We start from the raw sequence: 55885 nt of genomic DNA on the forward strand, positions 1-55885 counted from the left end.
CACTTGTGCGGCGGCGTGGCGGGCACGGTCGACCCGGGCGAACTCGCGCTGGACCTGGAGCTTGCCGAGAAGGCGGCGCTGCGCACCCTCGGCTGCCTCCTCTACGGCATGGGCCGGACCGCCGACGGCGTGTTCTGGTGGCGGATCGCCGCCGAGTTCGGCGACCAGCTGGCCGTGCACTGCCTGGCCGTCCACTACGCGGCCGAGGGCCAGGACGGGGACGCGGCCCGCTGGGCCGTCCAGGCGCAGGACCTCAGCGGCCCGGGCCGGCTGCCCGCCCTCGCCCCCGACGTCCGGCCGGGCGGGGCGGCGGAGCTGGTACGGGTGCTCGCGGAGCGCTTCGACGGCGAGATCGTGCTGACGCTGCGGGAGATACCGGCCGTGCGCGCCGCCCCGGACGTCGGGCGGCTGGGCGTCCGGGCCGTGCGGGGGAGGGGGCCGGGGCGGATCCGGTGACGGGGTTCTGCTGGGCAGCTGCCGATTCTCATGGGAACGGCCCCCGCCCGCACCCTCAGGCGCAGGCGGGGGCCGTTCCCGCGCTCCTAGCCCTTCTTGGAGAAGAAGTCGTACAGGCCCGCCGCGACGTCGTCCAGGTACGGACCGGCCTGGTACTTCTGCGCGCCGTCGTTGCCGACCGACACGTTGCTGACCAGGGCCGGCTTGCCGTCCTTGGTCGCCAGCCAGCCGCCACCGCTCGACCCGCCCGTCATCGAGCAGCCGATGGCCAGCATCGGCGGGCGCGTGGGGTCGAAGGACATGCGGGAGGGCTTGCCGCCCTGGCAGTAGTTCAGCTCCCGGCCGTCGAACGGGGGAGCGGCCGGGTAGCCGTAGTTGGTGATGCTCAGCTGGTCGCGCGGGGCGTTGAACCACACCGGCAGCGCGCCGCCGACCGTCTCCTCCAGCGACTTGCCGCTGTCGTTCTCCGGCTTCACCCGCAGGATCGCGAAGTCGTACTGCGCGGCCGGGCCCACCTCGCCGCCCTCGGCCTTCCAGACCGGGGAGGTGACGTAGTTGGCCGCGTCCCAGGCACCGAACGGCGCGTACTGCGAGACCTCGGTCGGCCGCTTGCCGTTGCTCACGTCGCCGCCGGCGTTGAAGTCGGGGATGAAGACGATGTTGCTGTTGAACGTGGAGTCCTTGCCCTGGTGGGCGCAGTGCCCGGCGGTCCACACCAGGTTGCTCTTGCCGGGGTGCGCCGGGTCGGCCACGACGGTGCCGGAGCACACGTAGTGCTGGCCGAGCTTGCCGGGGTCGGTGGTCTCGGCCCCGGGCTTGTCGAAGAAGATCTTGCCGAACACGGCCAGGTTCTTGGCGTACGGGTGCGGCGCCGCCTGGGCGTTGACGGTCTGCGGCGGCGCGTCGTTGCCGCCGTCGGCGGGCGGCTGGGTGGTCGGCTGCGCGGGCTGCGGCGCCTGGCTGGTCGGCTGGGGAGCCTGGCCGGTGGGCTGACCGGCCGGTGCGGGCGTCGGCGGCTTCAGCGCATCGACGGGCTTGGCGCTGAGGAGCTTCTCAAGGGTCCAGTAGCCCTTGGCGGCGGCCGGAGCGGCGTAGTCCTTCGCCCACTTCTCCCAGTCCGCGGCCTTCCACTTCTTGAGGTCCGCGAGGTTGGCCGGCAGCCCGAGCCCGGCGGCCCCGGCGGTGGCCGCGGCCGTGGTCGCGGCCGTGGTGGAGGCGGCTCCGGTGGCCCCCGTGGCCGCCGCGTCGCCGGGGCTGTTGTCCGGCCCGCAGGCGGACGTGCCGAGGAGAGTCAGCGCCAGCGCGGACGCCCCGAGGGCGGCGCGAAAGGTGCGCTGGGTACGACGTATCGATGACATGGACGTTCTTGTCCCCCGTGTATGACGGCCCGGCACGGTAGCGGCAGTGCCGGGTATTGCGCAGAGGAGTATGTCATCAACCGTCAGACCCGCGCTCACCTGGTCGAAGGGACGAGACGCGTGGGCCTCGCAGCGCGGCTCAGGCGAGACCGGTGAGGGCGTCGCCGACGTAGTCGGCGCCGAGGACGGCCAGGACCGTGGTCGTGATCGCGACGTTGTGTGCGGCCAGCCAGGCCTTCCACTCGCCGAGCACGCGGCCGGAACGGTCGCCGCCCAGCAGGTGCACCCCGAGCGGGAGCAGCGTGCAGAGCGAGCCGATGAGGACCATCAGCGCGGCGGCCACGGCCTTGCCGCCCCCGCTCGCGCTGCTCGCCGCGATGGACGCGGCGCCGCCGACGGCCGGCCCGAGGTTCTTCGGGGTCGCGGCGACGAGCACGACCGCGAGCCCGGCCGACCTGGCCGCCGTCAAGCGGTCGGCCGCCCGCATCCAGCCCGGCGGCGGAGTGACGTGGCCGGTGCGCGGCCGGCCCCGCCACTGCCTGAGCGCCAGCAGTACGAACAGGACGCCGAGCGCGAGCTGCAGCCAGGACGACCAGGTCGCCATCCTGCCGTCCGAGCTCAGCCCGCCGGTCGAGCCCAGTCCGCAGCCGGCCGTCACCACGACGGCCACGACCGCCGTCAGCGTGCCCACCCACCCGGCGGTGAAGGCGAGGCCGTTGGCCCGGCCGCGCGGGGTGGCCAGCATCAGGATCACCGCGATCAGCGTCAACGGGCTGATCGCGACACCCACCGCCGACGCCAGCATCGAGCCGACTGCCTCGCCCATCCCCGCTCCCGCTCTCTCGCCGGGTCCAAGGTCCGTCCCGCCCGCCGCCGGGCACACCGTGTCCCATTCAGCTACGGCCGGGCCCGCCGTGCACGACCGGGCGGCCATCCGGGTGGGGCCCGCCGGGCCCGGGCTCGGCCCGGGCGGGCTCACCTCTTCGACGGCCTCGTCGGCCGGTGCGAGTACGGCTGCGGGCCGCGGCACTGTGCGTGCAGCGGCCCGCAGGCGCTCGGACGATCCGTCAGGCGATCCGTCCGGGGATCCGTCAGTCGGTGCCCGACTCGATCGCCGCGAGGTCGAGGGCGGTGGAGTCCGCCGCCACGGCGTCCGCGTCCTCGCTGCCCGCCGCGATCGGCGCCGCCCCGCCCGGTGCCAGCTCGCCGATCAGGCCGCTCCAGGGCGCGAGCTGCCCGTGCCCGGCGTACTGCTCCAGCTTGGCGCGCGAGTCGGCGATGTCGAGGTTGCGCATGGTCAGCTGGCCGATCCGGTCGTCCGGGACGAACGCGGCGTCGACGCTGCGCTCCATGGACAGCTTCTCGGGGTGGTAGCTGAAGTTCGGGCCCTGGGTGTCGAGCACCGAGTAGTCCTGGCCGCGGCGCAGCCGCAGCGTGACACTGCCGGTGACGGCCTGGCCGACCCACTTCTGCAGGCTGTCGCGCAGCATGAGCGCCTGCGGGTCGAACCAGCGGCCCTCGTACAGCAGCCGACCGAGCCGACGGCCCTGGGTGTGGTAGGTGGCGAGGGTGTCCTCGTTGTGGATCGCGTTGAGCAGCCGCTCGTAGGCGATGTGCAGCAGCGCCATGCCGGGCGCCTCGTAGATGCCGCGGCTCTTGGCCTCGATGATGCGGTTCTCGATCTGGTCCGACATGCCGAGCCCGTGCTGCCCGCCGATGCGGTTGGCCTCGTGCACCAGCTCGACGGCGCTGCCGAACTCCCGGCCGTTGATCCGGACCGGGCGGCCGAACTCGAAGTCGACGGTGACGTCCTCGGTCCGGATGTCGACCGACGGGTCCCAGAAGGCGACGCCCATGATCGGGGCGACGATCTCCATCGAGGCGTCCAGGTACTCCAGCCGCTTGGCCTCGTGGGTGGCGCCCCAGATGTTGGCGTCGGTGGAGTAGGCCTTCTCGGCGGAGTCGCGGTAGGGCAGGTCGCGCTCGGCGAGCCACTCGGACATCTCCTTGCGGCCGCCGAGCTCGGTGACGAACGCCTGGTCCAGCCACGGCTTGTAGATCCGCAGGCTGGGGTTGGCGAGCAGGCCGTAGCGGTAGAACCGCTCGATGTCGTTGCCCTTGTAGGTGGAGCCGTCGCCCCAGATCGAGACCTCGTCCTCGTGCATGGCACGGACCAGGAGGGTGCCCGTCACGGCACGGCCGAGCGGGGTGGTGTTGAAGTACGTCTGCCCGGCGGAGCGGATGTGGAAGGCGCCGCACGCGAGCGCGGCCAGGCCCTCCTCGACCAGCGCCGCCCGGCAGTCGACGAGCCGCGCCTGCTCGGCCCCGTAGGAGCGGCCGCGCTCGGGCACGTCGGCGAGGTTCGGCTCGTCGTACTGGCCGATGTCCGCCGTGTACGCGTACGGGATGGCCCCGTGCTCGCGCATCCACGCGACCGCGACCGAGGTGTCCAATCCACCGGAGAATGCGATGCCGATCCGTTCACCGACCGGCAGCTTGCTCAAGACCTTCGACATGCGTGCACCCTAGACCCGCAGCGTGCGGGCCCCTGACTTAGCGACGTGTGGGCGGTTTCGGCACTGGTTCCGACACCGGCACCCTGGCATAGGTTTGCAGAGTACCGCAAGAGAATACGATCGCGGCGGCCGGGGCCGGCCGCCACGACCGGGTGCCGGCCGTCAGGGCTTGCGGCCGACGCCGGCGTACATCCAGCGGGTGGTGTGCTCGGTGGGACCGTCCGGGCGCCAGAGCGGGACGAAGTCGACGCCGGGCGTCAGCAGTTCCCAGCGCTCGAAGAACGCCTCGACCTCGGCCCGGCCGCGCCCGTTGATGTTCGACGCGGTGTTCTCCCAGGTCTTCGCCACCTCGGCGGCCCGCTGCGGGTTGCCCTCGCCGGTGCTGTGCGAGAGCAGGAGGTGGCTGCCCGGTGCGACCCGGCTGTGGACCGCCCGGACCGCGGCGGCGGCCTGCGCGTCGTCGACGAAGTGCAGAACGGCGAGCAGGAGGACGGCGACCGGCTGGGACAGGTCGATCAGCGAGCGCAGCTCGGCGCGGTCCAGCAGCTCCTCCACGTCGCGGAGATCGCCGGTCAGGACGGTGGTGCTGCGGTTGTCCGCGAGCAGGGCCCGGCCGTGGGCGAGGACGATCGGGTCGTTGTCGATGTAGACGACGCGCGCGTCCGGGGCCAGTTCCTGCGCCACCTCGTGCACATTGCCGCGGGCGGGCAGGCCGGAGCCGATGTCGATGAACTGGCGGACGCCGGCCTCGACGCAGTACCGCACCGCGCGGCGCAGGAAGGCGCGGTTCTCACGGGCCGCCTCCGGGATGTCGGGCGCGGCGGCGATTGCGTGCTCGGCCGCGACGCGGTCGGGCGGAAAGTTGTCTTTTCCGCCGAGCCAGTAGTCGTAGATCCGCGCCGGGTGCGGGCGATCGGTCTGGAGATCTCTCTGCGGATCCGTCCGGAGATCCGTTTGGGGATCCGTCTGGAAATCTGCCCGGAGATCTGTCTTCCTGGCGTTGTCGGCGTCGAACATCCGGTCCCCTCCGCGGAACTGAGCGGCTGTCATCCGGCGGACGCGCAGCCAATCGAACGTCCGCGCATGATAGCGGCCCGGCCGGAGCTCAGGCGGGCACCGGGGCCCGGCGGCGCAGCCAGCGGGAGCGGGAGGCCAGCACTCCGAGGCCGAGGGCGATGAGATGGCCGGCGTCGGCCAGTTCCTGGTCCAGTGCCCACGCGGCGGCCAGGGCCAGGGCGAGCACCGGCAGGCCGTACCTGCGCAGCGGTACCGGGCCCAGGGCGAGCAGGCAGGCCCCGGTGGCGACCAGGCCGTAGCTGATGCCGACGTCACGGGCGCGGGACAGCGCCCCCGGGATCCGGGCGGTGAGCATCACCCACATCGCCCCCTCGGTGAGGAGCGTGGCGCCCAGGTGCCCGAAGACGAACACCGCCCCGGCCCGGACGGCCCCCCAGCGCCACTCGGCCAGCCCGAGCACGACGGCGACCGCCGCGATCCCGGCCCACGCCGGCACTCCGTCGACGACCAGCCCGCTGGTGAACAGCGTCCACCACTTGCCCACCTCCATGTGGTGGACGTTGCTGCTGTTGTGCCGCACGAACCGGGCCCGCTCGCCCCGGCTCTGGCTCGCGAGCCAGCTCGCCGTGGCGGTGAGCAGCAGCACGTACACGGCGGTGAGTCGAAGCCGGGCCACCACCCGCAGCACCGGCCCGCGCCTGCCTTCGGCGTCCTGCCGTTCGTCCAGCGCCGTCGCGCTGCGATCCCTCATACTGCCTGCCTGCCGTTCCCGCCGTCCGGTGAAGCCCACCCGGGCCCCTGCCGGTCTCCCGGCAGTACGTTGGCAGCCTATCGGCGCCGGGCGGGTGCTCTGATCAGGCCGCGAGGCCCGGCAGCACCTCGGCCCCCGGGAGCTGGGCCAGCGCCGGGCCCGGCAGGATCAGCTTGCCCCGGCGGAGCCCGCTGCCGACGAGCACGTGCGGGGCGGCGGCCACCGCCTCGTCGATCAGCAGCGGCCAGGCGGCGGGCAGTCCGACGGGGGTGATGCCGCCGTACTCCATGCCCGTCCCGGCGACGGCGGTGTCCATGGGCGCGAACGAGGCCTTGCGCGCCCCGAGATGCCTGCGCACCACCTGGTTCACGTCCAGCCGGGTCGTCGCGAGGACGAGGCAGGCGGCCAACGTGACCTCGCCGCCGCGCTTCGCCGCGACGACGACACAGTTCGCCGAGCACTCCGGCGGCGCGTCGTAGGCCTCGCAGAACACTGCCGTGTCCGCCTTCTCCGGGTCGGTGTCCACGTACAGCACCGAGCCCGCCGCTTCCCAGTTCTTCAGCGCATCCGCCACGGGAGCGGCGAGCTCGTCACACGCCTCCAGAGCGGCGCGGACGACAGGGAAGGTGCCGAAGGGGGCGCGGAGTTGATCGCTCATGGCCCGACTGTAGCGAACGCAGAACGTGACCGATGCCGTTGGTGCGCCCCGGCCGGCGGCAGCCGGGGCGTGGGGTACGGGGTGTGGGGTTATGGGGCGATGCGTTGCGCCAGGCAGAGTTGCCGCGTCCGGGCACGCCGCTGACCTGCGAGTCTTGACCCTTACCCCACGTCAGGCCGCACGGTGGGGCGTAGCGGAACGGCACGGACGCACGGGGGAACGATGAGCTGGTCGGTGGGGCAGGTCTCCGGATTCGCCGGAGTCACGGTGCGGACCCTGCACCACTACGACCGGTCCGGGCTGCTGTCGCCCAGCGACCGCAGCCCGGCCGGCTACCGGCTCTACAGCGCCGCAGACCTCGCCCGGCTCCAGCAGGTCCTCTTCTACCGGGAACTCGGCTTCCCGCTCGACGAGATCGCCACCATCCTGGCGGACCCGCAGGCCAACGCGCTCGACCACCTGCTGGCCCGGCGCCGGGCGCTCACCGAGCAGATCGCCCGGCTGCAGAAGCTCGTCGAGGTCGCCGAGCGGGCGATCGAGGTCCGCAACCTCGGGATCGACCTGACACCCGAGGAGCGCTTCGAGGTCTTCGGCGACGTCGTCTTCGACCTCAGCTACGCCACCGACGCCCACCTCAAGTGGGGCGACCGCGAGGGCCACCAGGAGTCCCTGGCCCGCGCGGCGGCCCACTCCAAGGAGGACTGGCGGCAGTTGATGGCCGAGGCCGGGGTCTGGCGGGCGAAGCTGCTCGTTGCCTTCGACCGGGGCCTGTCGTGGGAGAACGAGAAGGTGCTGGACCTTGCCGAGGAGCACCGGCAGCACATCACCCGCTGGTTCACGCCGTGTCCGCCCGAAATGCACTGCCGGATCGCCGACGACTACGAGGCGGACGCCCGGGCGTTCGCCCTCGTCGTGCCGGCGGCCGAGCAACGCCCCGGCCTCGCCGCCTACCTCCGCGCGGCCATCGACGCCAACGCCGCGCGCCGGGCGGGGGAGACGGCCGATCCGTCGCAGGCACAGCACGTGAACGACGCGAAGGAAGATCAGTGAAGATCCTCATCATGGCGGCCGGCTCACACGGCGACGTCGCCCCCTACACCGGCCTCGGCGCCCACCTGCGGGCGGCGGGCCACGAGGTCGCGCTCGCCGCGCCCGAACCGTTCGGCGGTCTGGTGGCGGACAGCGGCCTCGAGTTCCGGCCGCTCCCCGCCGACCCGCGCGGCTCGACGGGTGAGCGCTCGAACCTGCTCGCCAAGGCGGCCGCGTTCATCGGGCGCCTTGGTGACGGGCTCGCCGACGCCGCCGCGCCCGGCGCCGACCTGCTCCTTCTCGCCACCACCACCGCCCCGCTCGGCTGGCACCTCGCCGAGGCGATGAACGTGCCGAGCGTCGGCGTCTACCTGCAACCCACCCTGCCCACCGGCGAGTTCCCGCCGGTCGTCGGCGGCACCCGCTCGCTCGGCCGCTGGGGCAACCGGGCCGCCGGCGCCGTCGGCCAACGGGTCGTCGACCGCCTCCACACCGACGCCGCCCGCCGCCTGCGCACCCGCCTCGGCCTGCTCCCGCTCGCCCAGGGCGCCCAGCGGCGCGCCCGCGAACGCGAGAACTGGCCCGTCCTGCACGGCTTCAGCCCGACCCCTGTCCCACGCCCGGCCGACTGGCGGGACGGCCTGCGGGTCGTGGGCACCTGGTGGCCGTACGTGGCACCGGACTACCGGCTGCCCCGCGAGGTCGAGGACTTCCTGCAGGCCGGGCCGCCGCCGGTGTTCATCGGCTTCGGCAGCATGGCGGCGGGGGACGGCGAGCGGCTGAGCGCGCTCGCGGTCGACGCCCTGCGGAGGGTGGGTATGCGGGGCGTCGTGCAGGCCGGCTGGGCGGGGCTGGCCGGTGATGGGGACGGGGTCTTGACGGTCGGCGAGATCCCGCACGCCCACCTTTTCCCGCGCATGGCCGCTGTCGTCCACCACGCCGGCGCGGGGACCTCGGCGGCCGCCCTGCGCGCGGGCGTCCCCAGCGTGCCGGTCCCGGTGATGGCCGACCAGCCCTTCTGGGCATCCCGCCTGGCCGGCCTCGGCGCGGCGCCGGCCCCCGTCCCGTACGCCACGCTCACGGCGGAGGGCCTGGCCGACGCCATCCGGCAGGCCGTCGAGGAGCGGGAGTTTCGGATACGCGCGGAGGCGGCGGCGCGGGAGATGGCGAAGGAGGACGGCGCGACCCGTGTCGCGGAGGTGGTGGCGGGGCTTGCCGGGTGAGAGGTGTGTGGCTCGCGGTCCTTCATCTGCGAACACTGCGGGCTGATCATCGACCGCGATGAGAACGCCGCGCTCAACCTCGCTTCCCTCGTGAAGCGCCACGTCGCCGGGAGTGGCCCGGAGACGCAAAACGAACGTGGAGCCGACGGTAAGACGGGACCTCGTCCCGCTGGTGGCCGCGAAGCGTCTACCTTGCGCCGGCCTCCCAGCCGGGCCAGACAAGGACCTTTGCCCAGAAACGGGCAAATCCCTGAGGTCTACTGATGTCTCAAGGAACGGCTATCCTCGGCCGGTCGAGCCGGTACGGGACACCGGTATTCCGAACGGAGTGGGGGACGCGGGGTGGAGCGGCTGCCGGACGAGGACCAACTGGGCGGCATGCGTCCGCTGCTGGAGGCGGGTGAGGCGATCCTCGGCCACGAGCCGCGGGGCGGGTTCGCCGACCGCTGCTGGGTGCTCCACACCTTGCACCTCGACGGGAAGCCGGTGCGCTGGGCCGACGTTCTGGCGGCGCACGGCCGACGGCTGGCGGACTGGCCGTACACGCCGTCGTACCTGGTGTTCGACGGTATCCGGCCCGCGGGCCTCGAACTCCCCGAGCTCGGCGTGCCGGACCGGGACTGCCTGGCCCGGCTGGTCGAGGTCCTGGCGCGGCACAGCGCCGACGGGCCGGCGACGGAGTGCTATTGGGCGCAGGCGGCGATCGAGGACGCGGGGGAACCCGTCCCGGCCCACCGGGGGCGACTCGACCAGGCAGTTGAGCACCACGAGGCGCGTCCGGGCGGGATGCAGTTCCCGGCGCACTGGTGGCCGCTGGATCGTTCCTGGTTCGTCCTCACCGACTGGGACCTGAGCGCGACCGAGGTGTTCGGCCCCTCCGCCCTGATCGCCGATCTCCTCGCGGACGAGGTCTTGGACGCCGTCCGGCACCCGAGCATCGCCGAGGTGGAGGGCAACCGCGCGGCGTGGCCGGAGTGATCGAGCTGCCGGACGGCTCGTGGTGGGACTGGGACGTGCTGTCCTGGCGCCCGGGTGAGCTGCGCCTGGCCGCCGGCCACGACCTGGCGTACCACCACGGGCTGGAGCTGGTGTTCACCGACCCGCTCTACGCCGTGTGCCCGGCGGCGTTCCAGGACCCGGTGTTCCGCGCGCCGACGCCGGACGAGGCGGCGCTGGTGGCGCGGCGGTGCGGCGAGACGCCCGGCGTGCTGGTCGCGTTCGAGGCGGACGGCGGGGGCCCGGAGCCGGTGTCCGGGCTGATCGCGGCGGGCGGGCTGGAGGTCGTCCGCGGGCTCGTGCTGCGGCACGGGCACCGGCAGCGCCGCTGAAACCGGCCGACCGCAACCGGCCGGCCGACTGAAACCGGCTGGCCGCCCGGACACGCCGCCGCGAGGATACGGACATGCGCACCTTCGAAGAGCTGATCGCCGAGGCCGAAGCGGTGTCCGTGGCCGGCTGGGACTTCTCCTGGATGGACGGCCGCGCCACCGAGGAACGGCCGTCCTGGGGCTACCAGCGCCTGCTGGGCGAGCGGCTGGCCCGGGTCTCCGCCGCGTTGGACGTCCAGACCGGGGGTGGTGAGGTGCTGGCCGGGGCCGGGAGCTTCCCGCCGGTCATGGCGGCCACCGAGTCCTGGGCGCCGAACGTCGCCCGGGCGACGAAGCTGCTGCACCCGCTGGGCGCGGTGGTCGTCGCGGATCCGGACGAGCCGCCGCTGCCGTTCGCCGACGAGGCGTTCGACCTGGTCAGCAGCCGGCACCCGGTGCGGGCGTACTGGACGGAGATCGCGCGTGTGCTGCGGCCCGGCGGTACGTACTTCGCGCAGCACGTCGGGCCGGCGTCCGGGTTCGAGCTGGTCGAGTACTTCCTCGGGCCGCAGCCCGGGGCGCGGAAGGCCCGCCGGCCCGAGGACGAGAGCGCCGCCGCGCGGGCCGCCGGGCTGGAGGTGGTGGACCTGCGGTCGGAGCGGCTGCGGATGGAGTTCTTCGACGTCGGCGCGGTGGTGTACTTCCTGCGCAAGGTGATCTGGATGGTGCCGGGCTTCACCGTCGGGGCGTACCGGGAGCGGTTGCGCGAGCTGGACGCCCTGATCCGCGCGGACGGGTCGTTCGTCGCGCACTCGGCGCGCTTCCTGATCGAGGCCCGGAAGTCGTGATCGGCGCAGGGAAGTCGTGATCGGCGCAGGGAAGTCCTGATCGAGGCCCGGAAGCCGGGCGGCCCCCGCGCGCAGCGGGGACCGCCCAGGGTCACTCAGGAGAGCCCGACCAGCTCCAGGTAGGAGTCGTTCCACAGGTCCTCGTCCCCGTCCGGCAGCAGCAGGACGCGGTCCGGCCGGAGCGCCTCGATCGCGCCCGGGTCGTGGGTGACCATCACGATCGCGCCCGGGTAGGTGCCGACCGCCGCCAGGACCTCGGCCCGCGAGGCGGGGTCGAGGTTGTTGGTGGGCTCGTCGAGGAGCAGGACGTTGGCGCCGGAGTGGACGAGTCCGGCCAGCGCCAGCCGGGTCTTCTCGCCGCCGGACAGCACGCCGGCCGGCTTGTCGGCGTCGTCACCGCGGAACAGGAACGCGCCGAGGACGTGCCGCAGTTCGCCGTCGGTGAGGGCGGGCGCGGCCTGGGCGAGGTTGTCCCGGACGGTGCGTGCCGGGTCGAGGGTGTCGTGCTCCTGCGCGAAGTAGCCGAGCCGCAGCCCGGGCCCGGGGACGACCCGGCCGCCGTCCGGGGTCTCATGGCCGGCCAGGATCCGCAGCAGGGTGGTCTTGCCTGCGCCGTTGAGGCCGAGGATCACCAGCCGGGTGCCGCGGTCGACGGCGAGGTCCAGGCCACTGAGGACGGGCCGGCCGGCGTAGGCCTTGGTGAGGCTGATCGCGCCGAGCGGCATCCGGCCGCAGGGCGCGGGCTCGGGCAGCCGGATCCGGGCGGTGCGCTCCGCCCGGCGGACCGGCTCCAGGTCGGCGAGCATCCGGTCGGCGCGCCGGGCCATGCTGCGGGCGGCGGTCGCGGTGGCGACGTTGGCCCGCATCTTGTCGGCCTGGGCGTTGAGGGCGGCGGCCTTCCGCTCGGCGTTGGCCCGCTCGCGGGCGCGGTGGCGCTCGTCGGCGTCGCGCTGGGCGAGGTAGGCCTGCCAGCCGGTGTTGTGGACGTCGAGCGCGGCGCGCTGCGGGTCGAGGTGGAAGACCCGGTTGACGGTGTCGGTGAGCAGGCCGACGTCGTGGCTGATCAGCACGAGGCCGGCCGGGTGGCCGGCGAGGAAGCCGCGCAGCCAGGCGACCGAGTCCGCGTCCAGGTGGTTGGTGGGCTCGTCGAGCAGCAGGGTGCCGTGGTCGGCGAAGAGGATCCGGGCCAGTTCGACCCGGCGTCGCTGTCCGCCGGACAGCGCGCCGACCGGGCTGTCCATGACCCGGGCGGGCAGCCCGAGCCCGGCCGCGACCCGGGCGGTCTCGGCCTCGGCCGCGTAGCCGCCGCGGGACTGGAACGCGGCCTCGGACCGCACGTAGGTGTCCATAGCCCGGCGCTCGGCGGCCGCGCCGTCCGCGCGAGCCATCGCCTCCTCGGCGGTGCGCAGCGCGCGGATGGCGGCGTCGAGGCCGCGCGCGGACAGGATTCGGTCGGTGACGGTGACGGCCGGGTCGGCGGCTCGGGAGTCCTGCGGGAGGTAGCCGACCGCTCCGGTGCGGGTGACCGTCCCGGCGGCGGGCGGCAGCTGCCCGGCGAGGGTGGCGAGCAGGGTGGTCTTGCCGGCGCCGTTGCGGCCGACCAGGCCGATCCGGTCGCCGGGGGCGATGTGCAGGCTGACGTCGGACAGGAGGAGGCGGGCGCCGACGCGCACGTCGACACCACGGGTGGTGATCATGGGATAACGCTCCGAAACAGCGAACGGACACACGGGTGGCGTGGAGGTGGGTCCGTCAGCTAGGAGATTCGGGGCGTGGACATGCGGCCGAGGCTAGCGGGGAGGGCGGAGGGTCCGCATCCGAATTACCTGCGCAATGTACGGCGCAATGAGCAGCGCGGTTTCGGCCACGGCGGCGAACGGTGGCGCACGGGGCCGTCTTGTCACGGCCGGACGCCCACCGCTTCGATGGCGCCATGGGCCCAAGCGATCTCGTTCTCCTGACCGACCACAGCTCGACCGAAGGCAGCCGGGACGCGATGGCCACCGCCGTCCGGACGCTGACCGGCCGCGCGCCCGTCCTGCTCGACGCTCGCCATTTCATGACCGCCGACGCCGACCTGACCGCCGACGCCGACCTGACCGCCGACGCCGACCTGACCGCCGGCACCGGCCGGATCGAGGCCGACGGCGCCGGCAGAGTGCGGCTGGAGGCGGAGGGCCGCGTCGTGACCACGGACACGGTCGTCGTCTACGAGATCCCGCCGCACCGGCGTCCCGCGTTCGCGCACTGCCAGCGGCTGCTGCGCGCGCACGGCGTTCGCTCGCTCGGTACCGACGTCCAGGCCTGGCGGGCGGCCACCGAGAAGGATCTGACGGTCGCCTGCTTCACCCGCGACGGCATCCCGCACATGCCCACGATCACGCTCTCCCGGCCGAGTCCGGAGGCCGCCGCCGAGGCCTTCGAGCAGCTCGGCGGCGACGTCTGGGCCCGGCCGTGCGTGGGCATGGGCGGCGACGACGTCTTCCACGTCACCACCCACGCCCAACTCGCCACTGCCGCAATGCACTACGCCGACGCGGACTGGCTGATCGCCCGGGACGCCCGGAACTTCAATGCGGACGGACGGCGCCACCAGTACCGGGTGGTCGTGCTCGGCGGGCGTGTCGTCCGCGTGACGGAGCACGTCCAGCCGGACCCCGACGCGCCGTGCAACGAGTGCCGGGGAGCCGTCTCCATCCTGCTCGACCCGGACGAACTGCCGCCAGGTCTGGGTGAGTTGGCGGTAGCCGCGACCAAGTCCGTCGGCCTGCCGCTCGCCGGCGTCGACCTCGCCGCCGAGAGCGGCGGCGTGGTCTTCGAGGTGAACGTCCACCCCGCGTTCGGCCGGACGCGCGGTGTGGAGCAGGTCGCCGTCCCGTACGTCGCCGCGCATCTGCGGCCCTGAGCGCAGGTCAGCTCCGCAGGATCGCGCCGAGGACTGCCGGGCGGAAGAGCAGGGTCGGCGGCGCGACCAGGGACATCACCTCGTGGAAGGCCGAGGTCACGGCCGGGTTGCGGGTGGCGGCCGCGAGTACCTTGTCCAGGAAGGCGTGCTGCAGCTTGAGCATCGCGCCGGACGGGCCGCCGGTGGTCGCGGCGAAGCGGACGTCCTCGGTGCAGGACATCACCCACGCGTCCTTGGTCACCGCCGCGACCTCGCGCCGGGCGTCGCGCGCGGTGGCGTGCCCGATCCCGCCGTGCCGCAGCGCCGTGCGGCGCAGCGCCCGGGCGCAGAACAGCGCGACCGTGATGCCCTGGCCGTAGACCGGGTTGAAGGTGTTCGCGGCGTCGCCGACCACCACCAGGCCCTCGGGGGAACGGCGTTCGTAGTGCCGGCGCACGCCGGGGCCGGGGACGAAGCCGCGCACCTCGCCCGCCGGCTCGGCGTCGCGCAGTGCCTCGCGGATGCTCGGATCGCGCAGCAGCGTCAGCTGCTTGTCGAACCCGGCCTCGCCCGGCTCGGGTTCGGCGCCGCGCATGCCGGCCAGGCTGACGATCCAGCGGTCGCCCTCGACCGGGAGCAGCACGCCCAGGTGGGGGGCGTCCGGGGCCTTGGTCTGCAGGTAGATCGCCTTGCAGCCGATGTCGGCGCCGGCCGGGCGGCGGAACAGCCGGGAGGTGTACGTGACGCCCGCGTCCACCCGCTCCTCGGGCACGGGCGGGCAGCCGAGTTCGGCCAGCCAACCGGGCAGCGGCGTCCCGCGGCCGGCCGCGTCCACCACCAACTCGGCCGGGATCTCCTGGACTTCGCCGCGCTCCGGGCCGCGCTCGCGGACCTTGACGCCGGTCACCGCCCGCGCCGAGCCGAGCAGGCCGACCACCTCGGTGCCCTCCAGGAGCTCGATCGACGGCTCGGCGCGGACCCGGTCCAGCACCGCCTTGTCCATGACCGGCCGGGTGCAGGAGAGGAAGGCCATCTGCGCCGGGTAGTCCGCCATCCACCCCGCCGAGCTGAGCCAGCGCAGATCACCCGAAGCGGCGACCCGGGTGGCGCCGGCGTCCGTCAACTCCTGCTTGATTCCGGGCATCATCTCCTCCAACGCCCGGTGCCCGGCCTCCAGTACCAGGTGCGCGTGGCGCCCCTGCGGCACCCCAGCGCGGAACGCGGGCTCCGCCGGATAGCGGTCCCGCTCCACCACCACGATCCGCTCGGCGTGGCCGCGCAACGCCCAGGCCGCGAACATCCCGGCCAGTCCGCCGCCGATCACCACTGCCGTGCCCCGCCCGGGGGCCGTCTCCGAAGAAGTCATGCCACGTAGCGTAGTTGGACGGTGGCGCCGCTGTAATCGGTTCGGCCCCACGAAATTGATCTTCAAGCGCCGCAACCGGCGCTGATCGCCCGGCTTTCGAGACCGCGTCAGGGATTCGTCAGGGCGCCGGCGCGGCGCTTGCCCCGGCCCGCACCGGCCGGTTGGATGAGAGACATGAACCGCCCGGTACGCCATCACGACCGCCCGCCGCATACGCGGCCGCCGGTCCGCGCTGCCGTGGCCGCCATCGCCGTGCACTGATCCGCGCCTCCCCGCCGGAGGGCACGGCACGCGCCGCACCCTGCCCCGTCGCCGCGGGGCGGGGGCGGGCGCGCATGCGCCGTACGGCGTTTCGCATCTCATCAGGCATCTCTCATCAGGCAATTCGAGCCCGCACCCCGGCCCGACGACGGCCGGCGGTGCCACGCACCCTTGGAAACGGTCATGTCCGACTCTGTCCTGTCCACCCGCATCGCCCTCGTCACCGGCGCGTCCTCCGGCATCGGGTGGGAGACCGCCCGGCTGCTCGCCGGGCTCGGCGCCACCGTGCTGGTGCACGCCCGGACCACCGCCGAGGCGGAGGCGGCCGTCGCCCGGCTGGTCGACGCCGGCGCCCGTCGGGACCAACTCGTCGAGCTCGCAGCGGACTTCACCCACCTCTCCGAGGTCGCGGTGCTGGCCGGCACGGTCGTCAAGCACTACCCGGCGCTGGATCTGCTGGTCAACAACGCCGCCGTGATGGCGCCGGAGCGCTGCACCCTCACCGACGACGGCAACGAGGTGTCGCTCCAGGTGAACTTCCTGGCCGGCCACCTGCTCGCCAAGCTGCTGCGCGCCCCGCTCTCGGCGGCGGGCGACGCCCGGATCGTCAACGTCTCCTCCTCCCTGCACCGCACCGCCTCGATGAACTGGTCGGACCCGCACCGGGTGAAGAAGTACTCGCGGGTCGCCGCGTACGCGCAGTCCCAGCTCGCGCTCACCATGGCCACCGCCGACATGGCCCCGGCCGGCTCCGGCATCACCGCCGTCAGCCTCAACCCGGGCCAGTGCGAGACGGCGCTGCTCCCGCTGTACGGGCGGGTCGGCGCGCCGGCGGCGGAGGGCGCGGCGGCCGTCGTCCGGCTCTGCCTGCCGGATGTCGAGGTCGTCAACGGCGCCTACTACGACGGTGGCTCGGTCGCGCCCACCGCGCAGGTGGTGCAGGAGGAGCGCTCGCAGAAGCGGCTGATGAAGCTCGCCGACCAACTGGTCGGCCGGGCCGCCTGAAACCCACCCACCCGTCGAGCACCGAGAAGAGCACCATGTCCAAGCGCGCCCGCAAGAAGAAGGCCCGTCGGAAGAAGAAGGCGAACCACGGCCGCAAGGCCGGGCAGAGCTGACCGCCTCCACGGCCTCCTGACCGCGGCACCGCCGGGCGTCCGAACGGTTCTTGACGAACATCGCCGACCTTCGACAGGCTTCGGCGCTAAGAAGTCGTCAAGATCGGCGCCCGGCGGTGTCAAGGAGACGTCAGGAGGCGTCTCATCGTCGACGACGCAGGAATAGCGTCGCTCGGCGGAGAGAAACGGTTCCGCCGCGGCTCCACGAGGGGCCCGCGCGGACCGTGCAACGGGGAAAAGGACGTGCGGTCATGACCACGGCGGCTACCGGCAGAACGGCCACGTCGGGGGAGGCGGGCCCAGCAGAGGCCGATCCGGCGGCGGCGAGCCCCGGCACGGCCCCGGCACGGCCCGCCGGACCCCAGCTCCCGCACCACCTCCCGACCGGCCTCGGCACCCGGCTCAAGGACGGCGCGCGCCGGGTCGGCAGCCGCTCCTACTGGACCACCCCGCGCCTCGTCCGCGGCCTCACCGCGCTGAGCCTGGCCACCCTGATCGGCCTCGGCGCGACCGCCACCGCCGTCCTCGGCGGCGCCCGGGACGGCACCGACACCATCGGCCACCGCGCCGCCCCGCAGGCGACCCGCGCCGCAGACCTCTACTTCGCGCTCAGCGACATGGACGCCCAGGCCGCCAACCTGCTGCTGGCCGGGGCCGACCCCGACCTCACCGCGATGCGCAAGACGTCCCTGGACACCTACGAGCAGCGCCGCGCGCAGGCCGACGACGACCTCCAGCAGGCCGCCCAGGCGGCCGCCGGTGACCCGGGCGAGCAGCAGGCCGTCCAGCGCGTGCTCGGCCAGCTCGGCAGCTACGAGGCCCTGGTGGCCCGTGCCCAGCTGCTGGAGGAACAGGCCAAGCCGCCCGCCGGGCGCCCCTCCGACGACGCCCTGGCGGCCTACCGGCAGGCCACCGACCTGCTGCGCCAGCAACTGCTGCCGGCCGCCGACCAGGTCACCGCCGCCAACCAGGCCACGGTCGACCACACCTACACCCAGCAGCGCGCCGCCCTGAGCAGCGGCTGGTGGCAGCTGGCCGCCGTCGGCGTGATCGCGCTCGCCGCCCTGCTGGCGCTCCAGCGGGCCCTCGCCGTGCGCTACCGCCGCGTCGTCAACCCGGCGCTGGCCGCCGTCACCCTGCTGACCGGCATCGTCCTCGCGGTCGGGCTGCACCTGGTCACCCGGGCGGACGACAACCTGGTGACCGCCAAGAGCAACGCCTACGACTCGGTGATCGCGCTCAGCCGCGCCCGCGCCGTCGCGTTCGACATGAACGCCGACGAGAGCCGCTACCTCACCGACCCGGCCCGCGCGGTCGCGTACGAGCAGAGCTACCTCGACAAGACGCAGGCGATCGTCCGCCTCGACGGCGCCACCATCGCCGGGTACGACGGCCGGCTGGCGGCGGCCGTCGCCAAGCACCACGCCGACCGCTCGGTGCCGTTCGGGGGCTACCTCGGGACGGAGCTGCAGAACATCACCTTCTCCGGCGAGCAGGACGCCGCCGAGCGGGTGCTGACCGCCTTCCAGGCCTACCAGCAGGACGACCGGAAGATCCGCGACCTGCGCAACGCCGGGAAGCTGAAGGAGGCGGTGACCCTCAACACCGGGCTGGCGCCTGGGCAGTCCAACTACGACTTCGACCAGCTGAGCAAGGCGATCGGGGACACCATCGACGTCAACGGCCGGGCGATGGACCAGGCCGTCGCCGACACCGACAGCGGCCTCGACACCACCACGGCGGGCCTGGGGGCCGGGGTGCTGGTGGTGGCCCTGGCGCTCACCGCCCTCGGGGTGCGCCCGCGGCTGCGCGAGTACCGCTGAAGGCCGTTTCAGACAGGCCGGGGCCCGGTGACGGTTCGTCCGCCACCGGGCCCCGGCAGGTTTTGGCTCCTCAGCCCTGCTGCGCCAGGCGTTCGTACTCGGCATCGGGGTCGTTCTGCTGCCGGTACTCGAAGTCGAGCCGGACAGTCCCGGCCGGGTCCGCGAAGCGGGCGAGCGGGCCCTCGCCCGCCGGGAGGAGCCGGGGCTCCGGCCACTGCTGGGCGACCACGGCGAGCGCGGTGCCGTCACCGGCCCGCGCGATCCAGGTGGCGCGGTCGCTCATGATGGTGGCCAGGTAGGCGCGGGGTACGCCGATCGCGGCGAGTGCCTGCCGGACGCTCGCGTCCTGGGGGACCTCCAGCGACGAGGTGTGCGGGGCATCGGCGTCGTCGCCCATCGCGACGCTGTCCCTGGTGAGCTCAATGCGCATGGCGGGAAGCCTAGGGCGTGTCTGACAATTCCCGCCTACCGCGCGACGCCAGGGCACGCACCTCGCTGCGTTGTCGTCGGTCGCCGATGTCCCCCAGCCTTCGGCCGGGAGGTGCCCCCACCGCATGGACTCCCTCCTCCGCCTTGCGATGCACGCACCCTGACGCCGCGCGCATGCGCCGGGAATTGTCAGACACGCCCCAGGCCCTGGACCGTCCGGTGTGCCGGTTTGACAAACACCCTTGCCGCGTCGGCGAATGGCAGGTATGGCCGACGACGCAGACTTCGAGAACGTCCTGAACACGGTGGGCCCCCGGCTGCGGGCGCTGCGGCGGGAGCGCGGCACCACGCTCGCCAAACTGGCCGCCGCCACCGGGATCTCGCTCAGCACCCTCTCCCGGCTGGAGTCCGGGCAGCGTAAGCCGACCCTGGAGCTGCTGCTGCCGCTGGCCCGGGAGTACCGGGTGCCGCTGGACGAACTGGTCGGCGCCCCGGCCACCGGCGACCCGCGGATCCACCCGCGTCCGGTGACCAGGAACGGTCAGACCGTCGTCCCGCTCACCCGCCACCTGGGCGGCCTGCATGCCTACAAGCACATCATGCCGCCGGGCCACGGCGCCGGGCCCGACCTGGAGTTGAAGGTGCACGAGGGCTACGAGTGGCTGTACGTGCTGTCCGGCCGGCTGCGGTTGATGCTCGGGCCGCACGACCTGGTGCTGACCGCCGGGGAGGCCGCCGAGTTCGACACCCGCACCCCGCACGCCTTCGGCAATGCCGGTTCGCAGCCGGTGGAGTTCCTCAGCCTGTTCGGTCCGCAGGGCGAGCGGATCCACGTCCGCGCGCGCCCGGGAACCTCCGTTCGGTAGGTTCGTTTCCTGACAGCGGGGGGTTTCCGTTCCGGGCTCCCGCAGGCCGTCGGGAGGGGCCGAGGAGATGAGTGTCCAGCAGAGCACGGAGACGGGCGACAGCGGTGGGACCGGCGAGGACAGCGAGGCTGTTGACGCCAAGGACAGCGACGGCAAGGAGAACGACGGCGACGAGAGCGACGCCAACGAGGACGACGCCAAGGGGAAGAAGAAGCGCCCGTTCTGGCAGGAGCTGCCGATTCTCCTGGTGATCGCCCTGCTGCTCTCGCTCGGCATCAAGACCTTCTTCGTCCAGGCCTTCTCGATCCCGTCCGGCTCCATGGAACAGACCCTCGACGTCGGCGACCGGGTGCTGGTCGACAAGTTCACCCCCTGGTTCGGCGCGAAGCCCGAACGCGGCGAGGTGGTGGTCTTCCGCGATCCGGGCGGCTGGCTGGAGGGCAGGCCCAAGCCCTCGGACGACTCGGTGATGGGCGCCGTCCAGAAGGCGCTGAGCACCGTCGGCCTGATGCCGTCGGCGGACGAGAAGGACCTGATCAAGCGGGTGATCGCGGTCGGCGGGGACACCGTCGAGTGCAAGAAGGGCAGCCCGGTGAAGGTGAACGGCGTCGTGCTCGACGAGCCGTACATCTACCCCGGGTCGACGCCCTGCGACAACGACTCGGTGGGTACCGTCACCGTCCCCAAGGACCACCTGTGGGTGATGGGCGACCACCGGGACAACTCGCGCGACTCCCGGCCGCACCACAACGAGACCGGCGACGGCTTCGTCCCGGTGGACAACGTCATCGGCCGGGCCTTCGTGGTCGCGTGGCCGATCTCGCGCTGGGACACCCTGCCGGTGCCGGACACCTTCGACCAGAAGGCGCTCGGCCGGCAGGGCAACGCCGCCCCCTCCCCGCTGGAGGCGCCGTCGGTCCCGGGTGCGGCGGCGCTGGTCGCGGCCGTGCCGCTGACGCTGTGGCGGCGCCGCCGGGCCGCGCGCCGGCGCAACTGAGCCGGGGCCGCTGAGCCGGGGCCGCCGGGCTTCCGCCGAACTCCGCCCGCTCTCCTCTACACCCCTGTAGAGTTCCGAAGGTGACCTGCACGCCTGGTCGCGTGGCCGCCCGACTCGGGGAGGCCGTTCGGCCAAGTCCGGGTCGGGAGGCGGAACCGTGGTGGAGAGTCGGCGCAGTCCTGCGGACGGCGGGGACCCGGTGGACCCGGACGTCCGGTGGGTGTACCAGCCGGTCGAGGTGCACCTCGCGGACGGTTCCTGGGTGCTCGGGCGGATCAGCGGGTGGTGGCAGGACGCGGGCGGGGACCGGTGGTGCCGGCTACGGGTGACCCGGAGCGGACGCCCGGCCCGCTGGGAGCGGTTCGACCCGGCCCGGGTGGTCCTGCTGCCGGTGGCGGGGCTCTGAGGGGCGTTCGGGGCCTGGGCGTCAGGGAACTGGTGGAACCGGGCCGGTTCGTGGGAACGTCCCTTCGTGCGCGGTCGCCGTGGGGGAGCGCCGACCTGCCGCTTCGGCGACCCGCCACGGCAGCGACCTGACACTTCACCGACCTGACACTTCACCGACCGGGGACGACGTGAGTTCCGAGATCTACTTCAGCAGCAACTACCGCGACCTCTGCGAGCAGCACGGGACCGGCGCCGGCTTCCAGTTCGAGTTCTACTGCTACCGCTGCTCCGACACCTGGCGCTCGTCCTTCGAGGCGTTCACCACCGGTCAGGTGGCCGGGTGGATCGGCAAAGGCGTCAGCGCCGCCTGGAACCTCATCGGCGGCAACGCCAACACCATCAGCAACGCCGCCGACGGCCTGGCCGGCCACACCTGGGGCGGCGCACGCGACGCCGCGTTCCAGCGCGCGATAACCAACGCCCAGACGCACTTCAACCGTTGTGCCCGTTGCACCAACTACGTCTGCGGCCGCTGCTTCGACCCGGGCCAGGGCCTGTGCCACAACTGCGCCCCGGACACCGCGGCCGAGGCGATGGCGGCGCAGCGGCGCGGCCTCAACGACATGGTCTCCGAGCGCGCCTACAACGTGGGCCAGCAGTCCGGGGCGGAGTTCGACGTCAACGCGCCGCGGCAGCTGGTCTGCCCGCAGTGCCAGGCGGAGACGCACGGCACGCCGTTCTGCCCGGGCTGCGGCTACCGCCTGGCGCAGCCGGTGCAATGCGCGCAGTGCCACAAGGACGTGCCCGAGGGCTCCGCGTTCTGCCCGTCGTGCGGTACCAGGCGCTGACGCTCGCGCGACCTGGGAGCGACCCCGGGTCTCGGCGGATTCCAGGGGGGGTCGCTCCCTTGCTCTTCTGCTCCGTGGGAACCGCTGCGACCGGGCACGTCGTCATCCTCCACAGTTGCCGCGAGACCCTGGGTGGAGCGGCGCCGTTCCAGACCTGTACGAGGAGCACGATGACGCACCGGATCGCACGTTCGATAGCCGGCGCCCTGGTGGCACTGCTGGCCACCGCCGGCCTCACCGCCGCGGCGTCGAGCGCGACCGCGGTGGCCGCACCCCGGCCGGCGGCGGTGGCCGCGTCCGCCCCGACTGCCGCGGCGGCGGGGGCGGTTGAGGGGCCGGCGGCGGGGGAGGCCGCCGTACAGGGCGAGCGGGGGCAGCAGGCTGCTCACCTGGCGGTGCAGCAGCAGAAGAAGAAGTCGGGCTTCTTCGCCAAGCTGGGCAAGTTCCTGCTGGTCGTGATCATCCTGATCATTCTGTTCATCGTGCTGCTGATCGTCGGCATCATCTACTTCGTGAAGCGGATCTTCCGGCGCCGCAGGTGAGGGTGCCCCGCGTCAACGGCCGGTGAGCGGTTCGGCGGTGAGCGGCTGGGTGCCCGGGCCACTTGGATGCGATTGGCCCTGGGCACGGCAGGCGAACCGGCCCGAGGATGGCCGCCATGAGCGACTTCGACAGCACGCTGCACCCCGAGAGCCGGATCGTCCACCCGCCCGTCACGGAGGTGAACGGCAGCCGCCCGATGGGCGTGCCGCTGCACCAGAGCCACCTGTTCGCCTTCGACACCAGCGACGCTCTGGTGCAGGCCTTCGGCGGCCCCGGCGAAGCGTTCTTCTACAACCGCTACGGCAACCCGACGGTGCGCTCGCTCGAAGAAGCCGTCGCCGGCCTGGAAGGCGGGACGGGCGCGCTCGCCACCGCCTCCGGGATGGGCGCCATCAACACCGTACTGCTCGCCCTGCTGCGCTCCGGTGACCACGTCGTCGCCCAACAGAGCCTGTACGGCGGCACTTTCGCGATGCTGGCCGACCTCGCCGAACGCTGGGGCGTCGAGGTCACCCACGTCCGGGGCGACGACCCCGCCGAGGTCGCGGCCGCCCTGCGGCCCAACACCCGGCTGCTGCACCTGGAGACCATCTCCAACCCGACCACCCGGGTCACCGACCTGCCCGGCCTGATCGCCGTCGCCAAGGCCGCCGGCGTCGTCAGCGTCGTGGACAACACCTTCGCCACCCCGCTGCTCTGCCGCCCCATCGAGCACGGCGCCGACATCGTGATCCACTCGGCGACCAAGTACCTCGGCGGGCACTCCGACGTGCTGGCCGGTCTCGCCGTCTTCGCCGACGACGCGCTGCACCGGAAGGTGTGGCACCACGCGATCGAACTCGGTGCGACCGCCGACCCGTTCGCCGCCTGGCTCACCCTGCGCGGCCTCCAGACCCTCGCCCTGCGGATCCGGCGTCACTGCGACACCGCCCTCGACCTGGCCGGCCGCCTCGCCGCCCACCCCGCGGTCACTGCCGTCCACTACCCCGGCCTGCCCACCCACCCCGACCACGACCTCGCCCGCCGCCTCCTCCCCGACGGCCACGGCGGCGTGCTCGCGTTCGACCTCGCGGGCGGGCGCGAAGCGGCCCGCACCTTCACCGAGTCCGTCCGCCTGGCCTCGCTGGCGCCCTCCCTCGGCGGCGTGCACACCCTCGTCCTGCACCCGGCCAGCACCTCCCACCGGCAGCTGGACGACGCCGAGTTGGCGGCGTCGGGCATCGGCCCGGGCACAGTGCGGGTGGCGGTCGGCATCGAGCACCCCGAGGACCTGTGGGCGGACCTGGAGCAGGCGCTCGCCAAGGCGTGAGGGCGGGCAGACTTCCTCCTTGCGCGGGCTGACGAAGGGTTCTGCTCGATTGCTCGGTGTCTCCCGGCCCGGCGACCGGGAGACACCGCTGACCGGCCGCAGCGCTAACGGGCGCGGGGGCGGGCTGCGAGCAGTGCGATGTCGTCCTCGGCGGCTGCCGGGGTGAGGGAGTGCAGCAGGGCGTCGAGGAGGTCGTCGAGTTCGCCCTCGGCGGGGAGGCGGAGGGCGGCGAGGCGGGCGAGGGAGGCGTCGATGTCCTCGTCGCGGCGCTCGATCAGGCCGTCGGTGTAGAGGAGCAGGGTCTGGCCGGCGGTCAGGGGGTGGGTGATCTGCTCGTAGCCGCCGAGGCCGGTGCCGAGTGGGGGGCCGGTGGGGATGGCCAGGAGTTCGGTCGGGCGGCCGGGGGTGATGAGGGCGGGCGGGAGGTGGCCCGCGCTGGAGAGGGTCCAGCGGCCGCGGCCGGGGTCGGCGAGGACCAGGAGGCAGGTGGCGGGGCGGGCGGACTCGTTGGCGGAGATGACGGTGTCGAGCTGGCGGAGGATCCGGTGCGGCGGCAGGTCCATGCCGGCGACGTCGCGCAGGGTCGAGCGGTAGTGGCTCATGTCGACCGCGGCCTCGACGCCGTGGCCCATGACGTCGCCCATCACGAGCAGCGTGCGGCCGAACGGCAGGCGTACCGTCTCGTACCAGTCGCCGCCGACCACCGAGGTGGTGCCGGAGGGCAGGTAGCGGAAGGCGAGGTCGAGGTTCTGGTGCGGGTTGCCGGGTTCGCTGAGCAGGGCGTGCTGGAGTTCGAGCGCGATGCCCTGGGAGCGGGTGAAGCGGCGGGCGTGGTCGATGCCGGTGGCGGCCCGGGCGGCGAGGTCGCCGAGCAGGGCAGCCTCTTCCTGGGTGAACGCAGGGGCGGCGTCGGTGCGGCCGAGGGTGAGCAGGCCGATGATCCGGCCCCGGGCGGCCAGCGGCAGGACGAGCAGCGAGGTGAGGCCGGCGGCGTACCCGGCGCCGGCGGCGGACCCAGCGTCGGCCGCGTACTCGGCTCCGTCGGTGAGGACGGCGACGCCGTCGGTGAGGCTGCGCGCGCCGGCGGAGCCCTCGGGGTGGCGGATCGATTCGCCGGGGCGGGCCAGCTCGGCGAGGGCGGCGTGCAGCGCGGGGACGGATTGGGCGGCGGCGCGGTGCAGGCGCGTGGCGGCACCGCGGAAGGCCTGGTCGCCGACGGCCTCGGGCGGCAGGACGTCGACGATGACGAGTTCCGCCAGCCCGGGGACGGCGAACGCGGCGAGTTCGGCGCAGGTGGTGTCGACGTCGAGGGTCGTGCCGATGCGTTCGGCGGCGGCGTCGAGGAGGGCGAGGCGGGCGCGGGCCTGTTCGAGTTCGCGCAGCTGTTCCCGGGCGGGGTCGGGGTCGTCGAGGACGACGACGACCACCCCGGTGATCCGTCCGGCGTGTTCCAGCGGCCGGTAGCGCACTCGCAGGCCGGGCGGCACGGGGGCGCCCGGGGTGTCGGGGCCGCCGGTGGCGTGTTCGCGGTCGCGGCCGTCGGCGAGGACACGGCGCATGGTACCGGTGGCACCCGCGAAGGCGGTGCCTTCGGCGGGGCGGCCGAGCAGGTCGGCGCGGTGCAGGCCGGTGACGGCGGTGAAGGCGGCGTTGGCGTACTGCCACCTCAGCCGGTCGTCGAGCAGCGCCACCGCGACGGGGGCGGTGTCGAGGACGTCGCGGAGCAGATCGGGGCCGTCGCTCCCGGTGATCGCGCCACGGCCCGCGGCGAGTTCCGCCGCCGCCGGGGACCGGGTGGCGGTCGTCTCGGTCGTCGGGCGCGGGGCGTCCTCTGCTCGGTTGCCGTGCCGGAACTGCATACGCCCATGATCACGCCCTTGGGCGCGGCACGCCCATAAGAGGGTGAAACCTTGACCACCCGGAGGCGGTCTTGTGGCAGAAGCCACTCCGTCGCGCACTCTATTTGCGTGTGCGCACACGCAAATATAGAGTGCGTGCACACGCACACACCTTCCCGTGAATGACAAGAGGCCAGCATGGACACCACCGCCGCTCCGATCGTCCTCATCACCGGCACCTCCTCCGGCATCGGCCTCGCCGCTGCCGTGGCTGCCGCCCGCGAGGGGTTCCGCGTGGTCGCCACCATGCGCGACACCGGCCGCGCCGAGGCGCTGCGCCGCGAGGCCGAGGAGGCGGGCGTCGGTGAGCGGATCGAGGTCGAACGGCTGGACGTGACCGACCCGGCCTCCGTGGCCGCCTGCCTGGACACCGTCCTCGCCAGGCACGGCCGGCTCGACGCCGTCGTCAACAACGCCGGCGCCGGGCGCGTCGGCACGATCGAGCAGGGCGGGATGGAGCCGGTCCGGTCCACCATGGAGGTGAACTTCTTCGGCGTCGTCGAGGTGACCCGGGCCGCACTGCCGCACCTGCGTGCCGTCGGCGGCCGGGTGATCACCGTGACCAGCGTGGGCGGGGTCGTCGGCCAGCCGTTCAACGAGGCCTACTGCGCGGCCAAGTTCGCGGTCGAGGGCTTCATGGAGTCGCTGGCTCCGGTCGCCGCGACCGTCGGCGTGCACGTCAGCGTGGTCGAGCCGGGCGCGGTGGCCAGCGAGTTCATCGGCAACCAGGCCCTCGACGTGCCCGCCCTGCTCACCGCGGCCGGCCCGTACGCCCCGGCGCTGCAGGCCTACGTCGACCGCACCCTCAAGGCGTTCGGGCAGGCCCAGACGCCGGCGGAGGCGGCCGCGCCGGTCGTCGAGGCGCTGACGGTAGAGCAGCCCCCGTTCCGGATCCAGACCTCCGCGGCGGCCCGGGCGTTCGCCGGCACCAAGCTGGCCGACCTGGACGGCTCGGTGGTGCAGGCGATGACCGGCGGTTGGGTGGCGGGCTGAGGGATTTGACGTACACGCCGGTGTCGTCCTCCGTCAGGCTGACGGAGGACGACAGGGGCACCGAGGGGGGGGATCAGCCGGTGGCCAGGGTCAGGCCGTAGGCCTGGAGGATCGGGTTGACGGGCTGGAAGAAGGTCGTCCCGCCGGAGGTGCAGTTGCCGGAGCCGCCGGAGGTGACGCCCTGCGCCTGGCTGCCGGAGATGAACGAGCCGCCGGAGTCGCCGGGTTCGGCGCAGACGTCGGTGCGGGTGAGGCCGTAGACGGTGCCCTCGGCGTAGTTGACGGTGGCGCCGAACTCCTGGACGGTGCCGCAGTGCCAGCCGGTGGTGGAGCCGGAGCGGCAGATCGAGGAGCCGATGGGGGCGACGGACGAGCCGGAGACCGTCACCGCTCCGCCGGAGTAGTCGCTGACCTGCGGCTGGGCGGTCCAGCTCGGGTCGGCCTGGACCCACGAGTAGTCGTTGCCGGGGAAGGTGGAGCCCTGGAAGGTGCCGATCGAACTGCCGTCGGAGGCGGTTGCGTTGGAGCCGGGCTGGCCGCAGTGGCCGGCGCTGACGAAGCCGGGCTGGCCGTTCTGGGTGACCGGGAAGCCGATCGAGCAGCGGGCGGCGCTGTCGATGTAGTAGGCGTCGCCGCCGTGCAGGTCGGCCAGCGGCCTGGGGGCGTCGGCGGCGCGGTCGACCCGGACGAGGTCGCGGTCCACGCCGGACTGCCGGAGGAACGCCTCGGTGCGGTCGGCGTCGGCGGACTGGACGACGACGGTGTTCGCCGTGACGTCCACGTACCAGAGCGGCGTGGCTTCCGGGGTGGTGGCGGCGACGGCCCGGTCGAGGGCGGCCTTCGCCCCGTCGAGGGTGGCGAGGCTGTGCCGCACGACGGTGGCGGTGCCGCCGTGGGCGGTGATCGTGCGGGCGGCGGAGGCGTCGGTGGTGGCGACGACGAGGGTGGCGTCGGGTCCGGTGACCCAGGCGCCGGCCCAGCGGCTGCCGAGCGCGTCGGCCAGGGCGGTTTGGGTAGCGGCGGCCCGGCTCTCGTGGGCGAGCCGGTCGGCGGCGGCCTGCGGGGAGAGGCCGAGGTCGCGCTGGAGGGCGTGGAGCAGTGCGGGCGGTGCGGCTGATGTGGCGACGGGCCGGGTCTGGGCGGTGGTCAGGGCGGCGGCGATGGACGGGTCGTCAGTGCCGGCGCCGGCGCCGGCGGCGGGGGCGGCGGCGAGTGCGACGGTTGCCAGGGCGCAGGCAGCCGCGAGCGCACGGAATCGGAGCATGGGGGAGTCTCCTCGGTTCGCGTGGGGGTTGGGGAGACCGTAGCCATCGCAGCCATGGGCCAGGAACATGCCAAAGACCCCCGTGCTTCGGTGCTATACCCCTGTGCCGTCCGCGATGTGCCAGTGCGTAGTGCGCGTACGGCTCCGACCACCACGCCTCCGCCCGCACCGGTGCCGACGCCCAGCAACCCGGCGCCCCAGCCGACCGCGGCCGCGCCGCAGCCGCCCGCGCCGACCAGCGCCCACCCGCAGCCGCCGGCCACCAAGGCGCCGCAGCCCAAGGTCACCACGGCGCAGCCGCCGACCGACCCGGAACCGCGGCAGACCGTAGCGTCCGGCGCAGGCGGCTGCGACATCCGCTCCAGCGCGGGCAACTGCTATGAGGCGGGCCAGTTCTGTCGCAACGCCGACCTCGGCCGGAGCACCCACGACGCGGGCGGCCGGGTGATCACCTGCCGGATGGTCAGCAGCAAGCCGCACTGGCAGGCCTGAGCGGACCGCTGGTGCAGGACGCTTCGCCGCGCCGGAGGTCGGCCGTCAGTCGGCCGCCGACGCTGCGAGGGTGTCCCAGAACAGGTGCTCGTAGGCCTGGAGCAGCAGCGCGTACTCGCGGGCGGCGGCGAGCGCCGGGCCGTCCAGCGGGTCGGGCCCGAGGGCGTCGGCGGCCTTCTGCTCCAGGGCGGTGGCGGGCTGGGCGAAGAAGTCGAAGAACGCGCAGGCCTCGTCCGGGAAGCCGTAGTGGCGGCGCAGCGCCTGGCCGACGGTGGCGCAGTAGCCGCCCCAGAGCGCGAAGTTGGCGGTGAGGGCCAGCACCACACCGGCCGGGTCGCCGTTGAGCGCCAGCCAGGCCAGGTACGACGGGTACGCCTGGCAGCCCGGCAGTGGTCTGCGAGCGAGCAGTTCGTGCGGGCTCAGGCCGGTGCGGGCGGCGAACGCGTCGAGCGACCGCAGCGCGCGGCTCTCGCCCTCGGCGAAGCCGGCGAAGTAGTCGCCAGCCGGGCCGTCCGCGCAGCGGGCCGCCGGCACCAGCAGGCTGCGCCGGTCGCTGGCGATGATGCGGTGCTGCTGGGCGGCGAGTTCGGCCAGGACGGCGAGCGGGGCGCTGCCGTCGGCAATGGCCGGCACCAGGCGGTTCTCCCGCTCGCCGAGGGCCAGTTCCTGCCGGATGTGCTCCAGCATCTGGCGTGGCCGGCTGCTCATCGGCGGTCCTGCCTTTCCCGGTGACGGCACCTCACCTGCGGCGACAGGCGCGGCCCGCCCGTCCGCCCAGCGTGGGTGCCACTCCCCAGCGTAGGTACCGCTCGTCCGCCCGGCCCGCTTCGCAACCGGCGTGGCGTCGACCTCGTCGACCTTGTCGCCTCAGGCGTGACCCTGCGGCCCCCGGGTGCCGCTCGCGTCCGCCCGCTGCTGCTCCGCGAGCCGGCGCCTGGCTTCGGGCCAGCTGATCGGGAGGTCCTGCACGGGGGCCTCCCAGAAGGTGAAGACGGATTCCTTGATGGTGGAGCGGAGCGAGGTCATGATGCTCCGGTGCGGCTCGGCCTTGGCGTACAGCGCCTCCCGGCTCTCCCAGGCGGAGAGCGTCCAGAAGGTCCGCTTCAGCGGCTGGGCGGCCAGGGAGGCGCCCACGGCGCCAGGCACCCACTCCGAACTGCTCGCCGATGCTGGCGGCCGGTACGCGCGCATGTGGACGGCTCAACTGACGGCGCGCAAGTGGCACATGCCTGCGCCCGGCCCGGCGGCCGCCCGGTAGGGCCGCTGTCCGGTAGGGCCTACGCGCAGGCGGTCGGCGGTGCGGAGGCGGTCGGTGCATTTCCAGATCTGGGGATCACACCCGGACGGGCCAAGCCGGGGTGCATTCCTTGGTCGAAGGCGTGAGTCTGAAGGCGGGATGCTCGGGGCCGCCCGGGCGTTCGTTCCGACGCCTGCAATCCCGCGGGTGTCCGGCCAGTCCGTCGACGCTGGGACCTGAATGAGTCCGAAGCCGAGTCGTGTAGCCGTAATCTGCGACTGCCCGGTCCTCGGGCGCGGCCTCACCCACCTGATCAACGCTGCGCCGGACCTGCAGATGACGACCTTCACCCGTTACATCGACGAGCAACGCTATGAGGTGAATGGTTCAGACGTCGTCCTGGTCAACCTGCCACTGCCCAACCGGGAAGCGCTCGGCCTCGTCACCCGACTGCGTCGGCAGGGGCACGCTGTCATTCTGCTGTCAGCCTCCGAGGCGCAGAGCGACGTTGTTCTGGCTATTCAAGCCGGCGCTCGCGGCTACTTGAGTATGCGGACCGAGGAAAAGCAGTTGCTCACGGCGATCCGTATCGTCGCTTCCGGTCGCAGCTATGTCTCCGCCGGCCTCACCGGACTGGGTACTCCAACATCCCCTCCTCGCATCACTGACCGGGAAATGCAGATCCTGTGGCTCGTCGCGAGTGGCGCCACGGACCGGGAAATCGCCGGAAGGTTGAAAATCAGCGAGCACACCGTTCATTCGCATCTGGACAGGCTGCGGGACAAGACAGGCTCCCGCCGCAGGGCCGACCTCACCCGCTTCGCATTGGAGCACAGTGAAAGCGATGAGCCCCCCGATGGGGGGTAACTCTGCCCACGCCCGATGGGGTAACTCTGCCCATGCCCTCGGCCATCTTGCCCCTTGACCCTCCCAACGGAGCAGAGGAGTGTCCAAAGAAAGAACGGTGAGGTAGCCGAGTAGCGATCCTGGTGTCTCCGGAGGTCGTTGTGGCGGTCGTTGGACGTGACGGGGCGGCGGCTACCGGTCGAGGCATGCGATGAGATGATTATGAAGAGAATATCGAAGGGTATCGGACTCGCTGCAGCCTGCCTAGGAGTAGGCGCCTATGTATACGGCATACCGGCGACTGAAGTCGGTGCCGCATCCGGTGATTCTCGTGCTACAGCAGCACAAACATTTTCAGGACGGCTCAGTATTCCAACCCTGGACTGCATATGGAGGCCGCCAGCGTTCGACCTTGCGGACACGTGCAATAACATCCCCGCACCGTCGAAGAACATCGACGTGACTAAGCATGCTGCGACTGCTGGACACCCTGGGTTCTACCACATCGTCATCAGCGGTGGCGGTGGCGGTGGCGGTGGCGGTGGCGGTGGCGGTGGCGGCAAGCCGGCCGTCACGACCAGCAGCAACCCGACCGTCACGACCAGCAGTAACCCGACGACCAGCACCAGCAGCAACCCGACCAGCACGACCAGCAGTAACCCGACGACCAGCACCAGCAGCAACCCGACCAGCACGACCAGCAGTAACCCGACGACCAGCACCAGCAGCAACCCGACCAGCACGACCAGCAGCAACCCGACCACCAGCACTAACCCGAAGACCAGCACCGCGGCCACAACCAGCAGTAACCCGACGACCAGCACCAGCAGCAACCCGACGACCAGCACTGGTGGCGGTTCGTCGACCAGCAGTAACCCGACGGCCAGCACCAGCAGCAACCCGTCGACCAGCACTGGTGGCGGTTCGTCGACCAGCAGTAACCCGACGGCCAGCACCAGCAGCAACCCGACGACCAGCACTGGTGGCGGTTCTTCGACCAGTAGTAACCCGACGGCCAGCACCAGCAGCAACCCGACGACCAGCACTGGTGGCGGTTCTTCGACCAGCAGTAACCCGACGGCCAGCACCAGCAGCAACCCGACGACCAGCACTGGTGGCGGTTCGTCGACCAGCAGTAACCCGACGACCAGCACCAGCAGCAACCCGACGACCAGCACTGGTGGCGGTTCGTCGACCAGCAGTAACCCGACGACCAGCACCAGCAGCAACCCGACCACCACTGGTTAGTTGTTGCGATTCGTCCGGCTGGGGGTGAAAGTGAAGGGGATAATCGTCGAACTGGGCGGTAAAGAGAAACGGGGTACGAGATGAAGCCACCTCGGACTAGGCCGGCGGAGGAGGGAACTGAGCACCAAGGCGGCACATCCAATGTCTCGCTGATCTCGCGTCTGGTAATCGCACTGACGGTGGCTGCTGTCGCCGTCGGTGCCTTTGTCCACTTAGGGATGGTGTTCTTGAGCCTCGCCCCGCCCAACACGTTCTCCGCACAGAATGCGGCGGCGATCAACGGTTATGTCTCTCATGAGTTCGAGCAGAGCTGGAGGCTCTTCGCCCCCAACCTGCCGCTGGAGAACACCGACGTCCAGGCCCGCGCCGCGGTGCTGAAGCCGGATGGCACCACGCAGATTACCGGCTGGACCGACCTGACAGCGACGGATGAGGCGCGGATCCGCCACAATCCGTTCCCCAGCCACACCAAGCAGAACGAGTTGCGAGCCGCCTGGACTTTCTACAGGTCCTCGCACGACGGCCAGGACCAGCCCATCGGGCTGCGCGGCTACCTTTCGCAGGAGTACGTGCGGCGCATAGCGGCCCACCGATTCGGTCAGCACCCCAATGGCGGCACGGTGCAGCTCGTCCAGGTGCGTAGCGCGACCATGCCGGTCGGCAGCCCGCCGTGGAGCAGCCCGAAGTCGGACATCGACACCGCGACCAGCTACAACGAGATGCCCTGGTGGGGCGTCAGCAACGAGGACTTCACGTGAGCGGCCCCCACCGACCCGTCGCGTCCGCCGGGGGAGCCGACCCCGTCCCGTCCCCGTTCGCCGGGCTGCCGCACAGCATGAACGTGGCTCTCACCCGCGGCTTGGCCCGGATCACCAGCGGTGCCGTTTTCCCGTATCAGTCGGCCGTGATCAGGATTGGGTTCTCGCTCACCTGGCTCGCTTTCCTGCTGCGCGAATGGGTGAATCGCGATGAGCTCTACGGGCCCGACAGCCCATGGAGCTGGCAGATGGCACGCCAGCTGAACGCGGCCAACCAGGCCTTCACCGTGCTGATGTGGTCCGACAGCCCACGGTGGTTCGAAGTGGTGTACGCCGCGGCGATCGCCGCCGCAGTGATGCTGTTGGTCGGGTGGCGGACCCGGACCGCATCGGTGCTGTTCATGGTCGGCGTGCTGGCGCTGCAGAACCGCAGCGTCTTCGAGGGTGACGGCGGGGACAACGTCATCCATGTCATGGCGGTCTACCTGGTGTTCACCCGGTGTGGCCAGGTCTGGTCGCTCGACGCGCGCCGGGCGCGGCGGATCCCGGCGGACGGCCGCGATGTCGTCGGCATCGTGATGTGGGCGTTCTTCGCCGCCGTGCTGACACTGGTCACCGTCCTGGACAAGCTGGGCGCGGGGTGGGCGCTGGTCTTCTGGGGCGCGCTGGCCGGTCAGGCCGCCTGGTGGCTGGTGCGGCGCTACGCGCCCGGCGAGCCGCGGTCGGTCGTGGAGATGACCGGCAATGTGGTGCATGCAGGGGCGATGTTGGTGATCGCCGTTCAGGTGTGCTTCATCTACGCGACCGCCGGCTGGTACAAGATCCAGGGTCCGCAGTGGGAGAACGGCACCGCCCTCTACTACGCACTCCATCTCAACGACTTCACTCCGTGGCCCGGGCTGTCGCACGCCCTGGCCGGCAACGGGCTGCTGGTCATGCTGATCACCTATGGCACGGTGATCTTCGAGAGTGCATTCCCGTTCGCGCTGATCAACCGGCATGTCAAGAACGTGCTGCTGCCGATGATGATGTGCGGGCATGTCGGGATCGGTTTCATTTTCGGCCTGCCGTTCTTCGCACTCGGGATGATCACCGCCGACGCACTCTTCCTCCCCACCTCATTCCTGCGCTGGGCCGGTGATCGGATCGGGCGCACGCTGCAAGCCGTGCGCGCCACACCCACGTCACCCACTGTCGAGAGTCCGACATGGCTGCCGGGCGGTGCCGTCGTGCGACAGCCGATGGAAGAAGGTCACGGCGACGCTGACGGCGAAGTCGAAGCCGAGACCTGAGACCACGTGGGTGACAGGTCGCGACGCTACGTGTTCGCGCTCTCACACGTTCGGACGGGCCTGCTCCGACGGTGGTCCCCGAGCAGGCCGGCCAGCGGGCGGAAAGTCGTGCGGGTACGGTCAGTGGTAGGTGGGAGTCCCGGCGAGGGCCGACGGTGGCGGCCCTGCCCGCTACGCGAGCCAGCACCCCGACCATCACCCAATCGATGGATCAGACCCGGCCCAGCCGTGCGACAAGGAGTGCCGCGTCGTCGGCGGAGCCGGCCGGACGGGCCGCCATCAGGGCGTCGCACACCTCGTCCAGGGGTGCGCCCGGATCGCGGACCGCTCGGCCGAGAATCGCGATGCCCTGGTCGAGATCCAGCACCGCGCTCCGGTCCTCGATCATTCCGTCGGTGTAGAACACCAGGAGGCTCCCGGGCGGGACAGGGAGTTTGATGTCGGGGTACACGTGGAGCAGGCCCATCCCCAGGGGCGGCCCGGGTTCGGGGGAGAGGACATCGGCGGACCCGTCGGGCCTGATCAGCAGGGGCGGTGGGTGCCCGGCCAGCGCGAGTCGGCAGTATCCGGTGCCGGCGTCGTACACGGCGCAGGCGCAGGTCGCGGCCAGTTCGCCGGCATCGCCGGTGAACAGCCCGTCCAGGCGGGTGAGCAGCTGGCCGGGCGGCAACCCGACCGCCAGGAGCGCGTGCACCGAGGAGCGGTAGCGGCCCATCGCGGCGGCGGCCCCCACACCGTGCCCCATGACGTCACCGATCCCCAGCCCGACCCGGCCGCCCGGGAGGAGGAGCGCGTCGTACCAGTCACCCCCGGCCAAGGTGTCGTCCTCGGCGGGACGATAGCGGTAGGCCGGCTGGAACCAGGTCGCCGACGGCAGCCGCGCGGGCAGCAGATGGCGTTGCAGTGCGAGCGCGGCCAGCCGTTCACGCCGGTACAGCAGGGCATTGTCGATCGCGGTGGCGGTACGGGCCGCGATCTCCCTCGCCAGGAGTACGTCCTCGCTGCTGAAGGAACCCGCCTGCCGCCGGAAGGTCACGGCCCCGAGTACCCGGCCGACCGCGATCAGCGGCACGGCGAGGCCGCGGCCTGTGGCCCGGCCGGCCACGTCGTCCCCGTGGGCCTCGAACAGCATGCCGTCCGTGGTGCCCAGCGCCGAGCCGACGCACTGGCCGGCATCCTTGTCATCAACGGCCTGTTGCATGCCCCACGAGCGACAGCGGCCTGGATCGCACTCGTGGTCGGACTGTCCGACGACCGCCTCGACGGCCACCACGAGTCGGTAACGCCGTCCGAAGTTCGTTCTTGGCGCGGTGCGCGTCGGCAGCGGGGTTCGGTCACGCCGCAGCATGACAAGTAGCCCGACGAACGCGGCAATCGCGAGCACCCGCAGTGGTACGCCGGCGACCGACGGCAAGGTACCGGCGTTCACCTCGACGAAGACGAGCCCGAATATGCCGCCGATGAGTCGGCCTGTCTGATCCCTTGTCATGCGCACCGACTGGCTGCGCTGCCGTGACGGCACGTGCCGCAGCGTCACCTGGCACGCCGTGGCCGTTCCACTGGCGGCCGGTACGGGCGTACTCGCCGTCGCGATGCCCCAGGCGCAACCGGCCGACGCGGGCGATGTGGATCACAGGACAAAATGTGTGCGTTGTCGGGAGGACCAGGACGCCGCGCGGGAAGTCGGCGAGGCCGACGCGAGGCCGACCTCCCGCGCGGGCGCGTTGACGGGTCAGCGCAGTTGCACGACCTTGTGCATGCCGAGGAAGGCGTGGGGGACACCGAGCTGCTCGTCGGGGATGAAGCAGAGCAGCACGTAGGTGCCGGCGGGCAGGCCGTGGGACTCGATCAGTGCCGAGTGGTCCGGCGAGATGGCGCCGAGACCCGTCGGCGGGCCGGTGAACGGCGTGGGCGGTGGCTGCTTGCCCTGCGCGATCGCATCGAAGTACGCCTGGACCTGTGAGTCGGTGGTGCCCGGGGCGACCGGCTGGATCCGCATCTCGTGGATCTCGGCGGAGTCGTTGTGCACCAGATAGGTCATGTGCGCGTCGTCCACGTCCTCCGTCAGGAAGCGGGGACGGTCGCTCTCCTCGCGCTGGATCACGATGCCGTGCGGAAAGCTCGCGAGCTGGTGCACCTGGCCTTTCGTGCCGCGCAGTTCGAGCGGCCGCACCACCGGCTTGGTGGGGTCGGCGAGGAACGCGGTGAAGTCCAGCAGGTAGACCGTGTCGGGGCTGATCTCCTCCGTGAGCTGTGCGTGCACCTGGGAGGTGACGAAGGCACCGCCGAACGCCTCGGCCTCGCCCCGGACCGTGCGGATCCCGGCTGCGGCGGTGGCGGAGGTGTGGCTGACCGCGTCGGCCAGGTCGCGGAGCACCTGGTCGAGCGACACGCCGTTGTTGGGACGCAGAATCTGGAGCTGGCGACCCTTCGGATCGTCGGTCTTCACCAGGATCGGCAAAATCAACCTCGGCCAGATCATCGGCGAGATGGGCCCGATCCTCGAACGCGCCGAGACCTGCGAGCAGTTCATCGCCGAAGCCGGCGTCGTCCCGGTCACCCGGGCCTCCGGCAAGTCCCACGCGGTGACCTTCCGCTACGTGACCAACCGACGCGCCCGCGTCGCCGTCACGACCTTCGCCGACAACAGCCGACACGCCAGCGACTGGGCCGCGAAGATCTACAACGACGCCCGAGCCCGCAAGAAGCGCCACCCCCACGCCGTCCGCATCCTCGCCCGCGCCTGGCTGCGAGTGATCTGGGCCTGCCGGCGCGACGGCACGCCCTACGACCCCGCCACCCACCAAGCCAACAACAAGATCAAAACGGTCACCGAGGCGACTCTCGCGGCATAGGGGTTGACTCAGGAAACTCATGCGACGAGCGCGTAGCTGGCGAGCCGTTCGCGTTTCCGCTGGCCAGGACCGAGGTGGAAGCCTGTACATTTACCCCAGGCCGCGAAGTTGGCGACCAGCGCGACGGCCGCGGAGGCGGGGCGGGCGTTCAGCGTGAGCCAGGCGAGGTAGGCCGGGTAGGCCTGGCAGCCGGGGAGCGGCGGACGGGCAGCGGGGCTGCGCGGGGCGGTGCTGGTCGGGTTCCGGCCGTCCGGGGCTGAGTTGTTCGGGGCCGAGTTGGTCGGGGCTGAGTTGTTCGGATCGAGGCTGTTCGGGTCGAGGCCGCAGGCGGCGGCCAGTGCGGGCAGGGTGCGCAGGGCGGCGCTCTCGCCGTCGGCGAGGGTGGCGAACCACGCTCCGGCCGGGCGGTCGGCGCAGCGGGTGGCGAGGAGCAGCAGGCTGCGCCGGTCGGAGGTGATGATCCGGTACTGCTGGGCGGCGAGTTCGGCCAGTGCGGCGAGCGGGGCGCTGCCGTCGGCGAGCGCCGTGACCAGTGCGGGGGCGGTGTCGCCGGGCGCCAGTTCGGCGCGCAGCTGCTGGATCTGGTCGAGGATCGGGTGGTTCACCAGGTGCCTCCGTGGCGCGGCCGGATCGGGGTGCGATCCCGATGTCCCTTCCTACCGTGCGGCGGCGGGCAAGGGTACGGCGACAGGCCGGGCGGGCGGCCACCCGCGGCCGCCGCGCCCATCCCGCCGTCAGGCCGTCCCGCCGTCAGGCCGACCCGCAGGCCGAGGCCACCTCGCCCGCGGCGCTCGCGATGGCCCCGACGTCCGGCTGCTTGCCGTTGTTGACGTCGTCCCGGGCCTTGTCGACGGCCTTGGAGAGTTTGTCGGTGGCCTGGTCCATCTTGGTGCTGCTGCCGCCCTCGCGGATCTTGTGGATGTCGTCGCCGATCTTCTTGAGCGCTTCCAGGGTGTGCTTGCGCTTGCTGTCGTCGGTGATCTGGCCGACATTGACCGCTGAGTCCATCACGTCCTGGACGTCGCCGGTGATGCTGATGGCCCGTTTGCCGCAGTCCAGCGCCTGGTCGGCGTTCTTGCAGGCGGTCACGAGCGGGGCGGCGGCGAGCAGGGCGATCGCCGCGGCTATCAGGCGGTATGGCTTCCTTGTCATGTCACTATCCCTCCCGCTCTCACCAACGCCGAAACGTCCTGCGGCGGTTCCGCCGCCGCCCGGAACGATCAGCGACCGGAAGGGCTTTCGGACAGCTCGCGTACGAGCTCGGCGATCACCGGCGCCTCGATCCCGTGGCGGGCGGCGGCCCGCAGGACGGCGCCGCCGATGGCGTCGAGTTCGAGCGCGCGGCCGGCCTCCGCGTCGCGCTGCATCGAGGACTTCATGCCGCCGGGGGCGTGGTCGAAGACCGAGAGGACCGCTTCGGCGCTCTCGGGCGCGCCCTCCGCGCGGGCCACGGCGGTGATCTCCTCCAGCACGGCGACCAGTTGCTTCCGGTGCTCGGTGCGGATCGTGCCGGAGTCGGCCCGGTAGCGGGTGGTGAGCAGGGCGAACGGGGCGAGGAAGCACAGCTTGCTCCAGAGCATCGCGCTCTCGTCCGCGCGCACGGTGACGTCCAGGCCCGCGTGCCGGAGGCGGTCGGCCAGTTCGTCGATGTCGGTGGCGGTGGCGTCGGCGGCTGCCGTGGCTTCCGTGGTTTCGGCGGGCGCGGCGGCGACTTCGAGCGCGGCGAACGGGCCGAAGTGCTCGATCCGGCCGGGCGCGGTGCGGGTGGCCTCGACCCGGATGGTGCCGGCCGCCACCCGCGCGGCCGGGTAGTGCTCGCGCAGCGCAGCGACGTGGTCGAGGCCGTTGAGCAGGGGCACCACGAGCCCGGGGCCCAGGGCCTGCGGCGGGATCCGGTCGAGCGCGGCGGGCAGGGCCGGCTCCTTGACCGTCACGAAGGCGACGTCGACGGGCTCGCGCAGCTCGGTGGCGGCCTCGACGCGGGCGGTGAACTCGCCGAACCGGGCGCTCCTGACGTGCAGTCCGTCGCGGGCGATGACGGCGGCGGTCTCCTCGCCGGCGAGGCAGATGACGCGGTGGCCGTCGCGGGCGAGCAGGGCGCCGATCAGGCCGCCGACGCCGCCCGGTCCGAGGACGGCCACGGTGAGGGGAGTTGTCGTCATGTCGGTCCCTGGGGGTCGCGGGGAGGTCGAGAGGGTTTTTGGGTGGAGAGCGCCACCGAGGTCAGGAACATTCCCAGGCGCAGCGGCCTTCGAGGTGGCCGGGGCTGAGGAAGCGCCCGTCGCCGTCAGGGAACGGGGTGTCGGCGCGGGAGAGGTAGGCCGCCGCTGTACGGGCCGAAGGCTCGGCCGGTGGGCTGAGGGATCACGGCGCGACCCTACGGGGAGTCGGTGTTCTCGGCCGAGAGGGAGACGAAGTCGAAGGTGAACGGCGGCTCGTGGCGGGGCTTTCGCCGTCCTTGCGCGGCGGTCCGGTGCGACGCGATCGCACCGGCCGGCCGGGCGACGGTCCTCACGCTGAGGTGGAGGGGGCCGAAGCGCAGGTTGCGCCCGCTGAGGTCGGGAACGTCCAGGCCCTCGGCGCGCAGTGCCGCCACGACCTCCTCGGCCGGCCAGCCGAAGACGTCGACGCCGTAGACGCCCACCGGGCACGGGGACTCGTCGGGCGACGGGTGGCGGGAGACCGAAACGAAGGCGAAGGTCCCATCGTCCCAGCCGGACAGGTCGACGGACAGCCCGGGGAGGGTGAAGCCCAGCGCCCAGGTGGAGCGGCAGACGAAGGCCGGAGCCAGGATGCCCCCGAGCACGTCGTCGTGGGGGGCCAGCAGCCGTCGGACCTCGGCCTCGGTGAGGCCGAAGGGGAGCTCGGGCAGCGGAGCGGGCAGGCGCAGGCCGCGGCCGGGCAGCAGGTCGATGGTCACCTGATCATGATTCCTGTCCGGGTGGGCGGGCCTTGGGCCGGGGTCGGGTCCGGCGCGGTCGGGCGCGGCTGGTGTTCGACGCGGTGGGGTTCGACGCGGTGGGGTTCGGCTATGTCCACCAGGCCGAGGGGGTGCCACCACCTGCGGGGTTCGGTTTTCCGAACCTCGGATTCGGGGGCCAGCACAATCGACCGGCACGTCCGGATTGCCCAGGATGAGGGCATGGCTGAGATGACGACAGAAACCGCCGCCGTGACGGCGGAGACATGGCCGGGCGCCGCCGCCCGGGCGGAGGGGCTGCACCGCGCGTACGGGCGGGGCGGGGCCGCCGTGCAGGCGCTGCGCGGGGTGTCCGTCACGTTCGCGCCGGGCACGTTCACGGCGGTGATGGGGCCCTCGGGCTCCGGCAAGACGACGCTGCTGCACTGCCTCGCCGGGATGGACCGGCCCACCCGGGGCACGGTCTGGTGGGGCGACACCGAGGTGTCCCGGCTGCCCGAGCGGCGGCTCGCCGAGCTGCGCCGCACCCGGGTGGGGTTCGTGTTCCAGGCGTTCAACCTGATGCCCGCGATGACGGTCGCGCAGAACGTGGAACTGCCCGGCCGGCTCGCGGGGGAGCGGCCGGACCGGGCGCGGATACTCGACGCGCTCGCCCGGGTCGGGCTCGCCGGGCGGGACCGGCACCGGCCCGGGCAGCTGTCGGGTGGCCAGCAGCAGCGGGTGGCGATCGCCCGGGCCCTGGTCGCACGGCCGGCCGTGCTGTTCGCGGACGAGCCGACCGGCGCACTCGACCGGGCGACCGGGCACGACATCCTCGACCTGCTGCGCGCGGGCGTGGACCAGGACGGGCAGACGTGCGTCATGGTCACCCACGACCCGGTCGCCGCCGGGTACGCGGACCGGGTGCTGCTGCTGGCCGACGGGCTGCTTGTTGACGAGCTGGCGCGGCCGACCGTCGCCCAGGTCGGCGAGCGGCTGAGCCGGTTGGGCGGGTGAGGGCGGTGAGTGCCACGCTGTCGCTGGCCGTCGGCCAGATCCGGCGCCGCCCGGCGGCCTTCGCGGGACTGGCGGTCGCGCTGTTCCTCGCGATCGCGGCGGTGACGCTGTTCGGCTCGCTGGTCGCCGCCCAGCTGGCGGCACCGGCCGCCGTGCGGTCGGTGGCGGTCGGCGGGCCGGGTCTGATGGTGATCGCGGGTGCGTTCGGCGAGATCGCCGTGCTGGTCGCGCTGTTCGTCGTGGTCAACGCGCTCGGGTTCACGCTGCGGCAGCAGCATCGCGATCTCGCCCTGTTGCGGACGATCGCGGCGACACCCCGGCAGGTGCGGCGGCTGGTGCGCGTCCAGGTCGCGGCGACCACCGTGCTGGTCGCGGTCCCGGGGTGGGCGGCCGGTCATCTCGCCGCGCGATGGTTCCTGGCCGCGCTCCAACAGCGCGGGATGGCCGCGCCCGGGATCCGGATACCCGGCACACCCCTGCCCATGGCCGTCTCGCTGGTCGCTGCGCTGCTGGTCGGGCTCGCGGCCACCGCCGTGGCGGCCCGGCGGATCAGCCGGATCGCCCCGGCCGCCGCACTGGCGGCGAGCAGCACCGGGTACGGCCGGGCGGGTGGCGTCGTGCGGCTGCTGGCCGGGGCGGGTGCGCTCGGGGGTGGCGCGTTGCTGCTGCGCCTGGCGGCGACCAGGTCGGCCGACGAGCTGGACAAGGCGGGTCAGGCGGCGCTGCTCGGGTCGCTCGTGCTGCTGGTCGCGGTCGCCCTTCTGGGGCCGCCGGTGGCGCGCGTGCTGGCCGCCGTGCTCGGCGCGCCGGTGCGGGCGCTGGCGCCAGGGACCGGGTGGCTGGCCGACGCGAACCTGCGCGGGTACGCGGCTCGGCTCTCGTCCGCGGTGGTGCCGGTCGCACTGCTGGTCGGGTTGTCGAGCACCATGTTGATCACGACTCGTACCGCCGAGCACGTGGCGCGCGCGGCCGGCGCCGCGACCAGCGTCACGAAGGCCAGCGACGTCTGGCTGCGCCAGGCGGAGTTGGGGCTGCTGGTCTGCTTCGCGGCTGTCTCCACGGTGAACACCCTGGTGGCGCTGACAGCGGACCGCCGCCGCGAGTTCGCGCTGCTCCGGCTGGTCGGCGGGACGCGTCGGCAGCTGCTGCGGATGCTGTCGGTCGAGGCCGTGATGACGACGGCCGTCGGGGTGCTGCTCGGCGCGGGCGTTGCCGTGGCAGCGGCGGGGGCGTTCAGCAGGGCGGTGACGGGGTCGGTGGTGCCGGTGGTGCCGGGCGCGGCGTGCGGGTGGGTCGTGGCGGGCGCGGTGGTGCTGACGGTACCGGCGGTGCTCGGGTCGGGGTTGCGGGCCGTGGGTGGCTCGGCGGCGGAGGTGGTGGGCGGTGAGCGTGGGTGAGTGAGGCCAGTGCGGCGGGTGCCGGTCGGCGGCGGTACCTGTCCGTCCGGGGCGGTGAGTTCGCCTTCGCGGTGCTCGGGCTGCCGCTCGGGGTGCTCGGCGGGGTCTATGCCGTCGCCGTGCTCTACGCGGGGGTGCTGCTGTCGCTCACCGTCCTCGGCCTGCCGTTCGTGGTCGTCGCCCTGGCCGGGGCGCGCGGGCTCGGCGCGCTGCACCGGCGGCTGGTGGGACGGCTCCTCGGCGAGCGAGTCGCGCCAGCGCCCGCGCTGCCCCGCCCGCACGGGGTGCTCGCGCGCGGGAAGGTGGGGCTGACCGACCCGGTCGCGTGGCGCTCGCTGCTCTATCTGCTGCTGCGGTTGCCGCTCGGGGCGCTCGGCTTCGCCGTCGCCGTCCTGCTGCCGCTCGGCTGCGGTTGGGTGATCGGCTTCCCGCTCTGGGTCCGGCTGCTGGAGCCCGGGCCGAGGGCGGTCGGCTGGCTGGACCTGGCGTCCGTACCGGTCGGGCTCGCGGTTCTGGCCGCGCTGCCTGCGGCGCTGCGCGCGGTGAGCCGCGCCAGCCGTGGCCTGGCCCGGCTGCTGCTGGGCCCGGCCAAGTCCCAGCAGCGCGTCCGCGAGCTGGAGAACGCGCGGGCCGCCCTGCTCGCCGAGAACACCGAGGGGCTCCGCCGACTCGAACGCGACCTGCACGACGGCACTCAGGCGCAGCTGGTGGCCCTCGCCATCACCCTCTCGCTCGCCGACGACGCGCTCGACGCCGCCCCCGGACCCGGTCCCGATCTGGAGCGGCTGCGCGCTCTGGTCGGCCGGGCCCGCGGCCAGACCGACGACACCATCGCGGGCCTGCGCCGGCTCACCCGGGGCATCCACCCGGTGGCGCTCGACGGCGGCCTCGGCGAGGCGCTGCCCAGCCTCACCGCCACCTCGCCGGTGCCGGTCACGATCCAGCTGGACCTGCGGGAACGGCCCGGCGAGGCGATCGAGCGTGCCGTCTACTTCTGTGCGGCCGAGCTGCTCACGAACGTCGCCAAGCACAGCGGCGCCCGCTCGGCGGAGCTGACGGCGACGGCGGCGCGCGGTCGGGTCCGGCTGACGGTCCGGGACGACGGGCGCGGCGGCGCCTCGCTCGGCGCGGGTACGGGACTCGCGGGGCTGGCGGCCCGGCTCGCGGCCGTGGACGGCGTGCTGCGGGTGGACAGCCCGCCCGGCGGCCCGACGGTGGTCACTGCGGAGCTGCCGAGCAGGCTGTGACGCGGAGCGGGCGTCGGCCGACCCGGCCTGCCTGGTTGCTGACGCTGCTTCCGGGGCGGAACGCCCAGCCCCGCGACCTCGCGGAAGCCATGTGGCATGTGAGGTCGAGTCGGCGAGAACGGCCGAGGGGAGGCGGCTACCCGTTCTCGGAGAGGTAGGCCAGGACGGCCTTGACCCGGCGGTTGTCGGCGTCGGTTGCGGGCAGGTCGAACTTGGTGAAGACGGCGGCCACGTGCTTCTCCACCGCGCGCTCCGAGACGGCCAGCCGGGTGGCGATCGAGCGGTTGGAGTGGCCCTGCGCCATGAGCTCCAGGACCTCGTGCTCGCGTGGCGTCAGGGCGTCGACCCGGCTGCGGTGGCCGCCGCGCATCAGGCGGGTGACGACCTCCGGGTCCAGGGCGGTGCCGCCCTCGGCGACTCGGTGCAGGGCGTCCACGAACTCCGAGGTGCGGGCGACCCGTTCCTTCAACAGGTAGCCGATGCCGGCTGCACCGTCGGCCAGGAGGCGGGCTGCCCAGGTGGTTTCCACGTGCTGGGAGAAGACCAGGATGCCGACCCCGGGCGTGCTCGCCCGGATCTCGACGGCGGCGCGGATGCCCTCGTCGGTGTGGGTGGGCGGCATCCGGATGTCGACGACGGCGACGTCGGGGCGGTGCTCGGCAACGGCGGCGATCAGGTCGGGGGCGGTCCCGGCGGTGGCGACCACCGTGCACCCGCGGGCGCCGAGGAGTTCGACCATCCCGTCCCGGAGGATCACGGAGTCCTCCGCCAGTACGACGCGGAGCGGCTTGTCGATCATGCCGCCATTATCCGGGGCGGGCGCGGTCCCCAACGGCACCGCCGAACAGCACCGCGGCCGAGCACCGCGGGGCTGCACCACCTCGCCTTGTTCATGTTCGGCGGTGCCGCCCTCCTGCTCGCGCTCGCCGTTCCCGACCGCTCGTTGCGTCGGGCGTCCGGGTCCTGACCGGACGGAGCCGGTTGGCGTGCCCCCGGTCGCGGTGATCACCCCCGCCGTCGGCCTGCTGGGAAACCCGCTGGTGGGCGCGGTCCGGGCACCCGTAGACTCCGGTGCTCGTGACCGAGACGACCGACGCCCTGACGCCCCGTCCCGCTGCCGCTACCGCCGCTACCGCCGCTACCGCCGTGCCCGGTTCGGGCCCGGCCGGCGACGCCGAGCTGATCGCCGCCGCCGTGGCCGCCGCCGGGCGGGGGCTGGTCGACCGGGAGACGGTGGCCGAGGTGGTGGCGCTGTGCGCCGTCGCGGGTGAGCACCTGCTGGTGATCGGTGAGCCCGGAACGGCCAAGTCGGAGGCCGTACGGCGGGTCGCCGGGCAGCTGGGCGGGCGGTACTTCGAGTACCTGCTCGGCCGGTTCACCGAGCCGAACGAGCTGTTCGGTCCCGTCGACCTTCGCCGGCTCCGCGAAGGGCGCGTCGAGTTCGAGACCGAAGGGATGCTTCCCGAGGCCGAGATCGCCTTCCTGGACGAGGTCTTCCTCGGCTCGACGGCCGTGCTCAACACCCTGCTCGGCCTGCTCAACGACCGGGTGTTCCGGCGTGGCCGGACGGTACTCGCCAGCCCGCTGCGGGTCTGCGTCGGAGCCGCCAACCAGCTGCCCGAGGACCCGGCCCTGGCCGCGTTCGCGGACCGCTTCGTCGCCCGGGTCTTCGTCGAACCCGTCTCCGACACCCGGCTGGAGGACCTGCTGGTGGCGGGCCGTCGTGCCGTCTCCCCTCCGGTGTCCCCGGGAGGCCCGGCCCAGTTGCTCGGCGCCCTCGACCGGCTCGCCGCCGCCGCGCGGGCCTGCGACCTGCACTCCGTCACCCCGCTGCTGGGCATCGCGCTGCGGCGCCTGCGGGCGGCCGGCGTGCCGATCAGCGACCGCCGGGCCGTCCGCTCGCAGAACCTCGTTGCGGCCGCCGCCGTGCTCGACGGGCGCGCCGCCGCCTCCGCGCGCGACCTCTGGGTGCTGCCGCTGATCGCACCCACCGCCGACACCCAGGAGCTCGCCCGCGGCACCCTCGCGGACCTGATCGACCAGGCGGCGAACCGGAGCCTGGTCCGCACCGCCGAGGAACTCTCCCGCAGCACCGCCGCCCGCGCCGAGCGTCTCGTGCGCACCGGCACGGTTCTGCTCGCCGAGCACGCTGAGCTCGCCGAGCACGCTGAGCTCGCCGGGCATGCCCGGAACGCCGGGCTGCCCGGCGGCCGGGACGCGCGGCTGCGGCTGGAAGCCGTCCTGCGCGAGATCGACGCCGGCTTCGACCCGGCCGACCTGCCCGCCCCACTGGCCGACATACGCGCCGGGCTGGTCGCGGCGGTCGCACCCGCGTGACCACCGTCCAGCTCCGTTGGGAACGACGCGAACCGCCGCTGCCCACCACGGCCGTGCTCGCCCTCGGCGACGGCGTCCCCGCGCTTGCCGCCGCCACCCGTGACCGCCTCCGTGCCGGCGCCCGCCTGGGCGTCGTGGCGGACGACACCGCTCTGCTCGTGCTCGGCGCGGCCGAGGACCTGCCGTGGGCCGACGGCGCCCGCTACCTGGGGCGCGACGGCGAGCTGCTGGTCCCCACCACGGCCCGGTTGAGGCCCGCCGCCGGCCTGTGGCGGGCCGCGCTCGGTGCGGTGGACGGGCAGGTGTGCGTGCTGGTGCCGGGCCATGCGCTGGTCGCCGACGTGCCGCGGGCGGGGGCCGATCCGGAGGCGCTGGAGCCGTACGTTCGGGGGTTGGCGTGATGACCGCAGGTGTGTCTGCCACGACTCTCCGGAGGGTGTCGCGATGACCGCCGGACTGCCTGCCCCGCTCACGCCGTGGGCGGCTGCCCTCGCCGTCCTCGCGCCCGAACTCGCCGATGCCCTCGGCCCGTTGGTGCGACGCCTGGACACCCTCGTCGGCGCGCGCGAACCCATCGCCGACGCCATGGGTACCCCGGACGGCTTCGGCGGCCTCGCCCGCACTGGGCGCCCCGACCAGCTGCTGCCTTCCGAATGGCTGCTCGCCGAGGAGTTCCCGGACGAGTTCCTGCGCCGCCATGCGGAGCGCGAACTGCTGTACGCCGCCCCCGAGTTGCGGGCCGCGACCACCCGCGGCCGGGTCGTCGCCCTGGTCGACGCGGGCCCCGCCCAGGCCGGTGCCGGCCGGCTCGTCCAACTCGCCGCGCTGCTGGTGCTGCACAGTCGCGCCACCGCCCGCGGCACCGAGCTGCTGGTCGGCGTCCTCGGCGACCCGCCTGGTCGCCTGCTCGACGGGAGCATCGCCCAGTTGCTGCCGCGCTGGCTCTCCGCGCGCCGGTCGGTCGACCCCACCCCCGAGGACGTCCGGAGCGCCGAGGAGGCGCTCGACGAGGGCGACCGGGCGTGGCTGCTCACCTCCCGGCGCCTCGGCGACCTGCTCCCCGCCCGCGGGCGGGTGGTGACCAGCGAGGAGACGGGCTGGGGCCCCGACGGCGCGGCTCGGGTCACGATCCGGCTGGACGGCGGCGCCGGCGCCGAACTGCCGCTGCCCACCGGCCGGATCGCCGTCCGGGCGCTGCGCGGCGCCGCGTTCCGGCAGCCCACCACGGTCGCCGCGCCGCTGCCCGCCAGCGGGGGAGCGCTGCCCGCGTTCACCACGGACTCCACGACGCTGCTCGCGCGCGGCCACCAGTCGTCCGTCCTACTCGCGGTGAGGCTGTCGCCCCGCATGGTGCACATGGTGGGGAGCGTCCGGCCGCGGCGGCACGAACTCCCCGGGCAGGTGGTCGCCGCCGGACGCACCGGCCGGCGGCTGCTCGCGCTCTACGCTCAGTACGACCGGCTGTCGCTCTACGTCAGCGGCCGAGAGATCCATGAACGCCGCCAGTACAACGTCGAGTTGGGCGACCTGGGGCTCGACCGCCCGGCGCTCGCCGACCTCGCGAACCACCCGGTCCTGCCGTTGCTGCGGGACGGCGACGACCTGCTCGTCCCGGTGGCCGGGCACTGGCGGCGGATCGCGCCCGGCGGTCGGGTCACCATCGACGGTCCGGTGGTGTCGACCCGGGGCGGCGAGCCGTTCCTCCGCGCGCGCGAGCCACGGCTGTTCGGCGGCGAGATCCCGCCCGGGGTGGAGGAGTGCGAGCACCTCGTGCACGGCGCCGGGATCCTCGCGTGGTCCGAGGACGGGCACGGGTGGGACATCCGCATGCCGGCGGGCGAACGCCGATTCCTCGAACTGCCGGATGGCGGTGATGTGATCGCGGTCGCCGAGGAGAACGGAGCACCCGTCCTCATCACGTGCACCCGTAGCGCCCGCCTTGTCCGCAGCGTCCGCCAGGGCCTCGTCCGCACGCTCACCAGCTTCTCCGGCGGTGTCGCCCCGCCCGCCGTCCACCCGATCTGGCCGATGATCGCTGCCGAGCCCCGGCCGGGCCGGTTGAAGACGGGGAACGCCCTGACCGGAAAGGTCCTTCTCGCGATCAGGAGCAGCGAGTGAGCCTCGTCGTCAACGCCGCAGGGTTCGTCCTGGACGTGCCCGTCATCGGCACGGCCGAGGCCGCCGACCGTGTCCTCGCGGGCTGGCGGGACGGCGCCGAGCTGCGCGAACTGCCCGACGGGCGTTGGCTGTTCACGCTGCCCGAGCCGGTGGAGACGCCGGCCGACCGGGCGTCGGGGCAGCCGCTTCGGTCGGTGGGGGGCGGCCTGACGGCCGTAGGCCTGGATCAAGCGGCCGGCCTGGGTGAACTCCTGATCACTGCTGGTGGATTGACTATCCGTCATGTCATTACCGAGCTACGCCTGTTGAACCCGTCCGACTGGCTCGACCTGTCCGGGATCACCCTGCACCGCCTCGGCGCCGTCGGCACCCCGGTGGTGTCCGAGCCCGTCCGGGAGGACGTGCCGCGGCCGCCCGCCGTGGACCTTCGCGCCGCGGCCCGCATCCCCGAAAGCACCGTCCGCGCCCGTCGACTCAACCGGGATGCGAGCTTGTCGGACGAACCGTCCGTCGGGAGCGCGGCCTGGGGTCTGATCGCCGCAGTGGTGCTCCTGGTGGTCGTGGTCTGGGCGGTCCTGATGGCCGGTCTCGTCGCCCGGCGGGGCTTCCACCTCGGGGCGTTCCTCCTGTCGGTCGGTGCCGGCTGCGCCGTGCTCCTGGGCTTCGGCCTCCGCGACCGTCGCGTCCGGCGTGTAGGCGGAACGGTCGGTGGGCGGTCCAACGCCCGGCCGAGCGCCCGGCGCACCCCCACCGGCAGCCCGCTCAGCCGCCGCCACCTCCGCTACCTGCGCGACCTCACCCGGGCGTTCGAGGAGCGCCGCTGGGAGGACGCCCTGCGCGACGCCATCCGGCTGGACGGCGGAGACACCGGCGGGCGGCCGTACTGGTTCAGCCGCCGCCTGCCCCGCCGGTTCGCCGGCCCGCTGCGGCCCACCCCGGACCTCGGCGACCGCCCGCGCGTCGTCGGCCCGATCAGCGGGCCCACCGTCCACCGGCACCTGACCGACCTCTACCGGCAGGCCGCCGAGACCCTCGACCGCGAGGGCCGGATCGACGAGGCCGCGTTCGTCCTCGCCGACCTGCTCGGCACACCCGCCGAGGCCGTCGCCCTGCTCGACCGGCACGGCCGCACCGCCCAGGCCGCCGAACTCGCCGAAGGGCGGCGGCTCGCCCCCGACCTGGTCGTCCGCCTGTGGTGGCGGGCCGGCGAGCGCGAACGGGCCGTCCGCATCGCCCACCACCACGCCGCCTTCGCCCCCGCCGTCGAACGGCTCACCGACACCGACCCCCGGGCCGCCCGCGACCTGCGCGCCGCCTGGGTCGAACACTGCCGCACCCTCGGCGACCGGCTCGGCGCGGTCGAGGCCGCCTGGCCCGACGAGACGTTGCGCCCGACCGTCGCAGCCGACCTGCGCGACGCCGTCGCCCTCGGCGGACCGGTCCGCGGGCGCGCCCTCGCCCACCTGCTCGCCCTCGGCGCGGGCGACGCGACGCGGGGGCTTGCCCGGACCGTCCTCGACGGGGGCGGGGAGGCCTCCGGCTGCCTCGCCCTCGCCACGGCGCTGGCCGACCTGCCCGCTGCGGACCCGGCCGCCGACCGTGAGCTGACCACCGCGGCCCTCCGTGCCGCTGTCCGGGCGGGCGGGTTCGACGGCTCGCATGACGTGCGCACCGAACGTGCCCTCTACGAGCGGCTGTTGAAGCGTGCCGACCCGCTCGCCGGAGCCGATCTGCTGCGCCCGCGTCGCAGCGCGCGCCCCGTCGGCGAGGGCCCCGTCGGCGAGGCGCCGGTCATCACCGCCGCCGACCGGCCCGGCACGCTCCCCGTGCGGGACGCCGCGCGGCTCGACTCGGGCGCGGTCCTGGTCGCCTGCGGCCAGGCCGGGGTGCGGTTGCTCGCCCCGGACGGCCGGACCCGCGTGCGCTGGGACGTGCCCGCCGACCAGCTGGTCCTCGCCGACCACGGGGGCACGGCGCTCCTGGTCGCCCGCTACGGCGAGGTCCACGAGATCGTGCACCTGGACCTTGCGACCCGGGCCGTCCGCCCCTGGACAGCGTTGCGGGTGCGGGAGATCGTCCCGTCCTTCGACGGGCGCCTCCTGATCACCGTCGACGAGGACGGCATCACCGTGCTGGATACCCACACCCCGCGACCCACCGCCGTCTGGCGCGAACTCGGCGGCGGGCAACGGACCTTGGGTCGCATCGCCCGCTCGTCGGCCGGCTGCACGGCCGTCGTGCAGACCCGGGCGGAGGGGCGGATGGCGGGGATGACGGAGCTGTGGCACTGGGACCAGCCCGGCTGGGAACTGCGCTCCCGCCACGCCCTGAACCCGGCGGATGCCGCCGACGCGGTGACACTCGCCGACGGCCGCCTGCTCGGCAGCGGGCCGGCAGGGCTCCGCTGGACGGGCGAGAAGTCGGCCGCCGACCTGCCCGTCGACGGTGAGGGCGCGCTGCACAGCGACGCCGCCTGGTGGGCATTCACGCACCACGAAGCCGGCGCCCAGGTGACCGCCGGTACCGGCACCACCCCGGCCTTCACCGCCCTCTTCCCGGGCGCCGACGCCGGGCCGGTCGGCATCCGCCACCACGGCGGCGCCGTCACCCTGTGGCACCACAGCGGCCGAGTCCTCGCCGCCGCCCCCGACGGCGCCACCGTCCTCGCCAACCTGCGGGTGACGGCGAGCTGAGGAGGCAAGCATGTGGCCGGTAGTGTCCTCGGCGAGGGAGATGCCGAGACCGGGGCGGTCCTGGCGGAATGCGGCGAGGGCGGTGGCGAGGCCGACCACCCCTGGCGCCCGCCGGTCGGCGGGCGGATCGCGGGCCTGGCCCACGACGTCGTCCACGGCCTCGACATCACCGTGGCCCTGCCGCCCCGCCTCCCGCTCCCGCGCGCGACCGCGCTCCTCGGCTTGATCAGCGGCTGCAGCCTGCGCTTCTTCGGCGCGCGCCTCGACGGCGTCCGCCTCCGCGTGACCGATGCCGACTGGGGCTACGGCGAGGGCCCGGACCTCGTCGAGGCCCGGGCCCAGGTCCTGCTGCTCCTCGCCTACGGCCGCCGCGTCCCGCCCGGACTCCTCGCCGGCCCGGCTGCGGCCCGCTTCACGGCGTAAGGAGCCGGAGCCGCCTAGAAGTTGAGGATCTGGAGGTACCCCATGCTGACGACCCGCCCGCCCGCGTAGAGGGTGTGGCCGTCGGGGCCGAGGACCATGCCGTCGACGGACTCCTCGTTGAGCGCGAGCGCCTCCTCCGGGACGACGGTGCCGGTCGCGGTGTCGACGGTGATCACCGAGGGGCCCTTCTCCATGGAGTTGTCGACGACGTAGAGGCGACGGCCGTCTGGGCTGACCCGGGGGTGGAGGAGGGAGGCGCTGCCGGGGGTGAGGGTGAGGCGGCGGGTGACGGTGTCGGTGGCGGGGTCGATCTCGTCCCCGGTGCCCGCGCCCGCGCCGTTGACGGCGAACAGGTGGCCGTTCGGGCTGAGCGTCAGGTGCGAGTCCTTCGTGGTCTCGGTGCCGGGGACCACGCGCGTCACACTGGGCGCACCGCCGCTGGTGTCGAGGTGGAGGACGCCCGCCTCGCTGCCGATGTACAGGTCGCGGCCGTCCGGACGGACCGCCAGGTCCTCGGGGATCGCGGCGGGCAGGGGGACGGACGCGGTGAACGCTCGCTGCGCGGGGGCGAAGGCGAGCACCCGGCCGGGGGCGATGCGGCCGGCGGTCTGCGGGCCGAACTGCGACACGTAGGCGGTGCTCCCGTCCGGGCTGAGCGCGAGGCCGCCGGGCGCCCCCACGCGCCAGTCGGCCGGGCGCGGCTGGTCGGGGAGCGCGGTGGTGCCGAGGAGCGTGAGCGTGGGGACGTCGACGATGCTCAGGCTGAGGTAGTTGAGGACGTACAGGCGTGAGCCGTCGGCGCTGAGCGCGGTGTAGACGGTCCATCGGTTGGCGCCGAGCGCGAGTTGCCCGGTGATCGCGCCGCTGCGGGTGTCGACCACCGCCAGGACGAGGTTGTCCTTGGCGTCGGCCGTGACGACGTACGCGGTGGTGCCGTCCGGGCTGACCGTCGGGGTGGCCTGGCGGTTGCCGACGGTGATGACCGCCTCGGTGCCGCTGACCGGCCCGGCGGCCTGGGCGGTGCCGGCGGTGGCCGCGAGCAGCGTCCCGGCGGCGACGAGCGCGGCGCCCCAGCGCGCAGTGCGCGCGAGGAGCCCGTGAGCGGTGTTGACGGACATGGTGTCCCCCCATTCTCCGTACCGCGGGTGCGGTGCGAGGGCAGACTAGTCGACGGGGCTTGATGGAGACATGGCGTGTTTCCCGGCGAGGAGGACGGTGCGGTGCTGATCACGGACCTGGTCCGGCGTGCCGAGGAGGCGCGGCGGCCGGACTCCCTGATGGGGGCGGGTGCGTGGGGTTAGGGTGCAGAAACCTGCACAAATCAAGAAGGAAGTGGCCATGAATCAGCAGGAGTTCGTCAGCGCCCCCGAATTGATCCTTCGAGCCCTCGCCGCCGACCCCGCCCGCCGGGCGCTGACCACCGCCGACGGGGAGGACATCACCGCGGGCGACTTCGCCGCCGCCACCTACCGCCTCGCCCGCGAACTCGCCGACCGGGGCGCGGCGCGCGGGGTCACCGTGACCCTGCTCACCGGCAACACCGCCGAGGCGCTGAGCGCCCGGTACGCCGCGAGCCTCGCGGGCGCGCGCCTGGTGAGCCTCTACGACGGCATGAGCGCCCCGACGATGGCCGAGATCGTGGCGAGCGTCGACACCGGCATTCTGCTCGTGGACGCCGAACGGCAGGCGGTGGAAGCCGAGTTGGTCCCCCTGATCGACGTGCCCACGGTCCTCTCCCTCGGGCCCGTTACTGACGGCTCGGACACCGTCGGCGAGGGCACCGTCGGCGAGGACGTCATCGCCGCCTCCGCCGGACAGCCGGTCGAGCCGCCGGCCGTCCAGATCCGGCCGGACGACGACTGGGGCATCCGCCACACCGGCGGAACCACCGGCATCCCCAAGGGCATTCGCAGCCTGCACGGCCCCTACCGGAGCGTCTTCGACGTCCCGTACGCCGGCAGCGCCCCGCCCCGCTACCTCGCGTGCACCTCGCTCGCCCACCTCGCCGGCGTCTTCACCGACCTCGCGCTCTACCACGGCGGTTCCGTCGTCCTCCAGCGTGGCTTCGACGCCGGGGACGTGCTGGCCGCGATCGAGCGCGAGCGCATCACCGACACCTGGGTGCTGCCGCCCCTGCTCTACCAGCTGCTCGACCACCCGGCGATCGCCGCCACCGACCTGTCCAGCCTGGCCCGCGTCTCCTACGGAGGCTGCGCCGCCTCCCCGACCCGGGTGCGCGAGGCGCTCAAGGTGTTCGGCCCGGTCCTGGTGAGCGGCTACGGGCAGTCCGAGGCACAGAACATCTGCATCCTCGGCCCGCACGAGCACGACCGCGTCGGGCACGGCGGCCAGATCTCCGTCGGCCGCCCGCTGCCGGGCGTCGAGCTGGCCGTCCGCGCCGCCGACGGCACGGAGCTGCCGGTGGGGGAGCAGGGCGAGATCCACGTCCGCTCGGCCACCGTGATGGCCGGGTACTGGAAGCGGCCCGACCTCACCGCCGAGGTGCTGCACGACGGCTGGCTGAACACCGGGGACATCGGCTACCTCGACGAGGACGGCTACCTCTACCTCGCCGACCGGCTCAGGGACGTGATCATCGTGGTCGGCGGGCACGTCTACCCGTCCGAGGTGGAGGATCTCCTCCTCACCCACCCGGCGATCGCCCAGTGCGCGGTCTTCGGCGTCCGCGACCAGGAGGAGGTGGAGCACGTCCACGTCGCGGTCGTCGCCGCGCCGGGGCACCGGCCGGAGCTCGCGGAGGTCCGCGAGTTCGTCACGGCGCGCAAGGGCCGGATGTACGCGCCGGAGGCCCTGCACCTGGTGCCGGAGATCCCACTGACGGCGGTGGGCAAGCCGGACAAGAAGCGGCTGCGCGACGCGCTGGCGTAGCTCTCGGTTGCGCCGTACCACACCGACACCACATCGAGGTGACTGAGCGTCAATATTCCGCAGGAACCGGCCAAGTTGAGCCCATCCGTCCGGTGGCTGGAAAGTGTGTGTCCGTATATCGGACGGAGGTGTGGACGCGCCGCGCCGGCGGCGGCCGACCGCCCGGAGGGTCGGTCTCCCCTGGACAGCGGGCCGCCGGCGCGGTTTCGGGGTGTGTAAGCGGGGCGTCAACGCCGGTCCGGGGAGTGGCGGGATCGGTTCGGCGCTCGGTTCGTCCGGAAACGGACCCGGCGTTTGCCCGGTATCGAAGCGGTGGCCGAGAGTCGTACTGATGAACGAAATCACCGAGACGCCCTCCTCCGCCCGGAGCCGCCTCCTCGGTCACCGTGACTTCCGGCTCCTGCTCTCGGGCGCCGCCGCGGCCCAGACGGGCAGTCAGGTGACCCTGGTCGCCCTCCCGTTGGCCGCGGTGGTGGTGCTGGACGCCGACCCCTTCCAGGTCGGCCTGCTGACCGCCGCCGAGACCGCCGCCTTCCTGCTGGTCGGCCTGCCCGCCGGGGCCTGGCTGGACCGGATGCGCAAACTGCCCGTGCTGATCCGCGCCGACGTGGTGCGCTGCCTGGCCGTCGGGTCGATCCCGCCGGCCGCCGCGCTCGGCGTGCTGACGATGGCCCAGCTCTACCTGGTGGCGCTGGTCACCGGGGTGGCGACGGTCTTCTTCGACGTCGCCCACCAGTCCTTCCTCCCGTCCGTCCTGCCGCGCGAGCACCTGGTCGGCGGGAACGGGGCGCTGGAGACCGTCCGCTCCTCGGCCCAGATCGCCGGGCCGGGGCTCGGCGGCGGGCTCGTCCAGTTGCTCGGCGCGCCGCTCGCCATCGTCGCCGACGCCTGCGGGTACCTGGCCTCGGCGCTGCTGCTCGCCCGGATCCGGATCGAGGAGCCGCGGCCGGAACCGGAACCCGGACGGTCGCTGCGCGCCGAGGTGGGGGAGGGCGTGAGGTTCGTGCTCCGGCACCCGCTGCTGCGGGTGATCGCCGCCGCCACCGCCGTCTCCAACCTGTTCGCCGCCGTGCTGATGGCCGTGCAGACGGTCTTCTGGGTGCGCGTGCTGGACCTCCCGCCGGGCGCCATCGGCGTTCTGCTGTCGGCCTCCGCCGTCGGCGGCCTGGCCGGCGCGCTCTGCGCGGGGTGGCTGGCCCGGGCGGTCGGGCAGGCCCGGCTGATCTGGCTCGCCCCGCTCGTGACCGGGCCGTTCACCGTGCTGTGGCCGCTGTCCGGCGGCGGCGTCGGCGTGCTGCTGTTCGGGGTGGGCTCGGCGGTGGTGCTGTTCGGCGCGGTGGCCTACAACGTCGCGCAGGTGAGCTTCCGGCAGACCGTCTGCCCACCCGAGCTGCTCGGGCGGATGAACGCCACCATGCGCTTCCTGGTCTGGGGCACGCTGCCGCTCGGCGCACTGGCCGGGGGCGTCGTCGCGGACGCGGCCGGCCCGCGGACCGCGCTGTGGCTCTGCGCGGCGGGCTTCCTGGTCGTGCCGGTGCCGCTGCTGCTGTCGCCGCTGCGCCGGCTGCGCGAACTGCCGGTGGAGGACGTGCCCCGGGCGGCCGGGAGCCCCGCGCCCTGAACCGAACCGCCACGAACCGCCACCGAGACGAGACCGGAGACCGTTCCGTGCACGCCAGCAGCACAACCAGTAGCACAAGCAGCAGCACCGCCGGCACTACCGCTCGCAGCTCCGCCGGCATCACCGCCGCCTACCTCGCCCGGTACCGCGCCGTCGCGGCCGACGCACCCGACTCCGTCCTCCCGCTGACCGGCGCCCAGCGGCGCTTCCTGATCACCCGCCGGCTCACGCCCGGCGGCCGCCCGGAGATCGTGCCGGTCTTCTTCGCCTACCCGCGCGGCACCGTCGACCTGCCCCGGCTGCGCCGCGCCGCGACCGCCGTCGCCGCCCGGCACCCGGCACTGTGCGGCGGCTTCGTGACCGTCCG

Annotated in this window: 54 protein-coding genes and 1 pseudogene (2 of these 55 only partly in view); 33 read left to right on the plus strand and 22 right to left on the minus strand. The window is 73.3% G+C overall.

Annotated elements, in window-relative coordinates; translation table 11 throughout:
* On the plus strand, positions 1–456 hold the 3' portion of the coding sequence (locus KV557_RS18585; protein ID WP_218201641.1) for a hypothetical protein. 219 nt of this gene lie to the left of the window's left edge; 456 of the gene's 675 nt are visible here — the last part of the coding sequence; its start codon lies off the left edge, out of view; its stop codon occupies positions 454–456.
* Positions 457–542: 86 nt separating this feature from the next.
* On the opposite strand, the gene KV557_RS18590 is transcribed toward KV557_RS18585, so the two are convergent.
* The 6 genes from KV557_RS18590 to KV557_RS18615 form a co-directional block, all read right to left on the minus strand.
* Positions 543–1814, minus strand: coding sequence for a trypsin-like serine peptidase (locus KV557_RS18590; protein WP_218201643.1), 1272 nt, complete (start codon positions 1812–1814; stop codon positions 543–545).
* Positions 1815–1953: 139 nt separating this feature from the next.
* Positions 1954–2640 carry a GAP family protein gene (locus KV557_RS18595; RefSeq protein WP_218201645.1) on the minus strand — a complete coding sequence of 229 codons (687 nt, stop codon included), beginning with the start codon at positions 2638–2640 and terminating at the stop codon, positions 1954–1956.
* Between the two features lie 265 nt (positions 2641–2905).
* On the minus strand, positions 2906–4330 hold the full coding sequence (gene argG, locus KV557_RS18600) for an argininosuccinate synthase (RefSeq protein ID WP_218201647.1): 1425 nt from the start codon (positions 4328–4330) through the stop codon (positions 2906–2908).
* A 162-nt stretch (positions 4331–4492) separates the two neighbouring features.
* A complete protein-coding gene (locus KV557_RS18605; RefSeq protein WP_218201649.1) occupies positions 4493–5347 on the minus strand; it encodes an SAM-dependent methyltransferase in 855 nt (284 codons plus the stop codon).
* Positions 5348–5435: 88 nt separating this feature from the next.
* Positions 5436–6098 (minus strand): rhomboid-like protein, encoded by a 663-nt coding sequence (locus KV557_RS18610; RefSeq protein ID WP_256177607.1) that lies wholly within the window; start codon positions 6096–6098, stop codon positions 5436–5438.
* A 103-nt stretch (positions 6099–6201) separates the two neighbouring features.
* The gene (locus KV557_RS18615; RefSeq protein WP_218201651.1) at positions 6202–6756 is read right to left on the minus strand and encodes a YbaK/EbsC family protein; all 555 of its coding nucleotides are present in this window, start codon (positions 6754–6756) and stop codon (positions 6202–6204) included.
* A 222-nt stretch (positions 6757–6978) separates the two neighbouring features.
* On the opposite strand from KV557_RS18615, the gene KV557_RS18620 reads away from it, so the two are divergent.
* From KV557_RS18620 to KV557_RS18640, 6 genes are all read left to right on the plus strand, one after another.
* A complete protein-coding gene (locus tag KV557_RS18620) occupies positions 6979–7806 on the plus strand; it encodes a MerR family transcriptional regulator (RefSeq protein ID WP_218201654.1) in 828 nt (275 codons plus the stop codon).
* Positions 7803–9008: a glycosyltransferase gene (locus KV557_RS18625; protein WP_218201657.1), complete on the plus strand. Its 1206-nt coding sequence runs from the start codon at positions 7803–7805 to the stop codon at positions 9006–9008. The genes KV557_RS18620 and KV557_RS18625 overlap by 4 nt, the downstream gene beginning before the upstream one ends.
* 3 nt (positions 9009–9011) lie before the next feature.
* Positions 9012–9272, plus strand: coding sequence for a zinc ribbon domain-containing protein (locus KV557_RS45130; protein WP_445156343.1), 261 nt, complete (start codon positions 9012–9014; stop codon positions 9270–9272).
* Positions 9273–9350: 78 nt separating this feature from the next.
* The gene (locus tag KV557_RS18630; protein WP_218201658.1) at positions 9351–9986 is read left to right on the plus strand and encodes a hypothetical protein; all 636 of its coding nucleotides are present in this window, start codon (positions 9351–9353) and stop codon (positions 9984–9986) included.
* Complete coding sequence (locus KV557_RS18635; RefSeq protein WP_218201660.1) at positions 9974–10336, plus strand: hypothetical protein; 363 nt, start codon at positions 9974–9976, stop codon at positions 10334–10336. The genes KV557_RS18630 and KV557_RS18635 overlap by 13 nt, the downstream gene beginning before the upstream one ends.
* A gap of 74 nt (positions 10337–10410) precedes the next feature.
* On the plus strand, positions 10411–11163 hold the full coding sequence (locus KV557_RS18640) for a class I SAM-dependent methyltransferase (protein WP_218201662.1): 753 nt from the start codon (positions 10411–10413) through the stop codon (positions 11161–11163).
* Positions 11164–11258: 95 nt separating this feature from the next.
* Here KV557_RS18640 and KV557_RS18645 read toward each other — a convergent pair whose 3' ends face one another.
* Positions 11259–12860, minus strand: coding sequence for an ABC-F family ATP-binding cassette domain-containing protein (locus KV557_RS18645; protein WP_218201664.1), 1602 nt, complete (start codon positions 12858–12860; stop codon positions 11259–11261).
* Between the two features lie 236 nt (positions 12861–13096).
* Between KV557_RS18645 and KV557_RS18650 the strand changes: the two genes are divergently transcribed.
* Complete coding sequence (locus tag KV557_RS18650) at positions 13097–14068, plus strand: ATP-grasp domain-containing protein (RefSeq protein WP_218201666.1); 972 nt, start codon at positions 13097–13099, stop codon at positions 14066–14068.
* A 7-nt stretch (positions 14069–14075) separates the two neighbouring features.
* Here KV557_RS18650 and KV557_RS18655 read toward each other — a convergent pair whose 3' ends face one another.
* On the minus strand, positions 14076–15413 hold the full coding sequence (locus tag KV557_RS18655) for an NAD(P)/FAD-dependent oxidoreductase (RefSeq protein ID WP_256177608.1): 1338 nt from the start codon (positions 15411–15413) through the stop codon (positions 14076–14078).
* A gap of 444 nt (positions 15414–15857) precedes the next feature.
* Between KV557_RS18655 and KV557_RS18660 the strand changes: the two genes are divergently transcribed.
* Both KV557_RS18660 and KV557_RS18665 read left to right on the plus strand, forming a co-directional pair.
* Positions 15858–16679, plus strand: a complete 822-nt coding sequence (locus tag KV557_RS18660) for an SDR family NAD(P)-dependent oxidoreductase (RefSeq protein ID WP_218201668.1) — start codon at positions 15858–15860, stop codon at positions 16677–16679.
* 364 nt (positions 16680–17043) lie between these two features.
* A complete protein-coding gene (locus tag KV557_RS18665) occupies positions 17044–18615 on the plus strand; it encodes a hypothetical protein (RefSeq protein ID WP_218201670.1) in 1572 nt (523 codons plus the stop codon).
* A gap of 70 nt (positions 18616–18685) precedes the next feature.
* Here the strand turns inward: KV557_RS18665 and KV557_RS18670 are convergent, their stop codons facing one another.
* On the minus strand, positions 18686–19045 hold the full coding sequence (locus KV557_RS18670) for a hypothetical protein (protein ID WP_218201671.1): 360 nt from the start codon (positions 19043–19045) through the stop codon (positions 18686–18688).
* 265 nt (positions 19046–19310) lie between these two features.
* Between KV557_RS18670 and KV557_RS18675 the strand changes: the two genes are divergently transcribed.
* The 6 genes from KV557_RS18675 (at position 19311) to KV557_RS18700 (ending at position 23994) form a co-directional block, all read left to right on the plus strand.
* Positions 19311–19910, plus strand: coding sequence for a helix-turn-helix domain-containing protein (locus KV557_RS18675; RefSeq protein ID WP_218201673.1), 600 nt, complete (start codon positions 19311–19313; stop codon positions 19908–19910).
* 67 nt (positions 19911–19977) lie between these two features.
* On the plus strand, positions 19978–20907 hold the full coding sequence (gene lepB, locus KV557_RS18680) for a signal peptidase I (protein WP_218201675.1): 930 nt from the start codon (positions 19978–19980) through the stop codon (positions 20905–20907).
* A 157-nt stretch (positions 20908–21064) separates the two neighbouring features.
* Complete coding sequence (locus KV557_RS18685) at positions 21065–21313, plus strand: hypothetical protein (protein ID WP_256177609.1); 249 nt, start codon at positions 21065–21067, stop codon at positions 21311–21313.
* Between the two features lie 169 nt (positions 21314–21482).
* Positions 21483–22142 carry a double zinc ribbon domain-containing protein gene (locus tag KV557_RS18690; protein ID WP_218201678.1) on the plus strand — a complete coding sequence of 220 codons (660 nt, stop codon included), beginning with the start codon at positions 21483–21485 and terminating at the stop codon, positions 22140–22142.
* 170 nt (positions 22143–22312) lie between these two features.
* Entirely contained in the window at positions 22313–22684 is a 372-nt protein-coding gene (locus KV557_RS18695) for a hypothetical protein (RefSeq protein ID WP_218201680.1), read from the plus strand.
* Positions 22685–22800: 116 nt separating this feature from the next.
* Complete coding sequence (locus KV557_RS18700) at positions 22801–23994, plus strand: trans-sulfuration enzyme family protein (RefSeq protein WP_218201681.1); 1194 nt, start codon at positions 22801–22803, stop codon at positions 23992–23994.
* Between the two features lie 104 nt (positions 23995–24098).
* Here KV557_RS18700 and KV557_RS18705 read toward each other — a convergent pair whose 3' ends face one another.
* Positions 24099–25853: a SpoIIE family protein phosphatase gene (locus tag KV557_RS18705; RefSeq protein ID WP_218201684.1), complete on the minus strand. Its 1755-nt coding sequence runs from the start codon at positions 25851–25853 to the stop codon at positions 24099–24101.
* A gap of 177 nt (positions 25854–26030) precedes the next feature.
* Here KV557_RS18705 and KV557_RS18710 point away from each other — a divergent pair, with 177 nt between their 5' ends.
* On the plus strand, positions 26031–26885 hold the full coding sequence (locus KV557_RS18710; protein WP_218201686.1) for an SDR family NAD(P)-dependent oxidoreductase: 855 nt from the start codon (positions 26031–26033) through the stop codon (positions 26883–26885).
* A 73-nt stretch (positions 26886–26958) separates the two neighbouring features.
* Here KV557_RS18710 and KV557_RS18715 read toward each other — a convergent pair whose 3' ends face one another.
* Positions 26959–28149, minus strand: a complete 1191-nt coding sequence (locus tag KV557_RS18715; RefSeq protein ID WP_218201689.1) for a S1 family peptidase — start codon at positions 28147–28149, stop codon at positions 26959–26961.
* A 171-nt stretch (positions 28150–28320) separates the two neighbouring features.
* Between KV557_RS18715 and KV557_RS18720 the strand changes: the two genes are divergently transcribed.
* Positions 28321–28641 carry a hypothetical protein gene (locus KV557_RS18720; RefSeq protein ID WP_218201823.1) on the plus strand — a complete coding sequence of 107 codons (321 nt, stop codon included), beginning with the start codon at positions 28321–28323 and terminating at the stop codon, positions 28639–28641.
* 45 nt (positions 28642–28686) lie between these two features.
* On the opposite strand, the gene KV557_RS18725 is transcribed toward KV557_RS18720, so the two are convergent.
* Positions 28687–29349: a transcriptional regulator gene (locus KV557_RS18725; protein WP_218201691.1), complete on the minus strand. Its 663-nt coding sequence runs from the start codon at positions 29347–29349 to the stop codon at positions 28687–28689.
* A gap of 159 nt (positions 29350–29508) precedes the next feature.
* Positions 29509–29784 (minus strand): annotated as a pseudogene (locus tag KV557_RS18730) (DUF3291 domain-containing protein); the annotation flags it as partial.
* A gap of 430 nt (positions 29785–30214) precedes the next feature.
* Here KV557_RS18730 and KV557_RS18735 point away from each other — a divergent pair.
* Entirely contained in the window at positions 30215–30745 is a 531-nt protein-coding gene (locus KV557_RS18735) for a LuxR C-terminal-related transcriptional regulator (RefSeq protein WP_256177610.1), read from the plus strand.
* A gap of 476 nt (positions 30746–31221) precedes the next feature.
* On the opposite strand, the gene KV557_RS18740 is transcribed toward KV557_RS18735, so the two are convergent.
* The gene (locus KV557_RS18740; protein ID WP_218201694.1) at positions 31222–31965 is read right to left on the minus strand and encodes a hypothetical protein; all 744 of its coding nucleotides are present in this window, start codon (positions 31963–31965) and stop codon (positions 31222–31224) included.
* A 186-nt stretch (positions 31966–32151) separates the two neighbouring features.
* On the opposite strand from KV557_RS18740, the gene KV557_RS18745 reads away from it, so the two are divergent.
* On the plus strand, positions 32152–32730 hold the full coding sequence (locus KV557_RS18745; protein ID WP_308129966.1) for a DUF5819 family protein: 579 nt from the start codon (positions 32152–32154) through the stop codon (positions 32728–32730).
* Between the two features lie 77 nt (positions 32731–32807).
* On the plus strand, positions 32808–34022 hold the full coding sequence (locus KV557_RS18750) for an HTTM domain-containing protein (RefSeq protein ID WP_218201809.1): 1215 nt from the start codon (positions 32808–32810) through the stop codon (positions 34020–34022).
* A 211-nt stretch (positions 34023–34233) separates the two neighbouring features.
* Here KV557_RS18750 and KV557_RS18755 read toward each other — a convergent pair whose 3' ends face one another.
* Positions 34234–35511 carry a PP2C family protein-serine/threonine phosphatase gene (locus tag KV557_RS18755; RefSeq protein WP_218201699.1) on the minus strand — a complete coding sequence of 426 codons (1278 nt, stop codon included), beginning with the start codon at positions 35509–35511 and terminating at the stop codon, positions 34234–34236.
* Between the two features lie 243 nt (positions 35512–35754).
* Complete coding sequence (locus tag KV557_RS18760) at positions 35755–36489, minus strand: hypothetical protein (protein ID WP_218201700.1); 735 nt, start codon at positions 36487–36489, stop codon at positions 35755–35757.
* A gap of 22 nt (positions 36490–36511) precedes the next feature.
* On the opposite strand from KV557_RS18760, the gene KV557_RS18765 reads away from it, so the two are divergent.
* Positions 36512–36877 (plus strand): transposase, encoded by a 366-nt coding sequence (locus KV557_RS18765; protein ID WP_218201702.1) that lies wholly within the window; start codon positions 36512–36514, stop codon positions 36875–36877.
* A 17-nt stretch (positions 36878–36894) separates the two neighbouring features.
* Here the strand turns inward: KV557_RS18765 and KV557_RS18770 are convergent, their stop codons facing one another.
* The 4 genes from KV557_RS18770 to KV557_RS18785 form a co-directional block, all read right to left on the minus strand.
* Positions 36895–37482: a hypothetical protein gene (locus tag KV557_RS18770; RefSeq protein WP_218201704.1), complete on the minus strand. Its 588-nt coding sequence runs from the start codon at positions 37480–37482 to the stop codon at positions 36895–36897.
* Positions 37483–37627: 145 nt separating this feature from the next.
* Positions 37628–38029, minus strand: coding sequence for a hypothetical protein (locus KV557_RS18775; RefSeq protein ID WP_218201706.1), 402 nt, complete (start codon positions 38027–38029; stop codon positions 37628–37630).
* 68 nt (positions 38030–38097) lie between these two features.
* Positions 38098–39039: a ketopantoate reductase family protein gene (locus tag KV557_RS18780; protein ID WP_218201708.1), complete on the minus strand. Its 942-nt coding sequence runs from the start codon at positions 39037–39039 to the stop codon at positions 38098–38100.
* Positions 39040–39254: 215 nt separating this feature from the next.
* A complete protein-coding gene (locus KV557_RS18785; protein ID WP_218201710.1) occupies positions 39255–39797 on the minus strand; it encodes a hypothetical protein in 543 nt (180 codons plus the stop codon).
* A gap of 231 nt (positions 39798–40028) precedes the next feature.
* Here KV557_RS18785 and KV557_RS18790 point away from each other — a divergent pair, with 231 nt between their 5' ends.
* Genes KV557_RS18790 through KV557_RS18800 form a run of 3 tightly spaced genes read left to right on the plus strand, consistent with a single transcriptional unit; the run spans position 40029 to position 43437 of the window.
* Positions 40029–40793 carry an ABC transporter ATP-binding protein gene (locus KV557_RS18790; protein ID WP_218201811.1) on the plus strand — a complete coding sequence of 255 codons (765 nt, stop codon included), beginning with the start codon at positions 40029–40031 and terminating at the stop codon, positions 40791–40793.
* 5 nt (positions 40794–40798) lie between these two features.
* Positions 40799–42190 (plus strand): FtsX-like permease family protein, encoded by a 1392-nt coding sequence (locus KV557_RS18795; RefSeq protein WP_218201712.1) that lies wholly within the window; start codon positions 40799–40801, stop codon positions 42188–42190.
* A complete protein-coding gene (locus KV557_RS18800; RefSeq protein WP_218201713.1) occupies positions 42187–43437 on the plus strand; it encodes a sensor histidine kinase in 1251 nt (416 codons plus the stop codon). The genes KV557_RS18795 and KV557_RS18800 overlap by 4 nt, the downstream gene beginning before the upstream one ends.
* Before the next feature lie 136 nt (positions 43438–43573).
* Here KV557_RS18800 and KV557_RS18805 read toward each other — a convergent pair whose 3' ends face one another.
* A complete protein-coding gene (locus KV557_RS18805; RefSeq protein WP_218201715.1) occupies positions 43574–44236 on the minus strand; it encodes a response regulator transcription factor in 663 nt (220 codons plus the stop codon).
* Positions 44237–44514: 278 nt separating this feature from the next.
* On the opposite strand from KV557_RS18805, the gene KV557_RS18810 reads away from it, so the two are divergent.
* From KV557_RS18810 to KV557_RS18830, 5 genes are read left to right on the plus strand one after another with little or no spacing between them, the layout of a single operon-like run.
* Positions 44515–45774 (plus strand): AAA family ATPase, encoded by a 1260-nt coding sequence (locus KV557_RS18810; RefSeq protein WP_308129967.1) that lies wholly within the window; start codon positions 44515–44517, stop codon positions 45772–45774.
* Entirely contained in the window at positions 45771–46175 is a 405-nt protein-coding gene (locus KV557_RS18815) for a bpX5 domain-containing protein (protein ID WP_218201718.1), read from the plus strand. The genes KV557_RS18810 and KV557_RS18815 overlap by 4 nt, the downstream gene beginning before the upstream one ends.
* 43 nt (positions 46176–46218) lie before the next feature.
* Entirely contained in the window at positions 46219–47892 is a 1674-nt protein-coding gene (locus KV557_RS18820) for a hypothetical protein (RefSeq protein ID WP_218201720.1), read from the plus strand.
* Positions 47889–50585 (plus strand): bpX6 domain-containing protein, encoded by a 2697-nt coding sequence (locus KV557_RS18825; protein WP_218201722.1) that lies wholly within the window; start codon positions 47889–47891, stop codon positions 50583–50585. Before KV557_RS18820 ends, KV557_RS18825 begins: the two co-directional genes overlap by 4 nt.
* 12 nt (positions 50586–50597) lie before the next feature.
* The gene (locus KV557_RS18830) at positions 50598–51008 is read left to right on the plus strand and encodes a hypothetical protein (RefSeq protein ID WP_218201724.1); all 411 of its coding nucleotides are present in this window, start codon (positions 50598–50600) and stop codon (positions 51006–51008) included.
* A 14-nt stretch (positions 51009–51022) separates the two neighbouring features.
* Here KV557_RS18830 and KV557_RS18835 read toward each other — a convergent pair whose 3' ends face one another.
* Positions 51023–52126, minus strand: coding sequence for a hypothetical protein (locus tag KV557_RS18835; RefSeq protein WP_218201725.1), 1104 nt, complete (start codon positions 52124–52126; stop codon positions 51023–51025).
* A 220-nt stretch (positions 52127–52346) separates the two neighbouring features.
* On the opposite strand from KV557_RS18835, the gene KV557_RS18840 reads away from it, so the two are divergent.
* From KV557_RS18840 to KV557_RS18850, 3 genes are all read left to right on the plus strand, one after another.
* Positions 52347–53897 (plus strand): AMP-binding protein, encoded by a 1551-nt coding sequence (locus KV557_RS18840; protein ID WP_218201727.1) that lies wholly within the window; start codon positions 52347–52349, stop codon positions 53895–53897.
* 331 nt (positions 53898–54228) lie between these two features.
* Positions 54229–55518, plus strand: coding sequence for an MFS transporter (locus KV557_RS18845; RefSeq protein WP_218201729.1), 1290 nt, complete (start codon positions 54229–54231; stop codon positions 55516–55518).
* 47 nt (positions 55519–55565) lie between these two features.
* Positions 55566–55885, plus strand: the beginning of a protein-coding gene (locus tag KV557_RS18850; protein WP_256177611.1) for a non-ribosomal peptide synthetase. 1009 nt of this gene lie beyond the right edge of the window; 320 of the gene's 1329 nt are visible here — the first part of the coding sequence; it begins with the start codon at positions 55566–55568; its stop codon lies off the right edge, out of view.

This window comes from Kitasatospora aureofaciens (assembly GCF_019192735.1).
In the GTDB taxonomy this organism is placed as follows: Bacteria; Actinomycetota; Actinomycetes; order Streptomycetales; family Streptomycetaceae; genus Kitasatospora; species Kitasatospora aureofaciens_A.

Excerpts from the sequence above, each read along its gene's own strand:
- KV557_RS18590 (WP_218201643.1), bottom strand. The coding sequence starts at position 1,814 with ATGTCATCGATACGTCGTACCCAGCGCACCTTTCGCGCCGCCCTCGGG.
- KV557_RS18595 (WP_218201645.1), bottom strand. The coding sequence starts at position 2,640 with ATGGGCGAGGCAGTCGGCTCGATGCTGGCGTCGGCGGTGGGTGTCGCG.
- argG (WP_218201647.1), bottom strand. The coding sequence starts at position 4,330 with ATGTCGAAGGTCTTGAGCAAGCTGCCGGTCGGTGAACGGATCGGCATC.
- KV557_RS18605 (WP_218201649.1), bottom strand. The coding sequence starts at position 5,347 with ATGTTCGACGCCGACAACGCCAGGAAGACAGATCTCCGGGCAGATTTC.
- KV557_RS18610 (WP_256177607.1), bottom strand. The coding sequence starts at position 6,098 with ATGAGGGATCGCAGCGCGACGGCGCTGGACGAACGGCAGGACGCCGAA.
- KV557_RS18615 (WP_218201651.1), bottom strand. The coding sequence starts at position 6,756 with ATGAGCGATCAACTCCGCGCCCCCTTCGGCACCTTCCCTGTCGTCCGC.
- KV557_RS18620 (WP_218201654.1), top strand. The coding sequence starts at position 6,979 with ATGAGCTGGTCGGTGGGGCAGGTCTCCGGATTCGCCGGAGTCACGGTG.
- KV557_RS18640 (WP_218201662.1), top strand. The coding sequence starts at position 10,411 with ATGCGCACCTTCGAAGAGCTGATCGCCGAGGCCGAAGCGGTGTCCGTG.
- KV557_RS18645 (WP_218201664.1), bottom strand. The coding sequence starts at position 12,860 with ATGATCACCACCCGTGGTGTCGACGTGCGCGTCGGCGCCCGCCTCCTC.
- KV557_RS18650 (WP_218201666.1), top strand. The coding sequence starts at position 13,097 with ATGGGCCCAAGCGATCTCGTTCTCCTGACCGACCACAGCTCGACCGAA.
- KV557_RS18655 (WP_256177608.1), bottom strand. The coding sequence starts at position 15,413 with ATGACTTCTTCGGAGACGGCCCCCGGGCGGGGCACGGCAGTGGTGATC.
- KV557_RS18660 (WP_218201668.1), top strand. The coding sequence starts at position 15,858 with ATGTCCGACTCTGTCCTGTCCACCCGCATCGCCCTCGTCACCGGCGCG.
- KV557_RS18665 (WP_218201670.1), top strand. The coding sequence starts at position 17,044 with ATGACCACGGCGGCTACCGGCAGAACGGCCACGTCGGGGGAGGCGGGC.
- KV557_RS18670 (WP_218201671.1), bottom strand. The coding sequence starts at position 19,045 with ATGCGCATTGAGCTCACCAGGGACAGCGTCGCGATGGGCGACGACGCC.
- KV557_RS18675 (WP_218201673.1), top strand. The coding sequence starts at position 19,311 with ATGGCCGACGACGCAGACTTCGAGAACGTCCTGAACACGGTGGGCCCC.
- lepB (WP_218201675.1), top strand. The coding sequence starts at position 19,978 with ATGAGTGTCCAGCAGAGCACGGAGACGGGCGACAGCGGTGGGACCGGC.
- KV557_RS18695 (WP_218201680.1), top strand. The coding sequence starts at position 22,313 with ATGACGCACCGGATCGCACGTTCGATAGCCGGCGCCCTGGTGGCACTG.
- KV557_RS18700 (WP_218201681.1), top strand. The coding sequence starts at position 22,801 with ATGAGCGACTTCGACAGCACGCTGCACCCCGAGAGCCGGATCGTCCAC.
- KV557_RS18705 (WP_218201684.1), bottom strand. The coding sequence starts at position 25,853 with ATGCAGTTCCGGCACGGCAACCGAGCAGAGGACGCCCCGCGCCCGACG.
- KV557_RS18710 (WP_218201686.1), top strand. The coding sequence starts at position 26,031 with ATGGACACCACCGCCGCTCCGATCGTCCTCATCACCGGCACCTCCTCC.
- KV557_RS18715 (WP_218201689.1), bottom strand. The coding sequence starts at position 28,149 with ATGCTCCGATTCCGTGCGCTCGCGGCTGCCTGCGCCCTGGCAACCGTC.
- KV557_RS18725 (WP_218201691.1), bottom strand. The coding sequence starts at position 29,349 with ATGAGCAGCCGGCCACGCCAGATGCTGGAGCACATCCGGCAGGAACTG.
- KV557_RS18735 (WP_256177610.1), top strand. The coding sequence starts at position 30,215 with ATGACGACCTTCACCCGTTACATCGACGAGCAACGCTATGAGGTGAAT.
- KV557_RS18750 (WP_218201809.1), top strand. The coding sequence starts at position 32,808 with ATGAACGTGGCTCTCACCCGCGGCTTGGCCCGGATCACCAGCGGTGCC.
- KV557_RS18755 (WP_218201699.1), bottom strand. The coding sequence starts at position 35,511 with ATGACAAGGGATCAGACAGGCCGACTCATCGGCGGCATATTCGGGCTC.
- KV557_RS18765 (WP_218201702.1), top strand. The coding sequence starts at position 36,512 with ATGGGCCCGATCCTCGAACGCGCCGAGACCTGCGAGCAGTTCATCGCC.
- KV557_RS18775 (WP_218201706.1), bottom strand. The coding sequence starts at position 38,029 with ATGACAAGGAAGCCATACCGCCTGATAGCCGCGGCGATCGCCCTGCTC.
- KV557_RS18780 (WP_218201708.1), bottom strand. The coding sequence starts at position 39,039 with ATGACGACAACTCCCCTCACCGTGGCCGTCCTCGGACCGGGCGGCGTC.
- KV557_RS18790 (WP_218201811.1), top strand. The coding sequence starts at position 40,029 with ATGACGACAGAAACCGCCGCCGTGACGGCGGAGACATGGCCGGGCGCC.
- KV557_RS18805 (WP_218201715.1), bottom strand. The coding sequence starts at position 44,236 with ATGATCGACAAGCCGCTCCGCGTCGTACTGGCGGAGGACTCCGTGATC.
- KV557_RS18820 (WP_218201720.1), top strand. The coding sequence starts at position 46,219 with ATGACCGCCGGACTGCCTGCCCCGCTCACGCCGTGGGCGGCTGCCCTC.
- KV557_RS18835 (WP_218201725.1), bottom strand. The coding sequence starts at position 52,126 with ATGTCCGTCAACACCGCTCACGGGCTCCTCGCGCGCACTGCGCGCTGG.
- KV557_RS18840 (WP_218201727.1), top strand. The coding sequence starts at position 52,347 with ATGAATCAGCAGGAGTTCGTCAGCGCCCCCGAATTGATCCTTCGAGCC.
- KV557_RS18845 (WP_218201729.1), top strand. The coding sequence starts at position 54,229 with ATGAACGAAATCACCGAGACGCCCTCCTCCGCCCGGAGCCGCCTCCTC.